Below are 47,397 nucleotides of genomic sequence, written 5' to 3'. Positions count from 1 at the left end.
GTTCGTCGGCAGCGTCAGATGTGTATAAGAGACAGCAATATCTCCTCCTTTGAATATCTATATTCTTTTAAAAATTCAATTTTTTGGTTTATATCGAAATAATAATAGAATCCATCTACTTTATAAATCAACCAAGTTGACGTTAAAATACCGGAGCGTTTTTCAATTTGAAACCCTTTTGACTTGCTATTATTTAACTTATTAATTACTTCCTCTATTTTCATATTTGGGTTATTTTTCAGCCCAAGTAGTCTTTAGATATTTAACCTTTTCTTCTGCAACTTTTAAAATGCTTAGGTCTGCTTCTTCATCAAGAATTTTATAGGCAATTTGATCGCTTAAAAAATTATCAAGCAAATCCTTTTCACTGACTTTGAAATACACTGCAATTTGTTTAATTATTTGTTTGGTGGGTTGCCTCTCATTGCGTTCAATTTTAGCCAGCAAAGAAGTATCGACATTAATCTGCTCAGCCACAGACTTGAGCGTTAACCCTGCTTCTTCTCTTAGTTCTCTAAGATGTTCTCCAAAAGATTTTATTCTTTCAACCCTAGCCATAATATGTCCAAAATTAAAAACAAAAAATAATTGGACAAAAAAAGTCCAAAAAAGTTTTTAACATTTTTTTGATTGCCATGGAAATTATTTAAAAAACAAAAAGAGGGCTTTCACCCTCTTTTTTCATTTCACACACAACGTTATTTTTATACTTATTGTTGCAACTTGATTTCTCCGATATCAGTAGTGGCACTGTCTGTTACCGCTACGTTTTCTACAGAAGCATCTTTATAAGGCGCATTGGCTTTTACCCAAACCGTATAGGTACCTTTTTTCACATTGCCAAATACAAACGAGCCGTTGCTCATTTGGCTTCTCAAGGTATCTGAACCTGCAACCGCCACTACTTCCTTGGCGCCTTCGGCTGGGGTTACTTTGCCTTGTATGCCACCTTGCTTAATGGATCCGAATGCAAATAATCCTATAGAAAGGCCTGCAACGGCTAAAAAATTTAAACTCGCTCTTTTCATGATCATCAATTTTTAATTTAACTTGTTACCTGAGCGTAAGTTTGTTACCTGTTAATCTCTTTCATTTAGATGGTCGCCCCTAAAAAACATTGCCTTCTAAAAATTGTTTTAAAGAATATTTTAATTCTTTTTGCGTTTCAGCTTCGGATGCCAAGCATAAGGGCAAGAATAAATTAATTTGTAAATTTTAAAAACCAAATCGTTTTCGGTTTGTTGATGAGAAAGATGAAAAAATTAGTGCTTTCATTTATAGTTATTTGCATAGTTGTAACAGGTTGTGCCACCGTGCAATCGATTATTAAGTCTACTTTTCCATACACGGCAATTTTAACTATTCCTGCCAATACGAAAAGTAATACTGTACAAACGGTGAGCAGCAGCACCAGCAGTTTCGACGAGATTTTTGGCAATCAGAACGGAACGTCCTATATCAAAGACGTAAAAGTGGCCTCGGTAAGGTTAGACGCTAGCAACCCAACCAGACAAAGCTTGGGCATTTTCAAGTCGGTAAAGCTGTTTGTGGTCAATACAAGCGGCTCGGAAGTCATGGTAGCGTCAAGAAGTGATGTATCTGAAAATATTGGCAACAATCTTGTACTAGATATAGACAACTCACGTTTTGTAGATGATTACATCAGAGGAAGTAATTTGAAAGTGAGAATGGAATATGTGCTCAGGAACAGTTTAGCCAGCGAGGTGAGCGTGAGAGCGGCGGTAAATTTTAGTGCATCGCCTAATCAATAGATCTAAAGCATCCTCGGCAAGTGATTTGCCCGAGGGTATTCTTCATAAATAGTTTGTTTGGTTTATTATCCGGTAGGGGTTGTTCCCTATCGGATTTTTTGTTTTATCCCTTCGTCCATTAGTTTTTTCCCCTCGTTATGGATTAGAACGGCTTTCTGCATCATAACGATGTAGCAAAACAGATCTGCTATGTCCTAGGCTGTAACCAATGAAGAAACACCTACTTCTACTGATCTCTATTTTCTCTTTTCTCCATCAAATTAATGCCCAAGAAAAGACCCTGTTTAAGGCTTGGGCGGGCAAGAATTTGGAATATATCAAAATAGATTCTGATAGGGTTTACTTTGAAACCGCAGGAAACTGGCAGCCAGCAAGACCGTATCATCTGATTGGGGATACATTAAGGCTCTACGACAGATATTTCCTTTCGGGAGACGACTTTTCGAAAGAGCATATTAACAATTATGATTTTTTGATCCGCAAGCAAACCGCGAACAGACTGATCCTTATTCCCCTCGATTCGAATTCAAAGCACATGTCTGGCGGCAAAAGAAGGTTGGTATATATTGACAGAAAAAATGTAGTCGACAAGAACTTCGTTTTTAAACAACTTAAATTCAATGTTTATGGAACATCTTGGAACCGGCTTGTAAATTTTTCGGTTTTTATAGACAGCGCCAAGAAGGTGATGTATACAGACAGGGGCGAATCACTGCCACGCGAATATGGCATGGGTAAATTTGATGACGACACCTATGCCGAATTCATCAAAATCATCAAGTCGTCTGAGATAGACAAACTCAAACCAGACAGTCAAATAGTTTACGATGGCGATGAATACACCCTGCAGGTCGACTACAATCAGCAATCGAAACAACTCAAACAAGATATCTTACCGCCAATTACCAAGGAGCTGGTTAATTTTCTCCTTCAAATCAAAAAGAAGGTCAAGTTTAGCCAAGTTGCGCCTTTTGTAATTAATTTGAACCCATCAAGCGATTTATAATATCTTTGGGTATGCTGGTATTGGCCAACGGACTCATCGAGAGCGTAAAACAGTTCCTTTTCGGAACAAGCCCACTGGAATGGTTTGGTGTGATTACGGGACTGCTTTGTGTTTGGCTGGCTGCGAAGAACAACATCTGGAACTGGCCTTTCGCCATCGCAAGCGTACTCACCTACCTGTTTATCTTTTTGGAGCGCAAGCTCTATGCCGACATGGGCCTGCAGGTTTACCTCTTGCTGATGAACATTTATGGCTGGTATTATTGGAGCGAACAGCGGAAAAACCCGGGCGCGCAAAGACCTATTAGTCAGATTACCCGGCAGGAAGTCATGTACTCCGTTTTAGGCGTTATCGTATTTACAACAGGACTCGGTTTCTTGCTGCACAAAAAAACAGATGCCTCTTTTCCCTTTATAGACAGCTTTTGCACGGCAACGAGCATTATTGCACAGGTTTTTCTGGCGCGAAGGGTATTGCAGAACTGGCTCATCTGGGTTTTTGTAGATATTATTTATGTAATTGTTTATTTTTCTAAAGAACTTTACGCCACTGGATTGATGTATGCCATTTATATGGCCATCGCGCTGATAGGCTACATCGATTGGAAAAAGATATACCGTGAACAAGCAAATTAAAAAAATAGCCATTGTTGGCCCCGAGAGTACTGGCAAATCGACCATATCTTTGCAATTGGCCAAATACTATAATGTACCATGGGTGCCAGAATATGCCCGTTATTATTGCGCCAACCTTACTACGCCTTGTACCCTACAAGACGAAACCAACATGTTTCACGGACAGGTAGCGCTCGAAGATTCGGTACTATCGATGACAGAAACCGATTTTGTAATCTGCGACACCACGTTTGTTACCGTTAAGATCTGGAGCGATGCCTTTTTCGGTGAAACGCCACAGGTGGTTTTAGATGCCCTGCCCCAATACTGCTACGATTTTTATTTGTTGCTGGATATAGATCTACCTTGGCAAGATGATCCCCTGCGCGACTTCCCTACCCAGCGTGAACATTTTATGCAGGTTTGGCACCAAGAATTACTGGCCTTAAATGCCAACTACAAAGTGATTGGAGGCCTTGGCGAGGCGAGGCTTAATAATGCCGTGGCTGCCATCGACGATTTCCTGTTGGATAGCGCCAAATAACATAGACGAAGTTTTAAAAACCTCGTATGTTTTACCGCCAATTTTGCATTTCGAAAAAATTTATACCTTTGTGCCATCAATAAGGGGTGCCTTGTTTTGTAAAAACACAAATACAGGCTGAGAACATACCCATTTTAAGGCTGAAGGCAAAAGGCGACAAGGCAGAAGGTTTACCCTCCCGTCCTCAAGCCTTTCAACCCTCAACCCTAAATACACCTGATCCAGGTAATGCTGGCGTAGGGAATGGTTTATGGAGTTTAACTAAAGTCGGGAGTACCCCTACTGCCGATAGGTTTTACTAAAACAAAAAAACAAATTGAAAAAATTAGTGATCGCAGTATTTGCTGCGCTGTTGTGCCCAATTATTTCGATGGCACAATTCAACATTTCGGGCACCGTGGCCGAGAATAGCTCTGTATTACCAGGAGCGGGCATCAAACTCAAAAACAAGGGACAAAGCGTAATTGCCGGCGCCAACGGGCGTTACGAATTTAGCAACCTCCCAGCCGGGAGCTACACCCTGGTGGTAAGCTATGTGGGTTATGCCACCCAAGAAAAAACAATCAGTCTTACCGCAAACACTGTTGTCGATTTTAAGCTCAGCGCACTTTCTTTCTTGGCCGATGAAGTTGTGGTAAGCGCCACCAGGGCCTCAAAAAACACAGCAACGACCTATAAAGACCTTAACCGGGCCGAAATTGCTAAAAAGAACGTGGGTCAGGATTTACCCTATATCTTAAACCAGACGCCCTCGGTAGTGGTAAGCTCCGATGCAGGCGCAGGCGTAGGCTATACCGGCATCAGGATCAGGGGCAGCGATGCCACGCGCATCAACGTAACGCTCAACGGTATTCCGCTCAACGACGCCGAAAGCCAAGGTAGCTTCTTCATCAATTTGCCTGATTTGGCTTCGTCGGTAGATAATATCCAGATCCAACGAGGCGTGGGCACTTCTACCAATGGCGCAGGTGCCTTTGGAGCCAGTCTGAACATCCAAACCACCACCAGAAGAGATTCGGCTTATGCCGAGCTAAACAACACTTATGGCTCCTACAATACCTGGAAAAATACCGTAAGTGTAGGTTCCGGCTTGATTGGTAACAAATTTAGTTTTGATGGCCGTTTATCGAGAATTAAATCTGATGGCTACATCGACCGGGCTTCGTCGAACCTGAAATCGTTTTTTGTAACAGGTGCCTACTATGGCAAAAATGATATTTTACGTGCCAACGTATTTAGCGGTACCGAAAAGACATATCAGGCTTGGAACGGTGTTACCGAAGACCTGTTGCAAACAGACCGCAGACACAACGATTTTACCTACGACAATCAAACCGATAACTACCAGCAAGACCACTACCAATTGTTTTACACCCGTAACTTGGCCAAAACACTCACGGCCAACGCCGCCTTGCATTATACTTATGGCCGAGGCTATTACGAGGAATACAAAGACGACCAAAGCTTGGCTAAATATCAAATAAAGCCGGTCGTTGTTGGTGGAACAACCATCGATAAATCTGACTTGGTGAGGCGCTTGTGGCTCGACAATGATTTTTATGGCGTAACCTACTCTTTAAACTACACGCCTAAAACCGACCTGAGCTTTACTTTGGGTGGCGCTTACAACGAATACAAAGGCCGTCACTTTGACGAAGTGATCTGGGCCCAGTTTGCCAATTACGATGCCAGCCAATCGGCCAGACATATCTACAACGACAATGATGCCTTTAAAAGCGATTTCAATATTTTTGGCCGGGCCAATTACCAAATTGAACAGTTTAACATCTTTGCCGACTTGCAGTACAGAAACGTTTACTATTCTTACTTCGGCAAGGACGAAGCTGGAAATCCGGCGCAACAAAATGCCAGACTCGAATTTTTCAATCCCAAACTGGGTTTAACCTATAATATTGATTCCAAAAGCAATGTATATGCGTCTGTTGCCGTTGGACATAAAGAGCCTAACAGAAGAGATTTTACCGATTCAAACATCAATACCCGCCCTAAATCGGAACAACTAACCGACTTCGAATTTGGCTACCGTACCCAGCAAGAGGTGTTCAGTATGGGCTTGAATGGCTTTGCCATGCTGTACAAAGACCAGCTGATCAATACCGGAAAGCTGAACGATGTTGGTGGACAAACCCGTCAGAATGTACCCGATAGCTACCGTTTAGGTTTAGAATTGGACGGCCGTTGGCAAATCCTTAAAAATTTGTCGTGGAGCGCTACGGCTACCTTGAGCCGCAATAAAATCAAGGAATTTACCGAGTACATCTACGACGATGCCGATGCGAGCGGAAAAACCTTTGTAACCAATACTTACAAAAATACCGATATTTCTTATTCGCCGGCCCTTATCCTGTCGAGCGAGATTGCTTATAACCCCATCAAAAATGCAGAAATTGCCTTGATCAGCAAGTATGTGGGCAGGCAATACCTAGACAATACCCAGGCCGTTACGCGCATTTTGCCAAACTTCTTTGTGAACGATGTGCGTTTAGGCTACAACACCTCGATTGTGGGGATTAAAAATGTTGGATTAAGTCTTTTGGTAAACAACGTATTTAGCACCCTTTACGAAAACAATGGGGGTACCTATCCTTACCTGTATGCCGGCGATTTGAGCCGAACAAATTATTACTATCCGCAGGCTACCCGAAACTTTCTGTTAAGCCTAAACGTAAAATTCTAAGCAACCCTAAAACAACATCTTCATACCGACCCATCAGGCCTCAAAATCTGGTGGGTTATTTTTTACCTAAAGCGATGAAGATTTGGCGATATAGCTTCCAGCCACCTGGCACCAAACAATCCATAAACCGTGACTTTAATTAGCCGATGGGCATATTTTTGCTTATATTTCGGCAATGGTTTACTTCATAAGCGGCCTTGGTGCAGATGAGCGCGTGTTTAAATTTCTCGATTTTCATGCCATCGAACATCGTTTTATTCAGTGGCTAAAACCGGCAAAGACAGAAACCCTAAGCCATTATGCACAAAGATTGGCAGTCGATCAAATCGATGTTAACAATGACGTAATTTTGATTGGTCTTTCCTTTGGTGGTTTAGTTGCCCAAGAAATAGCCAAGTTTATTGATTGTAGTCAGGTAATCATCATTTCAAGTGTAAAATCCCCAGAAGAATTTAGCTGGCAACTCAAATGGGCTAGTAAAACCAAAATCTATAAAATGATTCCCGATTGGTTGCTTCGTTTGGGCAATAAGCTTACCGCCGATTATTATTTTGGGACCAAGAATAAAGCCGAATCCATATTGTTGCATCAAATCATTAAAGATACCGACCCAAGGTTCTTAAAATGGGCCATTAATAAAATCATGAATTGGAAAAAAGAAGCCATAACAGCTCCTTTGGTTCATATCCATGGCACCAACGATCGTATTTTTCCAATCAAACCTATCAAGTCTTCAAGATCTAATCGGTTGATAGAAATACCAAATGGGGGTCATTTTATGATTGTAAATCAGGCTGCCCAGCTACAAGCGCTTATATTTGAATTAATTTCCGAAAGCAAATGAGCACTTCAACCGACATCTTGAACCTGGACGACGTAAAACTATTAGTTAACGATTTTTACGGCAAAGTTCGTGACAATGCTTTGCTGGCCCCAATTTTTAATGAGGTAATTGGCGATAACTGGCCTGTACACCTCGAAAAAATGTATGGTTTTTGGCAAACCTTATTGCTCGATACGCCAGCCTATAGCGGTAGTCCGTTTTTGAAGCATGCCCAACTACCTGTCGCCGCCGAACATTTCGATACCTGGATTCGCTTATTCAACGAAACCGTAGACGAACATTTTACAGGGGCAAAGGCCGATGAAGCGAAATGGCGCGCCGCCCTCATGAGTGAAATGTTTCAGTACAAATTAGACTACTATAAAAACAATCCGGCAAAACCGTTAATCTAATGAGCCAAGAAACGTTCTTAACCTATCAAAAATTTAACGACCAGGCCGCCGCATCCGAGCTTGCTCAATTCCTTGGCGAAAACGGATTGGCTTACGAATTGGAAGACAGTTCCATCAACTTCGATGTTTCATTTGCATACAACGAAATTAACAAGGAGTTTAGGGTGAAGCTTAGGGGCAACGATTTTAAACGCGCCGATGAGCTGTTACAGGAGCTTTCGAAAAAGAGCATCGAATTGGCCGACGAAAGCCACTACCTTTACCAATTTTCGGACGAGGAGCTGATAGACCTGCTTCAAAAGGCCGATGAATGGAATGCCTTTGATGTGGCCTTGGCCAAAGACATCTTAAAACAGCGAGGAAAAGAACTGAATAACAACACCTTGCAGCAATTCAGGTCAGAGCGCTTGGCTGTCTTAAGCGAGCCTCAAAAGGCAAACTGGGTTTGGGTTTTTACTGGCTATTTATTGGCCGTATTAGGAGGATTGCTGGGGTTTTTCATTGGCTGGCACCTCATTAACCACAAAAAAACACTTCCCAGTGGCGAAAGCATCCAGGCATACACTGATGCAGACCGAAAAAACGGCTACAACATATTGGCGCTTGGGATTATCTCGTTCATCGCCATTATTGCCTTCGGCCTTTTCAGGCATATTTGATGGGGTTTCCTTTCAGTGAGCGGGCAACTTTATATCCAGATTTTTGCGCTCGAAACATAAATAGGTTATCCATTTTTAAGCGACTTAATCTTACATTTGTCTAAAACCCATTGCTTTGGAAGCTGAACCCATTATACCCGCCAAGAAAGATCCATTTGCGGCCCTGCGTTACCGAGAATTTCGCTCTTATTTGGGCATGCGTTTCTTCTTTACCTTTGCTTATCAGATGCAAGCCGTTATCATCGGCTTTCACATTTATCATTTAACCAAAGACCCGCTCGCTTTAGGCCTCATTGGATTGTCGGAAGCTATTCCTGCCATCGGCATCGCACTTTATGGGGGCTATGTGGCCGATAAATCGGAGAAAAGGGGTCTGCTGCTCAAAATATTTTTTGGTGTATTTCTCTGTTCGCTAACCATGCTGGTGGTGACCACCAAGCAGATGCATGCCTACATCCCCACCAGCTACATTGTACCTATCATGTATGCCATGGTTTTTGGCATTGGCTTGGCCAGAGGCTTTTTTGGCCCGGCTACTTTTTCGCTAATGGCACAGATCCTGCCCAAAGAACTTTACCCCAATGCCAGTACCTGGAGCAGCTCGAGCTGGCAACTGGCCTCTATTTTAGGTCCGGCAGTAGGAGGGTTGATCTATGGTTTTTACGGCATTACGCCAACTTATATCGTCATCATTACTTTTATTCTGATATCGCTGGTGTGTATTTTCTTTTTGAAAACCCATCCGCCAACTTTTATCCCGAAAGAAAGCATCGTTCAAAGCCTTAAAGAAGGCATCAACTTTGTTTTCAAGAGCAAAATGATGCTGGGCGCAATGAGTTTGGACCTTTTCTCGGTTTTCTTTGGAGGAGCGGTGGCCTTGCTGCCTGTTTTTGCCAATGATATTTTAAAAGTGGGCTCGGAAGGATTGGGCTTTATGCGCGCCGCGGCCTCAAGTGGTGCCGTAATTACCATGCTGGCCATGACCCGTTTTTCGCCTATGAACAAGCCTTGGCGCAACCTGCTGATTGCAGTAACGGGGTTCGGACTGAGCATTATCTGCTATGGGCTATCCAAAAGTTTTTACCTTACGCTTTTTTTTCTGTTCTGCGAAGGGGCTTTTGATAGTGTAAGCGTAATTATCCGATCAACCATTATGCAGTTGCTTACGCCAGATCAGATGCGCGGGCGTGTCTCGGCGGTGAACAGTATGTTTATCGGCTCGTCAAATGAAATTGGCGCTTTCGAATCGGGCTTAACGGCCAAGTTAATGCGTGTGGTACCTGCTGTAGTATTTGGGGGCAGCATGACCATAGGGATAGTATTTATCACCTATCTCAAAACCAAAAATCTCTTGCCCCTAACGCTCAATGACATTAAGCCTGCGGATAAAATCGAAGATCAGATTTAAGGAAATTGATTAAACGGTGGCATTTTGGGCTTCACATAATTGCTACGCATGGCCAAATAAAGAATGCTTCCAATAATTGGCATCAATAAAACCAATAGTAAAAACAGGATTCGGCTATTATTATCCACAAATTTTGCTCTAAATATATCGACCAAACAATAAATGGTTAAAATGGCAGGCACAATTAATATAACCAAGATAATAAGGACTTCCATTACCCCTAAGTTCAAAAATTCGAGCAAATTCATCGGCTTTGTTTAAAACCTAAATATCGAATTAACCCTCGACAATTCATAGTTCATCTAACTAAAAGTTATCGAGGGTTTTATGTTGGAAGTACTAATTGTCGAATCTTTCGCCTACTTGTTGCCTCCACATGGCGAAGTACAATCCCTTTTCGGCCAACAAATCGGCGTGTTTGCCTTGCTCAATGATATGGCCTTTCTCTAACACATAAATCCGATCGGCATGGCGGATGGTAGACAGGCGGTGGGCAATCAAAATCGTAACATGGCTGCTTAATACGGACACATCTCTAATTGTAGCCGTAATCTCTTCTTCGGTTAACGAATCCAATGACGAAGTAGCTTCATCAAATACCAAAATATCGGGGTTGCGTAACAAAGCCCGGGCAATAGACAAGCGCTGCTTTTCGCCACCGGAAACCTTTACGCCACCTTCGCCAATTACGGTATCCAAGCCTTTATCGGCCCTGGCCATCAAATTCTGGCAAGCTGCCTGTTGCAAAACCCGCAGACACTCCTCGTCGGTAGCGTTTGGCCTTACAAACTGCAGGTTCTCTCTAATGGTACCCGAAAACAATTGCGTATCCTGGGTTACAAAACCTATCTTCTCTCGCAATTGATCTAAATCGATATCCTTGCTGGAGGTTTGGTTATAAAAAACTTCGCCTTCAATAGGTTGGTACAAACCTACCAAAAGCTTAACCAACGTGGTTTTACCCGATCCCGAAGGGCCAACAAAAGCAATCGTTTCGCCATTGTTAGTGGTAAAACTGATGTTGTTCAGGGCGTTGTTCTTACCCGATAAGTGCTTGAAGCTTACGTTTGAAAAAGACAGGGTCTCTACTTTTTCAAGTTTAACCGGGTTTGCCGGCTTCGGATCGACAGGTGTATTGAGAATGTTCTTAAAATTGCCCAAGGAAATTTCTGCTTCGCGCCAGGCCAATATTACATTGCCCAGTTCCTGCAGCGGTCCGAAAAGAAAAAAAGAATAGAACAAGAACGAGAAATACTGTCCCGGCGAAATGGTATCGTGAAAAATCAGCATCAACAGCACCACAACCATCGTGCTGCGCACCAAATTAACCGTAGTGCCTTGTACAAAGCTCATGCTGCGCACATATTTTACCTTGCGCAATTCCAATCCGAGAATTTTATAGGTGGTTTTGTTCAAGCGGTCTATTTCCTGATTGGCCAAGCCCAGGCTTTTTACCAATTCGATATTACGCAATGATTCGGTGGTAGAACCGGCCAAAGCTGTGGTTTCGGCTACAATAGAACGCTGGATGGTTTTGATTTTACGGCTCAGGAACCAGCTCAGGAAACTGATGATTGGAATAGAAGCCGCATAAACCAACGATACTTTATAGCTTACCGAAAGCGAATACACAATAACGAAAATCAACCCGATCAAACTCACAAATAAGATGCTAATGAAAGAGGTGATAAACTTTTCGCTGTCTAATCTCACCTTTTGCAAAATGCCCAAGGTCTCGCCGCTCCGTTGGTCTTCAAACACCTGATAAGGCAGTTCAAGCGAATGCTTTAAGCCATCGGCATACATTTTGGCACCTACTTTTTGTACGATGATACTGGTAAAATAATCCTGGAAGTTTTTGGCAATACGCGATACCATGGCCGCGCCAACCGCCAGTCCTACCAAAGAGAGCACGCCCCACAAGTAGTCGCTTTCGTTGCCAAATTCGTGCCTCCTATTGATAAACCTGTCTAAAATTCTTCCGGTGAAGTAGGGGTCCATTAGCGAGAAGCCAATGTTAATGGCCGCCAGAAACAGCGCCACCACCACTACCCACTTATGTTGTTTTAAGTATTGGAGTAGTAAATTCATTTATTTTTATGTTTGGGATTGCAAAAATAAACAAAGGGAATGTAGCTGAACCACATTCCCTTTTATATTACATTTAGACTAGATTTAGGGTTGCCCTTAAACAGTCATGATATCTTTTTCCTTGGCCTCGGCGTGCTTGTCGACCTTAAGAATGTAAGCATCGGTGATTTTTTGCACTTCGCTTTCGCCGGTTTTGATTTCGTCGTCAGAAACACTTTCGCCTTTCAGTTTTTTGATTTTTTCGTTGGCATCTTTACGGATGTTACGAATGGTAATACGGCCTCTTTCTGCTTCTTCTTTTACCTTTTTAACCAGGTCTTTACGACGCTCTTCGGTTAACGGCGGTACCACCAAACGGATAATGGTGCCATCGTTTTGCGGATTGATACCAATGTTGGCCTCCATAATTGCTCTTTCAATTGGAGTTAACAAGGCTTTTTCCCATGGCTGGATAATCAAGGTGCGCGCATCTGGGGTATTGATGCTGCCTACTTGGGTAAGTGGCGTTGGATTGCCGTAGTAATCTACCATAATTCCATCGAGCATTCCTGCCGAAGCTTTACCAGCTCTTATCTTCGTCAATTCTGCCTCGCAGTGGATAATTGCCTTATCCATGGTAGCTTGTGCATCAGTCAACTGTTTCTTGATGAGGTCGTTCATATATGTAATGTTTATACAAAAATATAAAAATGGTTCGATTTAGCCCTGAACCAAGGTTCCGATTTCTTCGCCACTGGCAATTTTCATGAAATTACCTGTTTTATTCATATCGAACACAATAATAGGCAGTTGGTTTTCTTCGCAAAGCGTAAAAGCCGTCATGTCCATTACATTCAGTCCTTTGGCGTATACTTCTCTAAACGAGATTTCGCTGTATTTTGTTGCGGTTGGATCTTTTTCGGGATCGGCGGTGTAGATGCCATCAACACGGGTTCCTTTCAATACCGCATCAGCTTTGATCTCGATCGCCCTTAAGGCCGCAGCCGAGTCGGTTGTGAAATAAGGATTGCCGGTACCCGCTCCAAAAATAACGATACGTCCTTTCTCTAAGTGGCGTACGGCCCGGCGGCGAATAAACGGCTCGCAAATCTGTTCCATCTTGATGGCGGTAAGCAAGCGGGTTTTCAAACCTACTTTTTCCAAAGCATCTTGCAAAGCCATGCTATTGATTACGGTAGCCAACATGCCCATATAATCGGCTTGTGCACGATCCATTCCAGATTTTTCGGCGCTTAAGCCCCTAAAAATATTTCCTCCACCAATTACAATTGCTATTTCCAGGCCTTTGTCATGAACCGCTTTGATATCTTCGGCATACTGCCTTACACGCTCATTGTCAATACCATATTGTTTTTCGCCCATTAGCGACTCTCCGCTGAGTTTTAGCAGGATGCGTTTATATTTCATGACCCCAAAAATATTAACAATTTTTTACTTACCGGCTATTGATTTAACAATTGGTTCAAATATTTGGTTTTAAATCGGCTCTCCCTTGAAGATGACTTCCTTAAGATCCAATGATTCATCGAGCACCAAAAGATTGGCATCAGCGCCGGGCGCAATCTTTCCGATCGAAGCCCCCAAACCGATGAGCTGAGCTGGATATTGGCTGGCCATTTTCAGGGCATCGATCAGCTCAATGTCGCAATCGTTTACACAGTTTTTAACGGCTTGGAGCATGCTAAGCGAAGATCCCGAAAGGGTGCCATCGGGCATTACAAATTTATCGCCCAACGCTTGGTGCTGGTACGGACCCGTTGCGCAGGCTGTAACGGCGTCGGTAATCAAAAACAGACGCTCTTTAAGCAGTTTATGGGCCATTTTCACCACTTCAAAACTTACATGCTGGTTATCGGCAATGATGCTGGCCATGGCGCGAGAATGGTTAAAAACGGCCGCAGGAATGCCCGGTTCGCGGTGATGTAGCGGACTCATGGCATTGAACAGGTGCGTGGTGGTTTGCACGCCTTTATCGTAGGCATGGGTAGCCTCGTCAAAACTGGCATCGCTATGCCCCAGCGAAACCACTACGCCATTATCGAGCAGATACTGGAGCACCTGATCGTCTTGCAGCTCAGGTGCAATCGTCATCATTTTGATAACGCCATCGCCAAAATCCAACAAGGCTTTAACCTCGTCCAGCGTAGCTTTACGGATGTATTCGACCACATGGGCTCCTCGGCGTTTGGCATTGATAAAAGGGCCTTCGAGGTGTAAGCCCAGGCAGTTTTTAGCTATCGAACGATGGGCTTTGGCTGTTGTAATGCATTGTTCAAAAACAGCAGGGGTATTGGTGGCAATGCAGGCCAAAAAACCGGTGGTCCCGGTTTTGAGCAACTCGTTTTCAATATGGACCAAGGCTTCTACCGATGGTTCAGCTGAGAACAGCTTGCCCCCTGCGCCGTAAATCTGCAGATCGATAAAGCCCGGAACCACCAAACTGTCTTGTTTTGCGCCGTTTACAACCGAAGCAATACCGGAAATTTTACTGCCTTCCAACGTAAGCTGCTGATGGTGCACAATGGCATTCCCATTAAAATAGGTGCTGTTATCGATCTTGTTTATCATGTAACAAAGTTAGCATAACACGTTTGAAGTTTCTGCAATTTTGCTGGTGTTTATGTATAACTGTTTCAGCCCCCTATTGTTTCCTGCCACGGCTTATTTTTTAAAAATAACACAGGCCGATTGCCTGTGCCCGGACTTGGGCAGTTATGACTAACGTAAATTTTATTTTACGTCGGGCCAGAGTCAACGATTGTATAGTATATTTAGCTCATCACCTTAGAAAAACAAATTCATGGAAAAAAATCATCCCCAACAACAGCGGAGAAACTTTCTCAAAGGCAGTTTGGCCCTTGGCGCCGCCACTTTAATGGCACCAGCCGTGACCATGGCCAGTCCAACAATTGCAAAAGGTAGCGAAGAAGCGTTCGGCATTAGTGTAGGCCCTTACCTGCAAACTACTTTTGGCAACGAAATGAGCATTTTATGGATTACCAACAAAAATGCCGCCAGCTGGGTAGAATATGGCGAAAGCGCCGATGCCTTGAACCTCAAAGCCTATGGCGAAAGCAAACTAGGCTTAAGGCCTGAAGGAAGGCTCAACTGCGTTACCCTGAAAAACCTAAAGCCAGGGGTTACCTACCATTACAAGATAGTGAGCAAGGAAGTAGTCGATTTTCAGCCCTACAAACTTACTTATGGTGCAACCCTCAGCGATACCGGCACTTTTGTTAATGCAGACGGCACCAAAGAGCACATCAGTTTTTTAATGCTCAACGATATTCACGACAGGCCTAAATCCATTCCTTTTCTTTTGGAGCTGGACAAGGAAAAGAAAAATGACTTCATCTTTTTTAACGGCGATATCTTCGATTATCAAACTGACGAAAAACAAATCATCGACCACATGCTGCAGCCTTGCGTTGATGCTTTTGCCAAGCAAACGCCGTTCATTTACGTAAGGGGCAACCACGAAACCAGAGGCAAATTCTGCCGGGAATTTCCCGCGTATTTTCAGAATGTAGGCCGGACGGCCTTTACCTTGGGGCCGGTTAGGTTCGTGATTTTAGATACCGGCGAAGACAAGGAAGATGCACATCCGGTTTATGCGGGCATTGTCGATTTTGACCAATACCGTATCGAACAGGCCCAATGGCTAGCCACCGAAATGCAAAGCAAAGCCTTTAAAAAAGCTCCGTTCAGGGTGGTGATGATGCATATTCCGCCACGTTACTCTGGCGATGCGCATGGCCCTGTACATTGTACCGAGGTTTTTGAGCCCCTATTGAACAAGGGCAAGGTAGACCTGGTACTGAGCGGGCATACCCACAAATACATGGTGCATCAGCCTGCCCAAGGCAAAAACAATTATCCCTTAATTATTGGCGGAGGGCCGAAAGAAGGCACCAGAACCTTTACCAAAATCAAGGCCAACAAGCAGCTGCTGAGCGCAGTAATGTTTGACGATTCGGGCAAAGAGGTTGGAAGAGTGGAGGTAAAGCGTTAGCTTTTATCAAAACCCACAGCTTGCCGGATTTCCCATCCACCTACTGAGCTATGGATAACAAAAAAGCCCCGAAAATTTTCGGGGCTTTTCTTTAGGGTATAAGCTTCTTAAGCACCTAATTGTACGCGTTTGAAAGCAGTAACTGTTAGGCCTTTAGCCGTGTTGTCTAAGAATTTACGAACATCCATAGAACCGTCTTTAACGAATTCTTGGTTCAACAAAGTGCTGTCTTTGTAGAATTTGTTCAATTTACCAGCAGCAATCTTTTCTACCATTTCTTCAGGTTTGCCTTCTTGACGGATCACGTCTTTGGCAATTTCGATTTCACGCTCGATAGTTGCAGGATCAACGCCATCTTTATCAACAGCAATTGGGTTCATCGCAGCAATTTGCATAGCCACATCTTTACCAGCTTCAGTAATATCTGCACCATTAGCGCCTTCAAATACTACTAAAACACCCATTTTACCATTAGAGTGGATATAAGAAACGATTTGCTCGCCAGAGATATTTGCGTACTCTTGAATAACGATTTTCTCGCCGATTTTACCAGTAAGTTCAGTAATTGTTTCGGCAACTGTACGTCCGTCTTCCAAAGTAATCGCCAATAACTCTTCAGCAGAAGCAGGATTGTTGGCAACAGCTGCTGCCAAAACCGCCTGAGCCAGGTTACGGAAATCTTCAACTTTAGAAACTGGTTCAGTTTCACAAGCTAAAGCAACTAATTTACCATTTGTACCATCTGCCGAAACATGGATTAATACTTGACCTTCTGAGGTAGCATTACCAGAACGAGCAGCCGATACTTTTTGACCTTTTTTGCGCAATAAATCAACAGCAGCTTCGAAATCGCCATTGGCTTCTACTAATGCTTTTTTGCAATCCATCATACCGGCACCTGTTTGTTGACGCAATTTGTTTACGTCTGCCGCAGAAATTTGTACTGTAGACATTTTGTTTCTTTTTTTAAAGTTTTTATAAAAAGTTATGGGTTACCAGTTTTACGTTGTAAGCTAGCCTGCAACATAATACCCGTAACCCATTTTTATTTGAATTAAGCCTCTGTATCTTCCGAAGTTTCTGCTTCGGCAGTTGCTTTTTTGGTCGCTTTTTTCGCAGGAGCCTCAGGTGCATCGGCAGCAGCTTTAACAGCTACGGCTTCTTTTTCTGCTTCTTCGTCTTTCTCGCGTTTGCGCTCTTCTAAACCTTCTTCGATGGCTTTGATAATTACATCGGTAATCAATGAGATTGATTTCGTTGCATCGTCGTTAGCCGGAATTGGGAAATCGATGTTTGAAGGATCAGAGTTGGTATCCACCATCGCAAAAGTAGGAATGTTCAATTTCATTGCTTCTGCTACGGCGATATGCTCTTTCTTCACGTCGATCAAGAAAATCGCAGCTGGCAAACGGTTCAAGTCGGCAATACCACCCAATAGGTTTTCCAATTTGATACGCTCACGTTGGATCATCAAGCGCTCTTTTTTAGAAAGGATTGAATAAGTACCGTCTTTTGTCATTTTATCGATGGTAACCATCTTTTTGATCGACTTGCGCACGGTTGCGAAGTTGGTTAACATACCACCTAACCAACGCTCGGTTACGAAAGGCATGTTTACTTTTTTTGCCTGATCGGCAACGATTTCTTTAGCTTGTTTCTTGGTTGCTACGAAAAGGATCTTACGACCTGATTTCACGATTTGTTTAATCGCCGAGGCAGCTTCCTCAGTTTTAGTTAAAGTTTTATTTAAATCTATAATGTGAATTCCATTGCGCTCCATGAAAATATAAGGAGCCATTTTTGGATTCCATTTACGGGTAAGGTGACCAAAGTGTACACCTGCATCCAATAAGTCTTGATATGTAGTTCTTGCCATTGTTTTGTCTCCTTAAGATTAACGTTTACTGAATTGGAATCTCTTACGTGCTTTTTTGCGTCCTGGTTTCTTACGCTCAACCATACGCATATCGCGGGTTACCAACCCTTTAGCGCGCAATGCTGGTTTTTTCTCAGCATCTAACTCGACAATAGCTTTTGCAATAGCCAAACGAACTGCTTCTGCCTGACCTTTTACGCCGCCACCATTTACATTTACGGTTACATCGTATTTGCCAACCAGCTCAGAAACTTCGAACGATTGGTTAACGATATATTGTAAAGGCAAGGTAGGGAAGTATTCTTTGTGATCTTTACCGTTTACGGTGATCGTGCCGTTGCCTTCTTTTAAGTAGATACGGGCAACTGCAGTTTTTCTTCTTCCTGAAGTATTTGTAACTGACATTTCTTTTCTCCTTTAATTAAAGTTTAATGGTTTTTGGTGATTGTGCGGCATGTGGATGCTCTGCACCAGCATAAACAAAAAGATTGGTGTACAATTTTTTGCCCAATTTGGTTTTAGGCAACATACCACGAACAGCCTTCTCAATTACACGAGTTGGGTGCTTTGCCATTAACTCTTTCGGAGAAATGAATCTTTGACCACCTGGATATCCAGTGTAAGAAACATATTCTTTCTCGCTGAACTTGTTTCCGGTCAGTTTAACCTTGTCTGCATTAATAACGATCACGTTATCGCCGCAGTCTACGTTTGGGGTAAACTCAGGCTTGTGTTTTCCTCTGATGATCATCGCGATCTTAGAAGACAAGCGCCCCAAAATCTCTCCTTGTGCATCAACAACAACCCACTGTTTATTAACAGTTTTTGCATTGGCAGAGACAGTTTTGTAACTTAACGTATTCACTTGCTTTTATTTAATTTGTTAAAAAATATTGATTACCCTAGTTTTTAGGGACTGCAAAGATAGGGAGAATACTTTAATTACCAAATAGTTGAAGCAAAAAAATTAAGCGTTGCCTAATACCCGATTAAAAACACGTAAAGCCCATGTTAAGCGCTTGTTAGCACTCTTCGGGTTTAGCGCCAATGCACTTTGCCGCACGGCTTTCCGCTCCATCGGGTAATCGATCTGGCCGAATTTCTTTTAAGTTTTGGGTTGCCGAACTAGAACCGAATTAAAGCCGTGGCATTTTCAGGTTTTTTAGGAAGTAGGCAAGGGCGTGCCACAGCACCCCGGCCACAAATATTGCAGTTAAGGCCACATAAACGAGGTTTTCATTGCTCATAAAGCTATATTCGATGGCTGGAACAATTACATTAACCAAACCATAAACCAATAGTCCGGCATAGTATAGGCTCCATAAAGCAAATGGATAGAACCAGATTTCCCACCGATAGCTGCCCAGCTGAAAACTCCGCAGCGCCAGCCAGTTGAGCACCACAATGGCCAAAATACCCGACGTAGAAGTCAGGTTGCCACTTTTGAGGTAAACAATCAAATAGAGCATGGCCAGAAAAAGATTAAAATACGATAGTTTTTGCAACATGGCGTTCGTGCTAGTCAATCAGGTTAGTATTTTTTAGGGTACTTGAGCGATAGGCAGTTGTATTCGTTGTGCACACTTAGCGATGCTTTTACTTCATCCTGTTCCAAATAGGCTATGGCATGGGCAATCGCAGCTTCGTTAAACCGATAAAGCCTGGCCTTGTTCCGAAATGGCGTGCGCACCATTTCGATCTTTGCCTCTTCAAAGGCTTCGGCACTAATACCCAGGCCTTCGCTGGCCAACAAACCGTACCAAGGACCGAGCACATCAACATTGGGCCTGGTAAAATAAATCGTATTGTCCAGATCAACGAAACAGGCTTTTTTCATGGCATTTCGATTTTGTTCCTACATAAATACGGAAAACAGCAAACAACTTTGTCTGTATAACGTTAAATAGATAAATATTGACGATATGACAAAGCAAACAAAAATATTGGCAGGCGTATTGGCCGGTGCCGCATTGGGCGCCGTAGTGGCCTTGGTAGTTTCATCAGACAAAACCGACGAACTTAAGGACAAGGTAGGCGATTGGTTTTGCGATTTGCTAGGCAGCTCAAAAGATAAATTGAGTACTGTTGGCGAATTGGTAAAAAATACCTTGAGCAGGGCCAAGGCCTAGATTTTAAGGTAACCAAGCAATTGACCGATCCAATGGCTATCTTTGAGGCATGGATGTTTTTGGAAAGGCACTAGCCGACTATTACCAGAAGGGCAAAGCCAGCACTTTATGGCTGCATAATTCTTACGACGAACCCGAAGAAATGCCCATTGATGTTTTTTTTCGGGAGGAAGATGATATGCCCGAACTCGAACACCGGGCATTGGCGCTTTGCAGAGGAAAGATTTTGGATGTCGGCGCAGGTGTGGGCAGCCATGCCTTATGGTTGCAGCAGCATGGTTTTGAGGTAACCGCTATCGACATTTCTGAAACGGCAGTGGAAATCATGCGCAACAGAGGGGTGAAAAATGCGCTGGTTCAAGACATTTTTGCGCTCGAGAAAAAATACGACACCCTTTTGTTTATGATGAATGGCATCGGCTTAACCGGTACCCTGCCAGGATTTGTCGGTTTTTTAGCAAAGGCCAAAACCCTAATCAACCCAAAGGGCCAACTTATTTTCGACAGTTCGAACATTGCTTACCTCTACAACGATCTGCCCATGCCCAACAGCCATTACTTTGGCGAGGTAAGCTATTGCTATGAATACCAACAACAAAAGGGCAAATGGTTTAACTGGCTTTACCTCGATCAGCAAACTTTATTGCGCACCGCCCAACAGTGTGGCTGGCACTGCACAATTTGCTATGACGATGGCGAAGACCAGTACTTGGCCAAGCTCGAATTACCTGCTTAAGCCCGTTCTTCCCAAATGCAGGCAATGTTAACGATAGTTTGTACCGCTTTTTCCATATCCTGCACCGAAACCCATTCCTGTTTGCCATGAAAGGCATGTTCGCCGGCAAAGATATTCGGACAGGGCAAGCCCATAAACGATAGCCTCGAACCATCGGTACCTCCTCTGATGCTTTGCTTTTTAACCTTTAGCCCCGCTCTTTCAATAGCCTGTACGCCATTGGCAATAACCTGCGGGTATTGGTCAAGCACTTTTTTCATGTTTCTGTACTGGGGTTTTACAGTCAGCTCGTAACCAGAGCTCGGATAAGATTTCAATACTTCTTTGGCCACATTTTCCAAAACAACGGCATGCTGGCACAAAAGCTCGTCGTCAAAATCCCTCAAGATGAATTGCGCTTCGGCCCGTTCTACATGGCCTTGCATGCTTACGGGATGGATAAATCCTTCTTTTTGATGCGTGCTCTCTGGAGTTAAGCGGTCTTTAGGCAATGCATCTATGATGGTGGCCAGGATTTTGATGGCACTTTCCATTTTTCCTTTGGCAAAGCCCGGATGCGAACTTACGCCCTTAATGATTAAAGTGGCGCCATCGGCCGAAAAAGTCTCATCCTCAATCGAGCCGAGCGTTTCGCCATCAATGGTATAGCCAAAATCGGCACCGAGCTTTTTCAAATCGGCCTTGTCAACGCCACGTCCGATTTCTTCGTCGGGCGTAAACAGAATTTTAATCGTACCGTGCTTAATCTGCTGATTTTGGCTCAGGAAGCTAACCGCTTCCATAATTTCGGCTAGTCCGGCCTTATTATCAGCGCCCAATAGCGTGGTACCGCTGGCCGTAATGATGTCGTTGCCTAGTTGGTCTTTTAAATCGCGGTGTTCACTCATTTTGATGACCACGTTAGGGTCGTCGGGCAGCGCCAGGTCTTCGCCATTGTAATTGTAGTGTATAATGGGCTTTACCTGTGCACCGCTGCAATCGGGCGAAGTATCCATGTGCGAACAAAAGCAAATCACCGGAACCTGCTTGTCTGTATTTGAAGGGAGCGTGGCGTATACATAGCCAAATTCGTCCAACGAAGCGTCGCTTAGGCCAAGTTCCAAGAGCTCAGCCACTAAAACCTTGCCCAGGTCTTTTTGCTTCAGGGTTGAAGGGCAGGTTGGCGAATCGGGGTCAGACTGTGTATCGATTTTCGCATAGCGAATAAACCGCTCCTGTAATTGTTTTAACTTGTTTTCGTAAGTGTTCATATCCTGCGAAAATTATTAAATAAAAGTTAAACAAATGCAAAAAAGATTATACTTTTGTTGCTAAACCAGTAAAAAACAAGGATTTGAAAAAACTTATTTTAGCCGCTTCATTTTTATTTTTAGCACTTGCTGGCCAGGGTCAGGTTAACTTTTACAAGCTTGCTGCCGGTGGCGGCTTTGGTGCCACCGTTTCTTATGCCGACGTACGCGAAAACAGCCAAAGTTATGCTGGATACGGAGCGGTAGACTACAATTTCACTCCTTTTGTTAACGCAGGATTAGAAGTACAAATGGGCAAGATTAAAGGAGGCAACATTGTGACCAACCCGCACAACCGACAGTTTGTAAACAGCTTTATGGCTTTTTCTATCGGTGGCAAAGTAGCCCTGGGCCAATTTATTGATTATTCTGACAGCAAATTCCTGAGCGTTGTTAAAGGCCTATACTTCGGTGCCGGACTGGGCGCCATCAGAAATAAAATGACTTATATTGTGCGCTACAAGCCAAATACCCAAGCCGAATATCCGCCATTGGGCTATAAGTTTCCTGGCGAAGACAAAAGCACCAACCTGCTCATGCCCCTCAATTTGGGTATGAACTTTTATTTTAAAGATGGCTACGACCGTCTTCGCTATGTGCTCAACTTCAACTACCAGGGCAACTTTACCTTTGGCGAGGGCCTGGATGGCTACGACGACCCGATGGGCACCTTTAAAAACGACAATCCTGATTTTTATACGCTTTTTTCTGTAGGCCTCAAATATAATTTCGGCCCTGTTGGCGTTGCAAAAAGAATTTTTTAGCCTAATTTAACACTACTTGAAAAGAACCGCGCTCCTCTTCTCATCCCTTTTTTTAAGCATGGCCGCATTAGGTCAAACCAACTTCTTCCGGCTAAGTGCAGGAGGTGGTGCAGGCACTACGCTGGCTTATGCCGATCTTAAAAAGAAAACCTATGCCTTTGCGGGCTATGGCGTTATTGATTATTACACCACGCCCTATGTAAGCTTTGGGCTCGAGATACAAAAAGGCGAACTGGCTGGTGGCGATGTGCAATACGACGAAAACCACCGACAGTTTATCAATTCCTACCTATCGGGGTCTTTAAACCTCAAAGTACAACTGGGCGAGTTTCTGACCAGCTACAACCGCAGAAACATTTTCCTGAACAGCATCCGTGGACTTTACCTTGGCGCAGGCATCGGCGGCATCAAAAACAAGCTTTCTAACGTGCGCTACTATGGCGATAATATTTTCCCTGGCGAGGACAAAAGCACGGAGGTAATCGTACCGATTAACCTGGGCATCAACTTTTACATTCCCGACCAATGGGGTCGCGACCGCTTGGCAATTAATTTTAACCTGCAGAGCACCATGGCCATGGGCGAAGGGATGGATGGCTACAGCTCGAGCAACAAAAATGACATTTACGCTTATTTCTCGGTAGGCGTGCGATACAATTTTGGCATACTTGGCCTAGATAGGCGACGATAGTGTTACTTTTCTAGTCAAATAAAAAAAGTAATTTAGGAAACTTTATTTTTATTCATTTTTATGAAGAAGCTATCCTTATTGCTTGCCCTCTTGGGCCCATTGAGTATTTTGGCGCAAGAAACCCCATTCGAACGAAGCCACAAAACAGCAACCACCACTTATGCAGAAGCCATTTCGTTTTACGAGAACCTGGCCAAGGCTTATCCGCAGCAGGCCAAGCTGTTTACCTATGGCAGCACCGATTTTGGCAAGCCATTACACTTGCTGGTGCTCTCTAAAAGCAAGGTTTTTGATCCGGCAGCCCTAAGAAAAAGCGATAAACGGATATTGTTAATCAACAACGGCATCCATCCCGGCGAACCCGAAGGCATAGATGCCAGCATGATGTTGGCCAGAGACCTGCTCAAAAACAACAAGTTGCCAGAAAATGTAGTTATCGCCATCATTCCGATGTACAACATTGATGGAAGCCACAACCGTACCGGCACCTCGCGCGCCAACCAGAATGGGCCTATAGCTTATGGCTTTAGGGGCAACAGCAAAAACTACGACCTGAACCGCGATTTCATTAAAACCGATTCTAAAAACTCGCAGGCCTTTCAGCAGCTATTCAATACCTGGCAACCCGAAATCTTTGTAGATACGCATACCAGCAATGGTGCCGACTACCAGTACACCATGACCTTGATTCCAACCCAGAAAGACAAACTGAACGGCATCGTTGCTAACTACCTCACCCAAACCATGGTGCCCGATTTGTACCGGCAGATGAAAGGCAAAGGCTATGAACTTATTCCTTACGTAAACTCCATTAACGAAACACCTGATGCCGGCATTACCGGCTTTATCGAATCGCCACGCTACTCTACCGGCTATGCCGCGCTGCACAATACCATCGGCTTTATGCCCGAAACCCACATGCTTAAACCCTTTAACAAGAGGGTAGAATCTACATACAAGCTATTGCAGACCTACATAGACATTATGGTTCGCGATGCCAAGCTGATTGGCGAAAACAAACGGAAAGCTGACCAATTTGTAGCCCAGCAAAAAGAATTTCCGCTCGATTGGAAACTGAACCGATCGGTTTACGACAGCATCGAATTTAAAGGCTATGCCGCCAAATATAAACCGAGCGAAATTAGCGGAATGGACCGCTTGTATTACGATCGTAACGCGCCTTATACCAAAATGATCAAGTATTGGGACAAGTTTGAGCCGAGCCTCAGCATAACCAAGCCTGTGGCCTACATCATTCCGAAAGCCTGGGATAAGGTTATTGCACTTTTAAAGCTGAACAACGTGCAAATGAAACAACTCGCTACCGACACCAAAATCAAAGTAGAGATGTATTACATTGCCGATATGAAAACTGGTACGCGTCCGTACGAAGGCCATTATCAGCACTCGGCCGTAAAAGTTAATGCGGTAACCCAAGACATCCAGTTCTATGCAGGCGATTATGTCGTGTATGTAAACCAGCCAACCAACCGTTACATTGTAGAAACACTGGAACCCCAAGCGGCGGATTCTTTCTTCAACTGGAATTTTTTCGACTCGGTACTTGGCCAAAAAGAAGGCTATTCTGCTTATGTTTTCGAAGACACGGGAGCGGAACTGCTGAAGAAAAACCCTGAACTGAAGCAAAAACTGGAGGCTGAAAAGGCCAAAAACCCCGACCTGGCCAAAAGCGCCAGTGCTCAATTGGATTTTGTATACAAAAATTCCGATTATTACGAAAAAACACACATGCGCTATCCGATAGGCCGCCTGCAGGAAAACACCAAACTCAACCTCAATTAGTATGATGGAATACCTTAACGCAACTCCGGTTGCCTCGATCATCTTCATTTTTACGCTGATCACCAGCATCTATGCCTTTAACGACCATCAGCTGTTGGGCAAGTTTATGATGCATCCCTATACGGTAAGCAAGGGCAGGAATCTATATACTTTCATTACCAGTGGCCTAATCCATGCCGATTGGATGCACCTGTTCTTCAACATGTTTACCTTTTATTTCTTTGCCTTTGGCTTAGAAAGGATGATTGGGCATTGGCAGTTTGCGTTAATCTACATCGGCAGCTTGATATTGAGCGATATCCCAACCGTAATTAAGCACAAAGACAATTACAGCTACCATAGCCTTGGCGCTTCGGGAGCCATCAGTGCCGTACTTTTTAGCTATATTTTATTCGATCCAACCGCCATGCTGGGTGTCATGTTCATTCCGATGCCCGCCGTACTTTTCGGAGTGCTTTACCTCATCTATTCTTGGTACATGGCCAAACGAGGCATGGACAACATCGGTCACGATGCCCACTTTTTTGGGGCATTAACGGGATTGGTGTTTACCGTAATCTTAGTGCCTGGCATTATCCCGCACTTTTGGGAGGAAATCCAATTGGGTTTACAGGCCCTAACCGGCGGCAGGTAAAAAAGGTTCGTCAAAATAGCTCATCGGTGCCGTAGGATTTTTAATGATTTCGAACAGTGTGTGGCCCCAAGGCTTCCAAAAGTTCTCGAGCACCTGTGCGTAGGTTTTGTGTGCCCAGACATCGAAAAGCGCCTTATTCAGTGTTCCTTTTAAAGGCATAGCGTCAATGTAAATCGTATCCTCTACCGGCATAATGGTATACTCGGGTAAGCGGTTAAACAAATAGGCCGAGTAAAAGAAACGGGCGGCTACCTCTTCAAACTGTTGTTCTGAAAGTTTTTTGCCCTGTATCGAATCCACTAATTCCTGATGGTATCTTTTGTTGGTGCCATTATCCTGCAAGCAGGCAATGATACCGAAGTCTTTAAACTTCAAGGAGAAGGTCAGCGTATTGATTTCGTCGCGGAAGCTGAAAGCGGTTTCTTTTTCTTCCAACGGCACCACCAGGATAGACCAGGGTGTAAAGTCTTCGAAAACCACTTCGCGATAAATGCTTTGCAGCATGATATGCAGGTTGCCGAATTTATGCATCAGCCCCTGCGACATGTTCATGCCATCGCCACTCAATTGCTGCAGGCGGATGGCACCTTGCATTTCGATATACAGAATGCTGTACATGAATTTGCCAATCCAATTAAATAAATCGATTTCGGGCAAAGCCGATACACCTGCATAACCCTTGCCAAAAGCCAGCGCCACACGGTCTTCCAACGGCGACACAAACTGGTCTGACACCGTTACATTGCAAGGCACCACCAAGCTTTTGTAGGTGCGGATGCTCTCGTCCAGCAGCTTGATCTGCTCGTTGCCGGTCAAATTGGCCATCGACAATAGCCAATCGGGCAGCACATTTACGCTGGTTAGGGGCGTAGCAAAGGCATCGCCGCTTAAAAAGCATTTGTCGTTTTTGAAATCGAAATTCTTAAAGGGTTGGTATAAGCCGTTCATTGCTGCAAAACTAGCAATATTTTCAGGCTTGGGCTATCAGCGTTAAGTCAAAAGCGCTTGCATAGGCAAAAATGCTGATGCAAGCGCTCTGATTTATCTTAATACTTATTGTAGAAATAATTGACCTCATCTACCAATTGGCCATAAATTGGCTTGGTAAACTCGAGAAAAAGATTGGCTGGTGGCGGAGGCAGCATTTCCTTTCTATTGGTCATGGCCAGCTGCTGTTTGTTCAACGCCCTTTCGTCGCCTTTATAGCTGGCCCAGCTGTCTTGCCACACGTAAGTGCCGGCCAAACGTTGTTGCCTCAACACCTTGCGCGTTTGCCAGTCGGTAATGGTTAGGGCCAACAAACCCGAAGATGTTATTTTCTTTTCGAAGATGCTCAAAGTGGCTTTTACCGTTCCATAAACCGGATCGTTGGTACGGCCACGGCTAATCACAACACTATCTTTTTTCAACTTTTCTACGCGCTCTTTCACATAGGTTTGGCCTACCACAAAATCGTCGAAGTTTAGACTGAGCACCTGGTCGGGAACGATCTTCTGATTGCTGGCCTGCTGCTCCGAATAAAAAATCACGAAGCGGTTTTTTTGGTAGTTAGCCATAAAATTATCTACCTGTTGTTGAAAATACTGGGCGCTCAGTTTATAATAAGTGCTGTTAACCACTACCGGCTGCACCACCACTTTTACAACGGCAGCCCAATAAGCCTCGTTTATTTTGGCTTTGATATCCTTAATGCCCGGATCAAACTGTTGCGCTTTTTCAAAGTTGAAGTACGCATTCTTTGCACTCGTCCTGCTGCCTTCGTTCAGCTGCTTTTGGCCAAGAACATAGCGTGCTTCGGCGGCTCTCGATCTCGAATCGGCTGCTTCGTTGATGAAACGCTGCGCATTTGGCACCAATGTTAAGCAAGCCGGACAGCCATTGATCTCATCGGCCAATTGATTTAAGGCCTGATAATGGTAAAGTATCGTTTCCCAGCGCAACACATCCGACGACAACTTCGCTTCGTCTATTTTACGCAAATGGTCGTTCAGCGCAAAGCCATAAGCCTCTGGCAAAACCTTCATAGACTCGGCATTTTTGGGCGAGCTTTTCAGCCGATCTACCGCCTTTGATACCGAAGCATCATAATTGCCTTTTTGTAATGCCCTTTTGCCCGTTGTGCACGATGCAACAATAAGTATGGAGAAATAAAGAAAATACCGTAATCTTGAAATAGTTTTCATGGCGTTAAGAATTAGCGTTACAAATATACTCCAGGTAAATTACCTTTTTACAAATAAGACGATTGACAATGAAGATAAGCAGCAAGGAATTTGAACTAGAACTCAAACACCCTTTTTCCATTTCTAAATTTACCCGTACCAGCACCCCATTATTGCTTTTAAAGGTTGAATATGAAGGCATGGTAGGCTATGGCGAAGCCAGCATGGTGCCTTATATGGGCGAAAGCCATGCCTCGGCACAGGCCTTTTTAGCCAAGGTGGATTGGAACAGGTTCAAATTCCCTTTCGACTTTGCGGCCATACATCAATATTTAGATAGCCTCGAAGTCGGCAACCCGGCCATTAAAGCCGCTATCGACATTGCTTTGAACGACCTTAACGGCAAGTTGCAGAACAAGCCCTGCTACGAAATTTATGGGGCCAACCCCGAAAAAATGCCTGTTACTTCCTATACTATTGGCATCGACAGTCCAGAAGTGATCAGAGAAAAAGTAGCCGACGCAAAAGGTTTTAAAGTATTGAAGATCAAATTGGGCCGAGATAATGATAAAGAACTGATCCAAACCATCCGAAGCGTAAGCAGCCTGCCCCTGTATGTGGATGCCAACCAAGGCTGGACTGACCGCAAACAAGCCATAGAAATGGTGTATTGGCTGCATGACCAGGGCGTAGTGCTAATCGAACAGCCGATGGATAAGAATAATCTGGAAGGCAATGCCTGGCTTACCCAGCGCAGCCCGATTCCGATCCTGGCCGACGAAGCGGTACAGCGCATTGGCGACATGGAAAAGCTGAAGGGCGCCTATCACGGCATCAACATCAAGCTGATGAAAAGTGCAGGCTTATATGAAGCCCATCAAATGATTGTAAAGGCGCGAAGTTTTGGCATGAAAATACTGATTGGTTGCATGAGCGAAACCTCTATTGCCACCTTAGCCGGAGCGGCCTTGGCACCTTTGTGCGACTGGGCAGACTTGGATGGCCCATGGCTCACCAAAAACAATCCATTTGATGCGCCAAAAATGGAGAACGGCAAATACGTATTGAACAGCCTCCCTGGCTTGGGGCTAACCGGTGGGGCAAATTTATTTTAAACCGAATAGGCTTCGCAACTTTGAAAACCTGCGAAGCCTACAGCTGTTATTTCTTAATCCCTTTTCTAAAATCCTTGATTAATTGGATCTTGAAATAAAGGAAAGCCACGAAAGTTGCGCCAAAAAAAGCGATAATCAGCGGACTTTTGTTGTTAAAGGCCCATATCATGCCAAAAAGAGAGGCGATAAGTCCTAAATTGTAAAATACGTTAATGGCTATTTTCTTACCCACGGCATCTAGATTTTGAATGGTTTAATTTTGAATGGTTTAATTTTGAATGATTGAATAGCGTGTTGAACAACAATCAGAAGAGACCATCATTCGCTAATTCTAACATTCTATCATTCTATCATTCGCTAATTATTAATAAACTGGCATATTCGGATCGAAAGCCTCTTGCCAAGCCAAGATACCGCCCTTAAGGTTATACAGGTTGTCAAAACCATGGGCCTGCTCCAATTGCATAATGGCGGCGGCGCTTCTTTTGCCGCTACGACACTGTACAATTACAGGTTTATCTGTAGCAATTTTATCGGCTTCGATCAAAATGCCTCCCAACGGAATGTTCAGGCCATCCAGGTTAGAGGTTTCATACTCGAAAGTTTCCCTGACATCGATCAATTGGAAATCTTCCTTATTGTCTATTTTTTGTTTAAGTTCTTGTACTGAAATCTCTTTCATGATTTTATATTTTTTACAAATATACAAAAAACACGGTTGACTGGTTTCCGGCTCCGTCATCCGAATATTGAATTTATCGCATCAGCTGTAACAACTTGCCTATAAATGCGTTTAATAGTAAATCTCGATTAATTGGCTTAATTGGCTGCATCAATATGAACAATGGCATCTCTCGTTTCTTCTGGTTCTGCTCCGGAGCGCACATCGAATCTTTAGAAAATTACCCAACAGAACACAACAAGTACATCGGTATTGGTGCTACCATTTTCTTTACCGGCCTATTTGCCGCGCTTTCGGGTGGCTATGCCATGTATTTTGTATTTAAGGGAGCTGATTTTGCCTGGTTTTTTGCCCTATTGTTTGGCATCATTTGGGGCCTGGCCATTTTTAACATGGACCGCTACATCGTATCGAGCATCAACAAAAACGCCAGCAGCCGCAAACAGATCTGGCAAGCTACGCCCCGCATTTTATTGGCCATTATGATTGGCATTGTGATTTCGAGGCCATTGGAATTGAAGATCTTCGACAAAGAAATCAAAGAGCGTTTGCATGTAAGCTACCTGAACGGGCAACGTTCCAAAATCGACACCTTAAACAAGGCCTTCGAAAAAAAATACACCATCGAGATCGGCAAGCTGAACGAAACCAAGGCACAACGCGATTCGTTGGCCGCCGCCATCAAATCAGACAGGCAAAAACTCAATTTCGAAATATTCGGCAATAAAACCACCGAAACCTCGGGCATTATGGGCTACGGACCTTATGCCAAACGCAAGGAGGCTGAACTGAAGCAGCGCGAACAAAACCTCGACACGTTAAACTCGGATATCCGCCAAATGGAAAAATTTGTTGATGGACGCAAGCAGTTTGATGGCCTGATGACCGAGAAGCTCTACACCACCAAGCAACTAGACAGCCTGAGCAACATTGCCGGTTTTGCCGACCGCAACTGGGCTTTGGGCCAGCTCGGCTTTAATGTGGATGGCACCAGAGACCTCAACACCGCAATGGCTGTAACCTTTATCGGCCTTTTGTTTATTTTCTTTGAATGTTTGCCTGTTTTTGTAAAACTCATGAGCAGCCGCGGACCTTATGACCAGGCCATCGAAAATATAGAATTTAGTCAGGTTCACCGCTCCAACAAAGAGCGTGAGTTTGAAGTGGAAGTAGCCGATGGCATTCATGAAACCCGGGTTGGCACCGAAATAGAAAAGCGCAAGGCCCAGATCAGGAACCAAGCCCACCGCGAATTGAACGGGGAAGATTAACTTAGGTTTTGAGCCAAAATACGTTTGAACTTGCGCTTAACCGAAGCCGAATTTAAAAAACAGCCGATTACATTGGCAAGTTCTGCATCTGTAAGCTTTCCTATAATTTGGTAATCAATATTTTCAACAGGATAAATATCGTTCAATAATGCGATTTCATAGTCGTCAAGCCATTGCCCATATAAAAACGTGTTTTTGGGAAAACACCAATCATTACTAGTAATATTTCTACCGGCCTTGAAAACATAGCAATTAATATTGCCTTCGGGTATTTCGATACAGCCGTGATCTATCTCAACATTTCTGGGCAAATGATCTACACTGGACGGCAGGCTAGCCAAAAGCACGCTTTCGCCAACAAGCTTAATAACTAGGAAATATTTCGGCTTTGAGGCTGATCCGTCCTTAAAATAAAAAGGATCAAAGTAGATTATATTTCCAGGAACATACATTAGGCTTTCAGCTTCCGAGACTGTTCCAAAAATTCTTTATGTCCGTTATAAACAGACAGTTTGGCTTCATCGTCAGCAAGTAACGTAGACATATCTATTTCAATAGCCGAAGTATTGGCCAGCCCGTTTTCGAAAGCTTCTAATAGTCCGTTTTTTTGGGCTGTTGTATACCAAGGCGAATGTTTTCTGTGGGTCAGCTCAATGAGCTCATCGGCTGTATATTGCCTAAAAGAAGTGGCTATTTGCCGAAGCAACTCAATTTCAAGGTCGCTAAACTCGTCATCTGAAAATGGTTTTTTCGCATTCACAAATACATTATCCTTTTTTGCCTCTTTGGTTATGTAGTTTTCTAAAAGAAATAGCTCTGAAGTAATTTCTGCATACAAATCGCGAGAAACAGGCCCTAATTTCCAAACATCGAACCTCAAATTAAAAAAAGGCACGCCGTATTTTTTAATCGACGATTCTTCAATCAGGTAAATAAGTTTTAAAAGCTTTGTTTTAGAAAGCGAACCCATTTGCTCGCACAAAAAAATAATAGCATTTCCTAGCTTGTCTATTTGATCTTTGGTATAAATGCTATTGAACTCCATATTTGAAACTTAGCACAAAAGTAATGAATGCTATACAATATAGCATTTTTATTGCAGAGCAGAAAACCATCAATTCCTTTCCACCCTACAAATATACTAAATTTTTTAGCAAAAACAAGTCTTTCGTTGAGTAATAATCTTCTCACAATTTGTTCGTCTTGCCGAATAGCCTTAACTTGAGGCAATTATTTTAATGATGAAGAAAATTTTACTCGCCATCGGTTCAATGGCACTCTGTACCGCCGTAAACGCGCAACAGGAAATCCGCTACGAAGTAAGCTTCCCCAACGCCATCCATCACGAGGCACAAATCAGCATGACCATCCCTAGTGTGCCTGCAGGGCCGTTAAAGGTACGCATGAGCCGTTCGTCGCCAGGCAGGTATGCCACGCACGAGTTTGGCAAAAACGTATATAACGTTAAAGCCTTCGATGCCAATGGAAAAGTGCTCCAATTAAATCAGCCAGAAGGCGATGTGTACGAAATCCCCACCCACGGACCAACCGTAAAAGTAACCTACACCTTGTTTGGCAACTGGATTGACGGCACCTATGCCGGTTTTGATGAGACCCATGCCCACATGAACATTCCGGCAACCTTTGCCTTTCCAATCGGCCTCGACAAAAGACCGCGCATCGTAAAATTCAACTATGCCGACAAGCCAAACTGGAAAGTGGCTACCCAATTAAAACCGATGGGCAACGATACCTATTATGCGCCTAACTTCCAATATTTTATGGACAGTCCAACAGAAATAGCCGACTACAAAATGGCCAGTTGGCAGGTTAAAAATCCCGATGGAAAAGTACAGACCATCCATTTGGTTTCTCACTCAAACGACGATCAGCAAACCATAGACAACTATGCCGAAATGCTCAAAAAAATGGTTGCCGAACACCTGGCCGTTTGGGGCGAATTTCCCAATTACGATTATGGCAATTATTACTTTTTGCAAGACGTTTATCCTGACAATGCAGGCGATGGCATGGAACACAGAAATTCAACCTCTATTGTACAGCGAACGCCTAAAATTGCCGGCTACGAATCAGGACTTTTAGGTACTTTCTCCCACGAATATTTCCATAGCTGGAACGTAGAACGCCTGAGGCCCCAAGGCTTGGAGCCGTTCAACTTCGAGCATTCGAATGTTACCGACGGACTTTGGGTGGCCGAAGGTTTTACCCAATATTATGGCAATCTGTTGTTAACACGTGCTGGTTTCAGGTCTATAGATAACGCCGCACAAACCTTTAATGGCCTCGTTAACCAGGTATTGAACACTCCGGGTGCCAAAAACTTTACGCCGATACAAGCCAGCCGTTATGCCGTATTTGCCGATGCGGGAGTGGCCATAGACCAAACCAACAAAGTCAATATCTTTACCTCTTATTACACTTATGGCGCGGCGGTAGCCTTAGCCCTAGACCTACGCCTAAGAGCAGATTTTAAACTTACCCTCGACGATTACATGCGCGCCCTGTGGAAAGCCTATGGCAAAACAGAAATTGCCTATAGCATGGCCGATTTGGAAAAAACCTTGGCGCAGCTCACCAAAAACCCAACTTTTGCCAGCAACTTCTTTAAAAACTATGTATACAGTACCAATAAGGAGGACTATGCCAAATTGCTACTCAATGCAGGCTTTGTGTTGCGCAAATCGAATGCGGGCAAGGCCTATACCGGCTTAAGCAGGCTAGCTTTCGAAAATGGCAAAGCTACCTTGTCGCAAACTTCGGTGGGTACTCCAGCCTACGATGCCGGGCTCGATATTGGCGATGTACTCTTGACCATCGATGGCGTAGAAATCAAAGACCAAGCGACCCTCAGCAAAATTACCGACGACCATAAACCCGGCGATGTGGTGACGGTAACTTACAACTATCGCGGCCAAGACAAAACCACCAAGCTCACCTTCGGCGAAAATCCGGCACTGGAAATTGTAAGCATGGAAAAAACCGGGGGCAATTTAACGCCGGCCATGCAGGCATTTAGAGACAGTTGGCTAAATTCGCAGGTAAAATAATATAACAAGGCAATAGCCAAATCAATAACCCAAATCATGATGAGAAGAACAATTTACACCCTATTCTTGCTGTTTGCAGCGGCAGTAGCCTCGGCACAAGACATTAATAAAATCATTACCAAAGATTATGTAGACCACCTGATCAAAACCCTAAGCAGCGACGAGATGCAGGGCCGCCGCACTTTTACCCCAGGCATTGATAAGGCCGCGTCGTTCATCGAAAGCGAGTTCAAACAAATTGGATTAAAACCTTTGGAAGGCAATAGCTATCGCCAAACTTTTTACAAATATCAGTTAAAACCACTTTCGGCGGCCGTTAGCATTGATGGCCAGGCCATAAACAAAGACAACATCTTGGTGTTGGGCAACAGTGCCGAGCAAACTTCTTTCGACCAAAGCAACAGCGATGGCTGGATCAAATTAGATCCGGAAAAGGATTTCATGTCGCAGTACCGCAACCTGATGAGAGCAGGCAAAAGACAATTGGTATTGGTTGATGTGAAGTTTGTAAGTTCCTTTAAAAGCCTCAAAACCGCGATGGCCAACCGCACGCCAACAGTTGATGAAAAAGACCTGAAAAACCCTAAGGCTCCAGCCATGGTTTTGGTGCTCGATAAAGATACCGTTGCCAAAGAATTTAAGGTGGACTTGAAAAACGAAGTAACCAAAATGCCATTGTTTAATGTTGCAGGTGTTATTCCCGGCAAATCGAAAGCCAAGGAACTGGTTATTTTCTCGGGCCACTACGACCACATGGGCATTGTAAAAGCTAAAGATGGCGACAGCATTATGAACGGTGCCGACGATGATGCTTCGGGTACTTCGGCCATGATTGCCTTAGCCAAATACTACAAAAAATTGAAAAACAACGAGCGTACCTTGATTTTTGTGGCTTTTACTGCCGAAGAAATCGGTGGTTATGGCGCACGTTATTTCTCGCAACAGCTTAACCCTGATGAGGTAGTAGCCATGTTCAATATCGAAATGATCGGCAAAGACAGCAAATTTGGCAAAAACACGGCCTTTATTACTGGTTACGACAAATCAGACTTCGGCAAGATTTTGCAAAAGAACCTGGAAGGAACCGAATTTACTTTCCACCCTGATCCTTACACCTCACAAAATCTTTTTTACCGAAGCGATAACGCTACTTTGGCGGCCTTGGGCGTACCAGCACATACCATCAGTACCGACCAAATTGATATCGACAAGCATTACCACCAGGTAAGCGACGAGTATTCTACCCTCGACGTTGAAAACATCTTGTCGACCATTAAGGCTATTGCCAAAAGTGCGGTAAGCATTGTAAAGGGCATCGATACACCAACCCGTATTCCAAAATTAAATCAATAAGGCATTCCATTTCCCTAAAGAAGGCGTTTATCAAAAAGATGGACGCCTTTTTCTTTTAAACAAAGTTGACGTTTTTATTGTAACAAAGTTGCATTAAATTAGTCCAACAAAAAACACAAGCAATCTCGCTGCGAAAAAGGCCGGCTTAGCATCATTCTAATAAAAAGATAAGCTACGCACAACATTTTTCGAAAGTGTGCATTATGTTTGTAAGACCTCAACTAAAACAATCTATTTAAACATGAACATCAAAACTCTTGGTGCATTTATTGGCGGAGCTTTGCTATCCGTTTCGTCATTTGCCCAACAATCAGAAACCTTGTTGCTCCGAAGCCCTGCCGTAAGTGCCAATAATTTGGCCTTTGTTTATGGTGGCGACATTTGGATAGCCAATAGGGATGGCAGCAACCCGCGCAGGCTTACCATTAATCCGGCGGTTGAACAAAGTCCGGTATTCTCGCCCGATGGCAAGCAGATTGCCTTTACCGGCAACTACGATGGCAACATCGACATCTACACCATTTCCATTAATGGCGGCGAGCCCAAAAGAATAACCTATCATCCAAACGCCGATTTGGTAAGGGGCTGGCTCAACAACAATGAAGTTTATTTTACCTCAACCCGCGATTACCAATATGCGCTTACTTCGCGCATGCACAGCATCAACGTGAACGGCAAAGACGAAAAGCCCTTGCCAATGCCCGAAGCCGTTCAAGGATCGCCATCAGCCGATAAGCGCTATTGGGCCTACATTAAAAATACCGATCCAACCGACCGTGCCAATGTGGCCTTTAAACGCTACCGTGGAGGAGGCATGCCACAGGTTTGGATTTTCGACACCAAAACCAACGACATCGAAATCGTACCCGGCGCAGGCGCCAACAACGTAAAGCCGCAATGGCTGGGCAACAAAGTTTATTTCTTAAGCGACAAAGACCTGACCCTTAACCTGTACAGCTACGACACTAAAACCAAAAAAGTCGACAAAATAACCAACTACAAGGATTACGACATCAAATCGTTGGTTGCTGGCGACGGTGCTTTGGCCTTTGAACAGGCCGGCCGCATCAATTTGCTCGACCCGAACACCAACAAGGTAAGCGCGGTGAGCATCAGCATACAGGCCGACGCACCTTACAAACGTACCCATTATGTTGACATGGCCAACGATATCCGCAATTTCGAGGTATCGCCAAAAGGCGTGCGGGCTTTGTTCGAAAGCCGTGGCGAGATTTTTTCGGTGCCTAAAGAAAAAGGCGATGCCAGAAACCTGTCTAACTCGCCTGGCAGTTATGAGAAATATCCGGGTTGGTCGCCTGACGGGAAATACGTTTCGTACCTGTCAGACAAAAACGGAAAGTACCAATTGGTGTTGCTTAACCAAGCGACCAAAGGCGCTCCAGAATATATCGACTTGGGCGATTCGCATTTCTATTTTCAGCCTACCTGGTCGCCAGACAGCAAGAAATTGTTTTACGGCGATAGCCATTTGAATCTGTACTACATCGACATCAATACCCGCAAGCCGGTTTTGGTGAAACAGGACAAGCTAGCTTCTACCACCAACAGAACCTACAATACGTTGCAACCGGCCTGGTCGCCAGATTCGAAATGGATTTCTTATGTAGCTACTTTGCCCAATACGGTGAGTGCTGTTTTCATTTATAACCTCGAAAAACAAACGCACACCCAGGTAACCGATGGCATGAGCAATGCGGTTGGCCCAACATTTAGCAAAGACGGCAAATACCTGTTCTTTTTGGCCAGCACCAATGTGGGCTTAACCAACAGCGGCCTGCACATGTCGGCTTACGAGCGTTCGCCAAACTACAATGCCTATGCCTTGATTTTATCTAAGAAAACGCCTTCGTTGTACAAAACAGAAAGCGACGAAGAAACGATAAAAGCCGATGATGCCCCGAAAAAAGAAGAGCCTAAAAAAGAGGAACCTCAAAAGGGCGACAAGAATGCCAAAGACAAGCCAACCACACCAGCGGCAACACCGGCTAAGCCTGCAGAGACGGCAAAAGCTACCGAGATTGATTTAGACGACTTGAGCAACCGCATCATCGCCCTGCCAATTCCGGCCAATGGCCTATCAAGCATCGATGGTGGCGTTGAGGGTCAGTTATTATTTATCCGCAATGGCGAATTAAGCACCCTGAATTTGGCCAAAATGGAATCCACCAGCTTAATACAAGGTGTTTTTGGAGTAACCGTTAGCGCCGATGGCAAATCGATGATGTATACTTCTCGTGGCAATTACTACGTGGTTCCAGCCGCACAGAAACCAGCTTCGTCAGAGGCAGGGAAAATCAAAACCGACGGCGTCAAAGTTTTTGTTGATCCTGTTGCAGAATGGAAACAGATGTTTAACGAAGTGTGGCAAATGGAAAAAGAATATTTCTATGCCGAAAACATGCACGGCGCCGATTGGCCCGCCATGAAAAAGAAATACGAAAAATTCTTGCCTTACGTAAACCACAGATCTGATTTGGCTTACCTGTTTAACGAAATGATGGGCGAGATGGTGGTTGGCCACAACTACATCTATCCAGGCGATGAGCCTAGTGCGCCATCGGTTTCGGTAGGGATGCTGGGTGCCGATTACCAAATCGAAAACGGCTTTTACAAAATCAGCAAGATTTTTAACCGTTTAGATTGGAACCCTACTTTTAAAGCCCCATTGGCCGAACCAGGACTGAATATTAACGAAGGCGACTACATTGTAGCCATTGACGGCGTTCCTTTAACCGCCGAAACTTCGATCTACAGCCTTTTCGATTTCAGGGCAGGCAAACAAGTGGCCATTAAGGTTAACAGCAAGCCAAGCCTAACGGGCGCCAGAGAGGTGGTAGTGGTACCAATTACCGCCGCCGCCGAAATGGACCTCCGCAAAACCGAATGGACAGAAAGAAACAGGAAACGTGTTGACCAAATGAGCAATGGCCAAATTGCCTACGTTTACATGCCAAATACCGGTGCCGAAGGCTATGCCAACTTTAACCGATACTATTTCTCGCAAATGGATAAAAAAGCCTTGCTGATTGACGAGCGTAACAACGGTGGCGGCTCGGTTGCCGACTACGTGATCGACTTGTTAAGCCGCGACCTCATCAGTTATTGGGCCATCAGGGATGGCAAAAGCTTCACCACGCCAGGCAATGGAATTTTCGGGCCAAAAGCCATGCTGATTAACGAAAATGCTGGTTCTGGTGGCGATATGATGCCTTACATGTTCAGGTTTAAAGGCCTGGGCAAATTGGTAGGGCGTACCACCATGGGTATTTTGGTAGGCATTAGCGGCTATCCGGGCTTATTGGATGGTGGCCGCATTACCTCGCCAAACTTTGGTATCTACGACATCAATGGCAAATGGATCATCGAAAACGAAGGTGTAGCACCCGATGTTTTTGTAGAGCAAACGCCGAAAGACCTGTTGGAGGGCAGAGACCCACAACTGGAAAAAACCATCAAGCTGTTGCAAGAGGAAATGAAAACCTATAAATACCCGAATGTAGCTAAGCCTAAAGATCCGATAAGAGGACACTAAAGCGCTTTCTCCATTACGTAATCATTCATATAGAAACCGTTGCCGATATCAAGGTCAACGGTTTCTTTGATATGGAAACCAGCCCTTTCGTAAAAATCCTTGGCTTTATTGTTGCGATTTACGTTCAGTTGCAACGCTTTGCCATGGTTCTTTTTGGCAATATCGGCCACTTCATTAATCAATAGCTTGCCTACGCCTTTACCGTGCATTTCGGGCAGCACGTAGAGCTTGTGCAGCTTGTAGACATATTCTTCTGGATTAACCAGCGAAAAGCCCGCAAAGCCTACATCCTTGCTGCCCTCGGTGGCAATTAAAAAGATATGCCCTTTTCTCAACTGGCCCAACAGCTCACCCTTGTTGTACATGAGGTCCAGCATGTAGCGCAGCTGATCCTCGCTAATATATTCGCTATAGGTTTGAGGCCATATTTCTTCGGCCAACTGGGTAATAATGGCTATATCTTCTTCTTTTGCCTTTCTCAGATAAATCATAATAATTCGCTTAAAAACATGTAATCGGTTGTAAAAACAAAGCTTACAAAACCATCTTTAATCACCACAAAATCGCCATTGTCTGCCTGCTTCAGGTTATCCGTTTCGAAATAATTGATAATGTCGATCTTAAAAACTGTTCCGGCAGGCTTCCAGATGCTGAAGCCCTGTTTAATTGGGTAGCTCTTGGTGGTTTCGGTAAACAACACCACGTTGATGAGGGGCAGCCAATCGACCAGGTCGTCGAACTTGTTTTCCTGGCTGATGATGTTGACCGCCGGATATTCCTCCTGTACCAGGTATTGCGTTACCGTAGCCAAATCGTTTTGGGCCAGGTTGAGCCATTTGGTGTTTTCCTGCGTTTGTTCCGACTTGGCATCGCCAATAACCACATCTATTTTCAGGCCCAGCGAAATGACTTTTTCGTATTCACTGGCCGCAACAATTACCGTCGGGCTCCACTCCAGCAGCTGGCCCAGGTACTCTTCGTTAAAATTGCCCAGGCTATGGATGTAAAGCGCAGGTTCCTGTTTCTCTCTTACAATATGATGTGACGACATGTGGCTAAGATAATAACTTACCAAGTTTCAATTGGTAATACTTGCGAAATTTAACTTTAACGCCGGTTAAATACTTTGCTGGCAGTGTGTTTCCTATTGCTCAAACTTCGATTGCCTAAAAGCATCGAGGATCAGTTTTTTATCGGTTTCGTTATCGTAATTAATGTTTATTCCGAAATCGTAGCCCTTAATGAGGGTGCCATACAAAACCTGGTTCATGAGCGGGGCGCCACTTGGCCCGTAAATTTTGATATTAAACACATGAAACCGGTGCCCTTGGATATTTTCTGTAGCCGAAGACGTATCAACTTTGATCTTTTGCTTCGTATAAGTATCGTAAAGCAGTTTTTTAAGCTGCTCGTTGTTTTTCAGGTACTCGCCGGGGTATTTTTCGGTATACTTTTCTAGGGTAGAGCCAAAAATGTTGAGCTGGTTTTTCTGGAAATTCAGCAAATGTTGCAAACTGTCGGTGCTCATATCGCCATCATATACCTTGCCTAATGCTTCTTTTCCCTTTTCCTCTCTTTCCTTGATTTTGGTTTGGCTAACCAGTTTAAAGCCCTGTGGTATGGCCATGGTCCAGCCAATGGTGGCATTGGTATAGGTTTGTGGCTCTTCTTTGACGGCCGGCTCCTCTTTTTTGGGCGAAGGACTACACGCCAACAAGCCAAGCACATACAACAATATAGGAAGGATTCTGATTTTCATATTTAACATTTTCGTCAATGTAAATTTACTTAAAATCCGTATTTTAGTAAGGATGAGCACAATTAATTTCGAAACTTCTAAGCAAAGCGGACCACACCTGAGGCTGGCGGGCCTGGTAGGCAGCTGGGATGGGCAAACACGCACCTGGTTTGAAAAAGACGTATTGGCCGACGAATCGCCGATGCGGGGCCGAATGAACCTGATTATGGACGGCCGTTTTCTAAGCTACGAATACGTTGGCCGCATTAACGGAAAACCTTTCGAAGGCAAAATGCTTTGGGGCTACGACCTCCAAAATGCCAAATGCCAGTGTAGCTGGGTTGATACTTTCCATATGGGTACGGGCATATTACAATCAACAGGGCATGAAACCAGTTTTGGGTTTTCGGTAACAGGCCAGTATGGTTGGCCAGGTGTGGCCGAGCTTTGGGGCTGGCGCACCGAGCTCGAAATCATCAATTCGGACCAGTTTATCATCAGGGCCTTCAATATTTCGCCACAGGGCGAGGAAGCTAAGGCCACCGAAACAATTTACCACCGCATCAAATCTTAGCTGCCAACTCCGGCAAGCAGCCACAAAAGGGCGAGCAAAGGCACCAGGAAGATGAGTATTGGCAATAAAGTCCGTGGTGTTTTGCCCAAATGCTTATTTAAGCTATTTTTGTGCCGATGACAACACCTCAATCTCCCAAAAGGCCAGTCTCTTGGCTGACCATTATTGCTGTACTGATTGCTTTGGCTGGCGTAGGCTTTGTCTTGTTTTTGAAAACCAGCATGCCGGCCGACCGCTTCAAAAAAGAACCGACACCAAAAACTAAAGTAAATTAGTTCTTTGGATTAAAGCCACGTTTAGCCATTTCCAAAAAACAGAAACATCCACCGTTTCTAAATGTTGTTATACTGACAACAACAGCAAAAAATTATGGGATATCATGAATGGAAATCGTGCATAGATGCCTGTTTGGCCTGTGCCGCCGTATGTAACCACTGTGCCAGCTCGTGCACACAAGAACCCGATGTAAAAATGATGGCCAAATGTATCGAATTGGATATGCAGTGCGCCAGTATCTGCTATGCCGCCGCCCAGCTCATGAGCATGGGAAGCCAACACGCCCAGCAGCTTTGTGCCATTTGTGCCGAGCTTTGCGAGGCCTGCGCCCAAGAATGCGGAAAACACCATACCGAACATTGTCAGGAATGTGCCAAGCTATGCAAAGCCTGTGCAACGGAATGCAAAAAAATGGCTGCTTAATACGGCCATTTTAGCATTAACAAAAAAATCAGGCACTAAAAGAGCGTTCCAAAAAACGCTCTTTTCCCCAGGCTTTTCATGGCTATTTCTTTTTAGGCACTTTTGCGCCTGCTTTGCGGGCTTCCGATAAGCCAATGGCAATGGCCTGTTTTTTAGCGGTTACTTTTTTGCCCGAGCCACTTTTAAGTGTGCCTTCCTTTCTTTCGTGCATAGCTTTTTCTACTTTTTCGCTAGCTTTTTCCGAATACTTTGTCATGATCTTAATATGAAGTAAACAAATCAGGTGTTTTGTAGATAGAGATACTTGTAAAACAGCCACTCTGGCTAAAGGTTTTGAAGATCCATACAACCTAAATGGTTACGTTTTAGAGCTTTGGTTTGGAAAGCTTTCGGTTGGCAATTCTCTGTTTATTCAAGGGTTTAGAGGTAGCGTCAGCCAATCAATTTTGCAATAAACCTCTAAATCGTTGCTTATCAAACGTTTGTGCTGTCAAAAAACGCAAAGCCCGAATTTACAATCTATTAAAACTACCTGATTGGTAGTATAGGGCTGTTTGATGGCTTTGTCCATACGTTTCTTTAGGCAGGAACCAGACAAACGTTTGCGCGGTTTTAAGCTATACCATTCTTTGGTTTTGTCTGTAACTTAATTGTTAGAAAAGGGTGAACAAATCTATTTTCTGAAGCAAGGATTTTTGCCAAAAATTTGGAAAGAGGTAAAGCATGGCAAATAAAGTATCGTTTTTAACGATACAATAAGGTAAGCAAAGGTTGAAAAGAGGCTGGGCTACAGCAGTATGATCTAACAAATATGCTAAACACGATAACCTAAACCCTAAATTTTATCTTATGAAAAAAATCAACCTATTGTTGGCTGGCGTTTTTTGCGCTTCCCTCTTTGTCTTTTCCTGCAAGAAGGCAGAAACACCAGAAACGGCAACAAAGACCTTTACCATTAACAACAAATCGGCTTTGGCCAACATTGTAACCCAAACACGGAATGTAAACATTGTTTATTTCGTGCCTAACGACCTCGATACCTTAGCTGGCTACAGAAAAAGGCTGAGCGATCTTTTGCTTTGGACCCAAGACTGGTACAAACAGGAAATGAACCGAAACGGTTATGGCAACAAAACTTTTGGCCTGGCCGATGATGGCAACGGCGGTGTAAAAATCATAACCATTAGAGGCAGCCTGCCTAAAAGCAGCTATCCGTATTCAGGTGGATCTGGGGCAGTGGCCAGCGAAGTAAATGCCTATTTTGCGGCACATCCGACCGATAAAACCAGCGACCATACTTTAATTATTATTCCACGCTATTCTATTGGCTCGAACGGCACCCCAAGTGGCGGTCCGTTTTATGGTACGGGCAGGTGGTGCTATGCCTTGGATTATGAAGAAATGGACATCGCCAACCTGGGTAAAACCGATGCAGTGGGCAATCGTTTCAGCGTTTGGTTTGGGGGCATGGTACACGAACTTGGCCATGGCCTCAACCTGCCGCATAACCGTCAAAGAGCCACTACCGATGCCGCATTGGGCATGGCCCTCATGTGGGCAGGCAATGGAACTCTAGGCAAAAGCCCTACTTTTTTAACCGCAGCCGATGCGGCCATCCTCAATACCAACCAGGTATTTAACAACAACAGCAATACTTATTACGGATCGGTTACTTCGAATATCAACAAAATATACGCCAGCTATTCTGCTTCGTTGGCCGCCATTGTGGTATCGGGCAAATTTACCTCGACGGGTAATGTAACTAGTATTCTGTACTACAACGACCCCAACGTAAACAACGAAGGAACGGGTGTTAACCATGATTATAATGCCATTACCTGGGAATCGAAAAAAATTGGAACCGATAGTTTTAATGTGGTTATGCCTATCAACGATCTGGTAGAGAAAGCCGACGGCATTCCTTACGAACTGAAGGTAAAACTGGTACACGACAACGGCACTGTTACGGAACAGATTTATGCCTATACTTTTGCTGGCGGCGTTCCGGTATTGAATTTCAGCACCAAAAATGAGTTGAGCAAAACTGGCTGGAGCATTTATGCTTTCAGCTCTGAAGAAACCAGTGGCGAAGGTGCAACCAATGGCAGGGCGGCCAGACTGATTGACGGCAACGCCAGCACCTATTGGCATTCGCGCTGGACCACTTCCGCTACTTCTTATCCGCATTACGTGGTTATCGATCTTGGCGCTTCTAAAACCGCAAGCGGCCTGAGTTTAACCCAACGAAGCGGCTTAAGCAGAGCCATCAAGAATTTTGAAGTCTTAACCAGCACAAACGGCAGCACCTTTACCTCGGTAAACAATTATGTGGCGCAAAACGTAAATGGTCCTCAGTACTTCGATTTCGGCAGTGCCAAAACATTCAGGTATTTAAAAGTAATTGCCAACTCGGCACAAGACGGACTGCAGTTTGCGGCCCTGGCCGAGCTGGGTTTATATTGAAACCAAACTCCATCAATAAATAATCGTCCCTATTTGTATTGAGCGCTTCTTACTCGTTATAAGTTAATTGATACAGCCCCATCCGAAACCGGAGTGGGGCTGTTTTTAACCTTCCTTTATTCGTCGGGGAGGCGATCTTTTTCATTCTTGGTGCGGTTAAACCTGTAGGTTAACGTAGCTTGAACCGATCGGCCAACAGGCCTGAATGTGGTTTCGCGTCGATAGTTTGCCGTCGTAAATAACTGCTTCTCAATAAAGGAATCGAAGATATTATTAGCACTTAAGGTGAACGACATTTTCTCTTTAAAAAAATCTTTGCTTAGTGCAGCATTTACCCTGTACTGGCTTTGGTTCACCGCTTGGATATCTTCGTTTCGACCTATGTAGTTTAGCGTGGCCTCTATGTTCAGGTTTTTGGCAAAGCGCATCCTAGAATTGATACGCGTAGTCCAGGTTTGGTTATTCTTGCTATAGTCTATACCCTCGTAGCTTCCGTGTTGCCGATAGCCATAATAGTTGAAATCCCAGGAAAGCCGCCACCAGGCCAGCGGATTGTACATTATATTTAATTCAAGGCCGTAGCGGTTTTCATAGTCGAGGTTGGCGGGCGTATTGATAAACCCTTCCTCACCTTGCTTTAAAATATATTGGATATAGTTTTTATTGTGCAAAAAATAAACCGATGGGTTAAGGGTAAACTTGCCCCATTTTCTTAAAAAGGCCAGCTCAAACGAATCGGTAAAAGAAGGATCGAGATCTGGATTACCCGTAGTCAGGTTTCTCGTGTCAGATAATCCCGAAAAAGTGTTCAGCATGTAGAAGCTTGGCCGTTCGATGCGCCGACTGTAGCTCAACTGCAGGTCTGCATTTTCTTTAAGATTGTAAGTGAGGTGCACCGTTGGAAATAGACTGAGGTAGGTTTTGTTTCTTTTAAAGGTCTGTTTGCTGTCGGAAATGCCAATATCCGATAATTCGGCTCTGAAGCCCAATAAATAACTGAGCCGACTGGCTGTGTTTCCATATTGCAGATAGCCACTGTACAAGTTTTCGTCGTACTTGAGCTTGTTGGTAAAGGCCTCGAGCAATACGCCATCTTCTTTAGACCAATAATCACTCCTAACGGCACGAAGGTCGGTTCTTACCCCAGCTTCAAATCGGCCAGCCTTGCCCAAGCCCGTTACGTAATCGCTTTGAATATAAATATCATCACTGCTCTCAATATCACGGGTAAACAGCTGCGAAATAGGATTACCTGCCGGAAAATATTTTTGCTGTCGGATGTCTTGATTTTCATCGTCGTTCCAAAAATCATAGCGTAAACTCGTGGTCCATTTGCGGTCTTTTTGGCTGAAGGTTTTCACATAATCCAAGTCTAGCCTGTTGTATTTTTGGGGCTCACTGTAATGCTCATAACGATTAATGGCACTATCCAATACATTGTTTCCGTTAAAGTAACCATAATTGAAACTTGTTGTATCCTTGTTTTTAAGCAGGCCGTGGTTATAACTGCCGGTTAGGGTATTTTTCTCGTTAATATAATAGTCTATGCCCAAGTAAACGTTGTAAAGGTCGTCATTCCGGCCTATTCCCCAAACTTGGCGCAACTGATTGGTTTGTCCATTAGACAGCGTAGTTTGCACAATACGACCATCGCCATATTGGTTGCGGTAGCGGTAACCCATATTGGCAAACAGGTTGAATTTTTCGGTTTTGTAGCTCATGTTCAGGTTTCCGGCATAGTTGGCCGGATCGCCTGCCGTAGCCTGCAGAGCGCCATTTAAACCTGTAGCCTTGTTTTTCTTGAGCACAATATTAATAATACCTGCTCCGCCCTGTGCCTCATAGCGTGCTGACGGATTGGTGATTACTTCTACCTTTTCGATATCGCCAGCTGACAACTGAGCCAAGCCGTTGTTATTGAGCAGCGTTGAGGGCTTGCCATTAATGAGCACGCGCACGCCACTGTTACCCCGCAAGCTTACAGCCCCGTTGGCATCTACGCTTACCGACGGTACATTGTTGAGGATATCGGTGGCGGTTCCACCTTTTGAAACCAGATCTTGACCAACGTTAAATACCTTTTTGTCTAGGTTAAGTTCGACACTAGATTTTTCTCCAACCACGCTTACCGCCTTGAGCAGCTTCACGTCTTCCATTAAAAGCACCGTGCCTAAGTTGATGTCTTTATCCAACAACAGGTTGCCCAAGATGTAGGGCTTAAAAGAAATAAATTCTATTTTCAGCGTGTACCTGCCAGGCTCAAAGCTCAGCTTAAAGTTGCCATTGCCATCGGTTAGCGTGCTTTTTATTATGTTACCGTTCAACGGATCGAGCAAGGCTACTCCGGTATTCGCCAAGGGTTGTTTGTTTTGCTGTTCTACTACGTTGCCACTGACGTTAAACATTCGGGGCTGTTGACCAATGCTGGGCAAAGCGTACACACACAGCAGGTATACGAGCATTACTTTTATTATTTTCATCATTTGGGGCTTTTTGTCCAAAAGTGTCGAATTACCCCATGTAGCAAATAAACCACCTATGGAAAGTCAGTTTCAGCACCTTGATAGCCAATGAGCACTGACCAAACCCTGTCTCTTATACACATCTGACGCTGCCGACGAACCACGACATGGGTTGATGGGGGGGGGGGGGGGGGGGGTGAAAAGGGGGGGGGGGGGGGGGGGGGGGGGGGGGGGGGGGGGGGGGGGGGGGGGGGGGGGGGGGGGGGGGGGGGGGGGGGGGGGGGGGGGGGGGGGG

51 protein-coding genes are annotated in these 47,397 nt (G+C 44.3%); 25 read left to right on the top strand and 26 right to left on the bottom strand.

What is annotated here, in order from left to right; all coding sequences use genetic code 11:
• Positions 1 to 231 precede the first annotated feature (231 nt).
• The gene (locus JHD69_RS09620; protein ID WP_199139724.1) at positions 232 to 558 is read right to left on the bottom strand and encodes a helix-turn-helix domain-containing protein; all 327 of its coding nucleotides are present in this window, start codon (positions 556 to 558) and stop codon (positions 232 to 234) included.
• A 152-nt stretch (positions 559 to 710) separates the two neighbouring features.
• Positions 711 to 1,028 (bottom strand): carboxypeptidase regulatory-like domain-containing protein, encoded by a 318-nt coding sequence (locus JHD69_RS09615; RefSeq protein WP_199139722.1) that lies wholly within the window; start codon positions 1,026 to 1,028, stop codon positions 711 to 713.
• A gap of 225 nt (positions 1,029 to 1,253) precedes the next feature.
• Here JHD69_RS09615 and JHD69_RS09610 point away from each other — a divergent pair, with 225 nt between their 5' ends.
• From JHD69_RS09610 to JHD69_RS09570, 9 genes are all read left to right on the top strand, one after another.
• Entirely contained in the window at positions 1,254 to 1,772 is a 519-nt protein-coding gene (locus JHD69_RS09610; protein ID WP_233165823.1) for a hypothetical protein, read from the top strand.
• A gap of 208 nt (positions 1,773 to 1,980) precedes the next feature.
• Positions 1,981 to 2,778 carry a hypothetical protein gene (locus tag JHD69_RS09605; RefSeq protein WP_199139718.1) on the top strand — a complete coding sequence of 266 codons (798 nt, stop codon included), beginning with the start codon at positions 1,981 to 1,983 and terminating at the stop codon, positions 2,776 to 2,778.
• Positions 2,779 to 2,789: 11 nt separating this feature from the next.
• Positions 2,790 to 3,413 carry a nicotinamide riboside transporter PnuC gene (gene pnuC, locus JHD69_RS09600; protein WP_199139716.1) on the top strand — a complete coding sequence of 208 codons (624 nt, stop codon included), beginning with the start codon at positions 2,790 to 2,792 and terminating at the stop codon, positions 3,411 to 3,413.
• Entirely contained in the window at positions 3,397 to 3,936 is a 540-nt protein-coding gene (locus tag JHD69_RS09595) for an AAA family ATPase (protein WP_199139714.1), read from the top strand. The genes pnuC and JHD69_RS09595 overlap by 17 nt, the downstream gene beginning before the upstream one ends.
• Before the next feature lie 316 nt (positions 3,937 to 4,252).
• Entirely contained in the window at positions 4,253 to 6,634 is a 2,382-nt protein-coding gene (locus tag JHD69_RS09590; RefSeq protein ID WP_233165821.1) for a TonB-dependent receptor, read from the top strand.
• Positions 6,635 to 6,809: 175 nt separating this feature from the next.
• Positions 6,810 to 7,478, top strand: coding sequence for an alpha/beta hydrolase (locus JHD69_RS09585; protein ID WP_199139712.1), 669 nt, complete (start codon positions 6,810 to 6,812; stop codon positions 7,476 to 7,478).
• The gene (locus JHD69_RS09580) at positions 7,475 to 7,870 is read left to right on the top strand and encodes a group III truncated hemoglobin (protein WP_199139710.1); all 396 of its coding nucleotides are present in this window, start codon (positions 7,475 to 7,477) and stop codon (positions 7,868 to 7,870) included. Before JHD69_RS09585 ends, JHD69_RS09580 begins: the two co-directional genes overlap by 4 nt.
• Positions 7,870 to 8,529: a hypothetical protein gene (locus tag JHD69_RS09575; protein ID WP_199139708.1), complete on the top strand. Its 660-nt coding sequence runs from the start codon at positions 7,870 to 7,872 to the stop codon at positions 8,527 to 8,529. Before JHD69_RS09580 ends, JHD69_RS09575 begins: the two co-directional genes overlap by 1 nt.
• A 115-nt stretch (positions 8,530 to 8,644) precedes the next feature.
• Positions 8,645 to 9,937, top strand: coding sequence for an MFS transporter (locus JHD69_RS09570; protein WP_199139706.1), 1,293 nt, complete (start codon positions 8,645 to 8,647; stop codon positions 9,935 to 9,937).
• Here JHD69_RS09570 and JHD69_RS09565 read toward each other — a convergent pair.
• The 5 genes from JHD69_RS09565 to nagA all read right to left on the bottom strand — a co-directional run bounded on the left by JHD69_RS09565 (position 9,934) and on the right by nagA (position 14,596).
• On the bottom strand, positions 9,934 to 10,185 hold the full coding sequence (locus JHD69_RS09565; RefSeq protein WP_199139704.1) for a PLDc N-terminal domain-containing protein: 252 nt from the start codon (positions 10,183 to 10,185) through the stop codon (positions 9,934 to 9,936). The genes JHD69_RS09570 and JHD69_RS09565 overlap by 4 nt on opposite strands.
• A 91-nt stretch (positions 10,186 to 10,276) precedes the next feature.
• On the bottom strand, positions 10,277 to 12,028 hold the full coding sequence (locus tag JHD69_RS09560; RefSeq protein ID WP_199139702.1) for an ABC transporter ATP-binding protein: 1,752 nt from the start codon (positions 12,026 to 12,028) through the stop codon (positions 10,277 to 10,279).
• 96 nt (positions 12,029 to 12,124) lie between these two features.
• A complete protein-coding gene (gene frr, locus JHD69_RS09555; protein WP_199139700.1) occupies positions 12,125 to 12,688 on the bottom strand; it encodes a ribosome recycling factor in 564 nt (187 codons plus the stop codon).
• Positions 12,689 to 12,727: 39 nt separating this feature from the next.
• Entirely contained in the window at positions 12,728 to 13,435 is a 708-nt protein-coding gene (gene pyrH / locus JHD69_RS09550; protein WP_199139698.1) for a UMP kinase, read from the bottom strand.
• Positions 13,436 to 13,504: 69 nt separating this feature from the next.
• Positions 13,505 to 14,596 (bottom strand): N-acetylglucosamine-6-phosphate deacetylase, encoded by a 1,092-nt coding sequence (gene nagA / locus JHD69_RS09545; RefSeq protein ID WP_199139696.1) that lies wholly within the window; start codon positions 14,594 to 14,596, stop codon positions 13,505 to 13,507.
• Between the two features lie 232 nt (positions 14,597 to 14,828).
• On the opposite strand from nagA, the gene JHD69_RS09540 reads away from it, so the two are divergent.
• Complete coding sequence (locus JHD69_RS09540) at positions 14,829 to 16,040, top strand: metallophosphoesterase (protein ID WP_199139694.1); 1,212 nt, start codon at positions 14,829 to 14,831, stop codon at positions 16,038 to 16,040.
• Positions 16,041 to 16,147: 107 nt separating this feature from the next.
• Here JHD69_RS09540 and tsf read toward each other — a convergent pair whose 3' ends face one another.
• The 6 genes from tsf to JHD69_RS09510 form a co-directional block, all read right to left on the bottom strand.
• Positions 16,148 to 16,993: a translation elongation factor Ts gene (tsf, locus tag JHD69_RS09535; RefSeq protein WP_199139692.1), complete on the bottom strand. Its 846-nt coding sequence runs from the start codon at positions 16,991 to 16,993 to the stop codon at positions 16,148 to 16,150.
• A gap of 101 nt (positions 16,994 to 17,094) precedes the next feature.
• Complete coding sequence (rpsB, locus tag JHD69_RS09530) at positions 17,095 to 17,916, bottom strand: 30S ribosomal protein S2 (RefSeq protein ID WP_199139690.1); 822 nt, start codon at positions 17,914 to 17,916, stop codon at positions 17,095 to 17,097.
• A gap of 18 nt (positions 17,917 to 17,934) precedes the next feature.
• Entirely contained in the window at positions 17,935 to 18,321 is a 387-nt protein-coding gene (gene rpsI / locus JHD69_RS09525) for a 30S ribosomal protein S9 (protein WP_199139688.1), read from the bottom strand.
• A 16-nt stretch (positions 18,322 to 18,337) separates the two neighbouring features.
• Positions 18,338 to 18,781 (bottom strand): 50S ribosomal protein L13, encoded by a 444-nt coding sequence (rplM, locus tag JHD69_RS09520; RefSeq protein ID WP_199139686.1) that lies wholly within the window; start codon positions 18,779 to 18,781, stop codon positions 18,338 to 18,340.
• Between the two features lie 271 nt (positions 18,782 to 19,052).
• Positions 19,053 to 19,424 (bottom strand): hypothetical protein, encoded by a 372-nt coding sequence (locus JHD69_RS09515; RefSeq protein ID WP_199139684.1) that lies wholly within the window; start codon positions 19,422 to 19,424, stop codon positions 19,053 to 19,055.
• Between the two features lie 23 nt (positions 19,425 to 19,447).
• Complete coding sequence (locus tag JHD69_RS09510) at positions 19,448 to 19,753, bottom strand: hypothetical protein (RefSeq protein WP_199139682.1); 306 nt, start codon at positions 19,751 to 19,753, stop codon at positions 19,448 to 19,450.
• Between the two features lie 85 nt (positions 19,754 to 19,838).
• Between JHD69_RS09510 and JHD69_RS09505 the strand changes: the two genes are divergently transcribed.
• On the top strand, positions 19,839 to 20,045 hold the full coding sequence (locus tag JHD69_RS09505; protein WP_199139681.1) for a YtxH domain-containing protein: 207 nt from the start codon (positions 19,839 to 19,841) through the stop codon (positions 20,043 to 20,045).
• 49 nt (positions 20,046 to 20,094) lie between these two features.
• Positions 20,095 to 20,781, top strand: coding sequence for a class I SAM-dependent methyltransferase (locus tag JHD69_RS09500; protein ID WP_199139680.1), 687 nt, complete (start codon positions 20,095 to 20,097; stop codon positions 20,779 to 20,781).
• Here JHD69_RS09500 and pepT read toward each other — a convergent pair.
• A complete protein-coding gene (gene pepT / locus JHD69_RS09495) occupies positions 20,778 to 22,031 on the bottom strand; it encodes a peptidase T (RefSeq protein ID WP_199139679.1) in 1,254 nt (417 codons plus the stop codon). The two genes, JHD69_RS09500 and pepT, sit on opposite strands and share 4 nt — an antisense overlap.
• An 83-nt stretch (positions 22,032 to 22,114) precedes the next feature.
• On the opposite strand from pepT, the gene JHD69_RS09490 reads away from it, so the two are divergent.
• Genes JHD69_RS09490 through JHD69_RS09475 form a run of 4 tightly spaced genes read left to right on the top strand, consistent with a single transcriptional unit; the run spans position 22,115 to position 25,962 of the window.
• A complete protein-coding gene (locus tag JHD69_RS09490; protein WP_199139678.1) occupies positions 22,115 to 22,834 on the top strand; it encodes an outer membrane beta-barrel protein in 720 nt (239 codons plus the stop codon).
• A 16-nt stretch (positions 22,835 to 22,850) separates the two neighbouring features.
• A complete protein-coding gene (locus tag JHD69_RS09485; RefSeq protein ID WP_199139677.1) occupies positions 22,851 to 23,525 on the top strand; it encodes an outer membrane beta-barrel protein in 675 nt (224 codons plus the stop codon).
• Positions 23,526 to 23,585: 60 nt separating this feature from the next.
• The gene (locus JHD69_RS09480; RefSeq protein WP_199139676.1) at positions 23,586 to 25,328 is read left to right on the top strand and encodes a M14 family metallopeptidase; all 1,743 of its coding nucleotides are present in this window, start codon (positions 23,586 to 23,588) and stop codon (positions 25,326 to 25,328) included.
• Between the two features lie 4 nt (positions 25,329 to 25,332).
• Complete coding sequence (locus JHD69_RS09475) at positions 25,333 to 25,962, top strand: rhomboid family intramembrane serine protease (RefSeq protein WP_199139675.1); 630 nt, start codon at positions 25,333 to 25,335, stop codon at positions 25,960 to 25,962.
• Here the strand turns inward: JHD69_RS09475 and JHD69_RS09470 are convergent.
• Both JHD69_RS09470 and JHD69_RS09465 read right to left on the bottom strand, forming a co-directional pair.
• A complete protein-coding gene (locus tag JHD69_RS09470; protein ID WP_199139674.1) occupies positions 25,945 to 26,910 on the bottom strand; it encodes a hypothetical protein in 966 nt (321 codons plus the stop codon). The two genes, JHD69_RS09475 and JHD69_RS09470, sit on opposite strands and share 18 nt — an antisense overlap.
• 98 nt (positions 26,911 to 27,008) lie before the next feature.
• Positions 27,009 to 28,145: a hypothetical protein gene (locus JHD69_RS09465; protein WP_199139673.1), complete on the bottom strand. Its 1,137-nt coding sequence runs from the start codon at positions 28,143 to 28,145 to the stop codon at positions 27,009 to 27,011.
• Between the two features lie 68 nt (positions 28,146 to 28,213).
• On the opposite strand from JHD69_RS09465, the gene JHD69_RS09460 reads away from it, so the two are divergent.
• Positions 28,214 to 29,239 (top strand): dipeptide epimerase, encoded by a 1,026-nt coding sequence (locus tag JHD69_RS09460; RefSeq protein ID WP_199139672.1) that lies wholly within the window; start codon positions 28,214 to 28,216, stop codon positions 29,237 to 29,239.
• Between the two features lie 46 nt (positions 29,240 to 29,285).
• On the opposite strand, the gene JHD69_RS09455 is transcribed toward JHD69_RS09460, so the two are convergent.
• On the bottom strand, positions 29,286 to 29,471 hold the full coding sequence (locus tag JHD69_RS09455; protein ID WP_199139671.1) for a DUF6358 family protein: 186 nt from the start codon (positions 29,469 to 29,471) through the stop codon (positions 29,286 to 29,288).
• Positions 29,472 to 29,603: 132 nt separating this feature from the next.
• Positions 29,604 to 29,921 carry a rhodanese-like domain-containing protein gene (locus tag JHD69_RS09450; RefSeq protein ID WP_199139670.1) on the bottom strand — a complete coding sequence of 106 codons (318 nt, stop codon included), beginning with the start codon at positions 29,919 to 29,921 and terminating at the stop codon, positions 29,604 to 29,606.
• Between the two features lie 155 nt (positions 29,922 to 30,076).
• Here JHD69_RS09450 and JHD69_RS09445 point away from each other — a divergent pair, with 155 nt between their 5' ends.
• Positions 30,077 to 31,192: a DUF4407 domain-containing protein gene (locus JHD69_RS09445; protein WP_199139669.1), complete on the top strand. Its 1,116-nt coding sequence runs from the start codon at positions 30,077 to 30,079 to the stop codon at positions 31,190 to 31,192.
• Here JHD69_RS09445 and JHD69_RS09440 read toward each other — a convergent pair.
• Both JHD69_RS09440 and JHD69_RS09435 read right to left on the bottom strand, forming a co-directional pair.
• Entirely contained in the window at positions 31,189 to 31,644 is a 456-nt protein-coding gene (locus tag JHD69_RS09440) for a hypothetical protein (protein ID WP_199139668.1), read from the bottom strand. The two genes, JHD69_RS09445 and JHD69_RS09440, sit on opposite strands and share 4 nt — an antisense overlap.
• Positions 31,644 to 32,237, bottom strand: a complete 594-nt coding sequence (locus JHD69_RS09435; RefSeq protein WP_199139666.1) for a Panacea domain-containing protein — start codon at positions 32,235 to 32,237, stop codon at positions 31,644 to 31,646. Before JHD69_RS09435 ends, JHD69_RS09440 begins: the two co-directional genes overlap by 1 nt.
• 196 nt (positions 32,238 to 32,433) lie before the next feature.
• On the opposite strand from JHD69_RS09435, the gene JHD69_RS09430 reads away from it, so the two are divergent.
• The 3 genes from JHD69_RS09430 (at position 32,434) to JHD69_RS09420 (ending at position 39,166) form a co-directional block, all read left to right on the top strand.
• A complete protein-coding gene (locus tag JHD69_RS09430) occupies positions 32,434 to 34,260 on the top strand; it encodes a M61 family metallopeptidase (RefSeq protein ID WP_199139664.1) in 1,827 nt (608 codons plus the stop codon).
• Positions 34,261 to 34,299: 39 nt separating this feature from the next.
• A complete protein-coding gene (locus tag JHD69_RS09425) occupies positions 34,300 to 35,613 on the top strand; it encodes a M20/M25/M40 family metallo-hydrolase (protein ID WP_199139662.1) in 1,314 nt (437 codons plus the stop codon).
• A 241-nt stretch (positions 35,614 to 35,854) separates the two neighbouring features.
• Positions 35,855 to 39,166 carry a S41 family peptidase gene (locus JHD69_RS09420; protein WP_199139660.1) on the top strand — a complete coding sequence of 1,104 codons (3,312 nt, stop codon included), beginning with the start codon at positions 35,855 to 35,857 and terminating at the stop codon, positions 39,164 to 39,166.
• Here the strand turns inward: JHD69_RS09420 and JHD69_RS09415 are convergent.
• The 3 genes from JHD69_RS09415 to JHD69_RS09405 all read right to left on the bottom strand — a co-directional run bounded on the left by JHD69_RS09415 (position 39,163) and on the right by JHD69_RS09405 (position 40,925).
• The gene (locus tag JHD69_RS09415; RefSeq protein ID WP_199139658.1) at positions 39,163 to 39,657 is read right to left on the bottom strand and encodes a GNAT family N-acetyltransferase; all 495 of its coding nucleotides are present in this window, start codon (positions 39,655 to 39,657) and stop codon (positions 39,163 to 39,165) included. The two genes, JHD69_RS09420 and JHD69_RS09415, sit on opposite strands and share 4 nt — an antisense overlap.
• A complete protein-coding gene (locus tag JHD69_RS09410; RefSeq protein WP_199139656.1) occupies positions 39,654 to 40,217 on the bottom strand; it encodes a thiamine pyrophosphokinase in 564 nt (187 codons plus the stop codon). The genes JHD69_RS09415 and JHD69_RS09410 overlap by 4 nt, the downstream gene beginning before the upstream one ends.
• Before the next feature lie 93 nt (positions 40,218 to 40,310).
• Positions 40,311 to 40,925 carry a hypothetical protein gene (locus JHD69_RS09405; RefSeq protein ID WP_199139654.1) on the bottom strand — a complete coding sequence of 205 codons (615 nt, stop codon included), beginning with the start codon at positions 40,923 to 40,925 and terminating at the stop codon, positions 40,311 to 40,313.
• 52 nt (positions 40,926 to 40,977) lie between these two features.
• Between JHD69_RS09405 and JHD69_RS09400 the strand changes: the two genes are divergently transcribed.
• The 3 genes from JHD69_RS09400 to JHD69_RS09390 all read left to right on the top strand — a co-directional run bounded on the left by JHD69_RS09400 (position 40,978) and on the right by JHD69_RS09390 (position 42,177).
• On the top strand, positions 40,978 to 41,478 hold the full coding sequence (locus JHD69_RS09400; protein ID WP_199139652.1) for a DUF1579 family protein: 501 nt from the start codon (positions 40,978 to 40,980) through the stop codon (positions 41,476 to 41,478).
• Between the two features lie 116 nt (positions 41,479 to 41,594).
• Complete coding sequence (locus tag JHD69_RS09395) at positions 41,595 to 41,753, top strand: hypothetical protein (protein WP_199139650.1); 159 nt, start codon at positions 41,595 to 41,597, stop codon at positions 41,751 to 41,753.
• A gap of 94 nt (positions 41,754 to 41,847) precedes the next feature.
• Positions 41,848 to 42,177: a four-helix bundle copper-binding protein gene (locus JHD69_RS09390; RefSeq protein WP_199139648.1), complete on the top strand. Its 330-nt coding sequence runs from the start codon at positions 41,848 to 41,850 to the stop codon at positions 42,175 to 42,177.
• Between the two features lie 82 nt (positions 42,178 to 42,259).
• On the opposite strand, the gene JHD69_RS09385 is transcribed toward JHD69_RS09390, so the two are convergent.
• Positions 42,260 to 42,433, bottom strand: coding sequence for a DUF6496 domain-containing protein (locus tag JHD69_RS09385; RefSeq protein WP_199139645.1), 174 nt, complete (start codon positions 42,431 to 42,433; stop codon positions 42,260 to 42,262).
• A gap of 593 nt (positions 42,434 to 43,026) precedes the next feature.
• Between JHD69_RS09385 and JHD69_RS09380 the strand changes: the two genes are divergently transcribed.
• On the top strand, positions 43,027 to 44,640 hold the full coding sequence (locus JHD69_RS09380; RefSeq protein ID WP_199139643.1) for a discoidin domain-containing protein: 1,614 nt from the start codon (positions 43,027 to 43,029) through the stop codon (positions 44,638 to 44,640).
• 116 nt (positions 44,641 to 44,756) lie between these two features.
• Here the strand turns inward: JHD69_RS09380 and JHD69_RS09375 are convergent, their stop codons facing one another.
• A complete protein-coding gene (locus tag JHD69_RS09375; RefSeq protein WP_233165819.1) occupies positions 44,757 to 47,123 on the bottom strand; it encodes an outer membrane beta-barrel family protein in 2,367 nt (788 codons plus the stop codon).
• Between the two features lie 53 nt (positions 47,124 to 47,176).
• A partial coding sequence (locus tag JHD69_RS09370) for a hypothetical protein (protein ID WP_199139639.1) occupies positions 47,177 to 47,397 on the bottom strand: 221 nt, incomplete at its 5' end.

This window comes from Pedobacter sp. ASV12, from assembly GCF_016429155.1.
Taxonomy (GTDB): Bacteria; Bacteroidota; Bacteroidia; order Sphingobacteriales; family Sphingobacteriaceae; genus Pedobacter.
This window is presented reverse-complemented; position numbering and strand designations above follow the sequence as displayed.

What these genes read in the sequence shown, in the direction of transcription:
- JHD69_RS09415 (WP_199139658.1), bottom strand. Translation starts at nt 39,657, where the DNA reads ATGATTTATCTGAGAAAGGCAAAAGAAGAAGATATAGCCATTATTACC.
- JHD69_RS09605 (WP_199139718.1), top strand. Translation starts at nt 1,981, where the DNA reads ATGAAGAAACACCTACTTCTACTGATCTCTATTTTCTCTTTTCTCCAT.
- rpsI (WP_199139688.1), bottom strand. Translation starts at nt 18,321, where the DNA reads ATGTCAGTTACAAATACTTCAGGAAGAAGAAAAACTGCAGTTGCCCGT.
- JHD69_RS09420 (WP_199139660.1), top strand. Translation starts at nt 35,855, where the DNA reads ATGAACATCAAAACTCTTGGTGCATTTATTGGCGGAGCTTTGCTATCC.
- JHD69_RS09475 (WP_199139675.1), top strand. Translation starts at nt 25,333, where the DNA reads ATGGAATACCTTAACGCAACTCCGGTTGCCTCGATCATCTTCATTTTT.
- JHD69_RS09565 (WP_199139704.1), bottom strand. Translation starts at nt 10,185, where the DNA reads ATGAATTTGCTCGAATTTTTGAACTTAGGGGTAATGGAAGTCCTTATT.
- pepT (WP_199139679.1), bottom strand. Translation starts at nt 22,031, where the DNA reads ATGAACACTTACGAAAACAAGTTAAAACAATTACAGGAGCGGTTTATT.
- JHD69_RS09505 (WP_199139681.1), top strand. Translation starts at nt 19,839, where the DNA reads ATGACAAAGCAAACAAAAATATTGGCAGGCGTATTGGCCGGTGCCGCA.
- JHD69_RS09400 (WP_199139652.1), top strand. Translation starts at nt 40,978, where the DNA reads ATGAGCACAATTAATTTCGAAACTTCTAAGCAAAGCGGACCACACCTG.
- JHD69_RS09470 (WP_199139674.1), bottom strand. Translation starts at nt 26,910, where the DNA reads ATGAACGGCTTATACCAACCCTTTAAGAATTTCGATTTCAAAAACGAC.
- pyrH (WP_199139698.1), bottom strand. Translation starts at nt 13,435, where the DNA reads ATGAAATATAAACGCATCCTGCTAAAACTCAGCGGAGAGTCGCTAATG.
- nagA (WP_199139696.1), bottom strand. Translation starts at nt 14,596, where the DNA reads ATGATAAACAAGATCGATAACAGCACCTATTTTAATGGGAATGCCATT.
- JHD69_RS09410 (WP_199139656.1), bottom strand. Translation starts at nt 40,217, where the DNA reads ATGTCGTCACATCATATTGTAAGAGAGAAACAGGAACCTGCGCTTTAC.
- JHD69_RS09585 (WP_199139712.1), top strand. Translation starts at nt 6,810, where the DNA reads ATGGTTTACTTCATAAGCGGCCTTGGTGCAGATGAGCGCGTGTTTAAA.
- JHD69_RS09395 (WP_199139650.1), top strand. Translation starts at nt 41,595, where the DNA reads ATGACAACACCTCAATCTCCCAAAAGGCCAGTCTCTTGGCTGACCATT.
- JHD69_RS09440 (WP_199139668.1), bottom strand. Translation starts at nt 31,644, where the DNA reads ATGTATGTTCCTGGAAATATAATCTACTTTGATCCTTTTTATTTTAAG.
- JHD69_RS09390 (WP_199139648.1), top strand. Translation starts at nt 41,848, where the DNA reads ATGGGATATCATGAATGGAAATCGTGCATAGATGCCTGTTTGGCCTGT.
- JHD69_RS09510 (WP_199139682.1), bottom strand. Translation starts at nt 19,753, where the DNA reads ATGAAAAAAGCCTGTTTCGTTGATCTGGACAATACGATTTATTTTACC.
- pnuC (WP_199139716.1), top strand. Translation starts at nt 2,790, where the DNA reads ATGCTGGTATTGGCCAACGGACTCATCGAGAGCGTAAAACAGTTCCTT.
- tsf (WP_199139692.1), bottom strand. Translation starts at nt 16,993, where the DNA reads ATGTCTACAGTACAAATTTCTGCGGCAGACGTAAACAAATTGCGTCAA.
- JHD69_RS09540 (WP_199139694.1), top strand. Translation starts at nt 14,829, where the DNA reads ATGGAAAAAAATCATCCCCAACAACAGCGGAGAAACTTTCTCAAAGGC.
- JHD69_RS09620 (WP_199139724.1), bottom strand. Translation starts at nt 558, where the DNA reads ATGGCTAGGGTTGAAAGAATAAAATCTTTTGGAGAACATCTTAGAGAA.
- JHD69_RS09435 (WP_199139666.1), bottom strand. Translation starts at nt 32,237, where the DNA reads ATGGAGTTCAATAGCATTTATACCAAAGATCAAATAGACAAGCTAGGA.
- JHD69_RS09610 (WP_233165823.1), top strand. Translation starts at nt 1,254, where the DNA reads ATGAAAAAATTAGTGCTTTCATTTATAGTTATTTGCATAGTTGTAACA.
- JHD69_RS09425 (WP_199139662.1), top strand. Translation starts at nt 34,300, where the DNA reads ATGAGAAGAACAATTTACACCCTATTCTTGCTGTTTGCAGCGGCAGTA.
- JHD69_RS09460 (WP_199139672.1), top strand. Translation starts at nt 28,214, where the DNA reads ATGAAGATAAGCAGCAAGGAATTTGAACTAGAACTCAAACACCCTTTT.
- JHD69_RS09385 (WP_199139645.1), bottom strand. Translation starts at nt 42,433, where the DNA reads ATGACAAAGTATTCGGAAAAAGCTAGCGAAAAAGTAGAAAAAGCTATG.
- JHD69_RS09615 (WP_199139722.1), bottom strand. Translation starts at nt 1,028, where the DNA reads ATGAAAAGAGCGAGTTTAAATTTTTTAGCCGTTGCAGGCCTTTCTATA.
- JHD69_RS09430 (WP_199139664.1), top strand. Translation starts at nt 32,434, where the DNA reads ATGAAGAAAATTTTACTCGCCATCGGTTCAATGGCACTCTGTACCGCC.
- JHD69_RS09450 (WP_199139670.1), bottom strand. Translation starts at nt 29,921, where the DNA reads ATGAAAGAGATTTCAGTACAAGAACTTAAACAAAAAATAGACAATAAG.
- JHD69_RS09375 (WP_233165819.1), bottom strand. Translation starts at nt 47,123, where the DNA reads ATGATGAAAATAATAAAAGTAATGCTCGTATACCTGCTGTGTGTGTAC.
- JHD69_RS09500 (WP_199139680.1), top strand. Translation starts at nt 20,095, where the DNA reads ATGGATGTTTTTGGAAAGGCACTAGCCGACTATTACCAGAAGGGCAAA.
- JHD69_RS09465 (WP_199139673.1), bottom strand. Translation starts at nt 28,145, where the DNA reads ATGAAAACTATTTCAAGATTACGGTATTTTCTTTATTTCTCCATACTT.
- JHD69_RS09580 (WP_199139710.1), top strand. Translation starts at nt 7,475, where the DNA reads ATGAGCACTTCAACCGACATCTTGAACCTGGACGACGTAAAACTATTA.
- rpsB (WP_199139690.1), bottom strand. Translation starts at nt 17,916, where the DNA reads ATGGCAAGAACTACATATCAAGACTTATTGGATGCAGGTGTACACTTT.
- JHD69_RS09445 (WP_199139669.1), top strand. Translation starts at nt 30,077, where the DNA reads ATGAACAATGGCATCTCTCGTTTCTTCTGGTTCTGCTCCGGAGCGCAC.
- JHD69_RS09380 (WP_199139643.1), top strand. Translation starts at nt 43,027, where the DNA reads ATGAAAAAAATCAACCTATTGTTGGCTGGCGTTTTTTGCGCTTCCCTC.
- JHD69_RS09575 (WP_199139708.1), top strand. Translation starts at nt 7,870, where the DNA reads ATGAGCCAAGAAACGTTCTTAACCTATCAAAAATTTAACGACCAGGCC.
- JHD69_RS09405 (WP_199139654.1), bottom strand. Translation starts at nt 40,925, where the DNA reads ATGAAAATCAGAATCCTTCCTATATTGTTGTATGTGCTTGGCTTGTTG.
- JHD69_RS09515 (WP_199139684.1), bottom strand. Translation starts at nt 19,424, where the DNA reads ATGTTGCAAAAACTATCGTATTTTAATCTTTTTCTGGCCATGCTCTAT.
- JHD69_RS09560 (WP_199139702.1), bottom strand. Translation starts at nt 12,028, where the DNA reads ATGAATTTACTACTCCAATACTTAAAACAACATAAGTGGGTAGTGGTG.
- frr (WP_199139700.1), bottom strand. Translation starts at nt 12,688, where the DNA reads ATGAACGACCTCATCAAGAAACAGTTGACTGATGCACAAGCTACCATG.
- JHD69_RS09480 (WP_199139676.1), top strand. Translation starts at nt 23,586, where the DNA reads ATGAAGAAGCTATCCTTATTGCTTGCCCTCTTGGGCCCATTGAGTATT.